This window comes from Flavobacterium algoris, from assembly GCF_048158525.1.
GTDB lineage: Bacteria > Bacteroidota > Bacteroidia > Flavobacteriales > Flavobacteriaceae > Flavobacterium > Flavobacterium algoris.
In genome coordinates, this window is the sequence record NZ_JBLNKT010000008.1 from 1 (window position 1) to 57,671 (window position 57,671).

Annotated in this window: 50 protein-coding genes (1 of these 50 running past the window's edge); 3 read left to right on the forward strand and 47 right to left on the reverse strand. The window is 32.7% G+C overall.

Annotated features, from left to right (window positions below):
* Positions 1-121: 121 nt before the first annotated feature.
* The 17 genes from ACM55I_RS06150 to ACM55I_RS06230 all read right to left on the reverse strand — a co-directional run bounded on the left by ACM55I_RS06150 (position 122) and on the right by ACM55I_RS06230 (position 11,877).
* Positions 122-592, reverse strand: coding sequence for a sll1863 family stress response protein (locus tag ACM55I_RS06150; protein WP_416845879.1), 471 nt, complete (start codon positions 590-592; stop codon positions 122-124).
* A 166-nt stretch (positions 593-758) separates the two neighbouring features.
* Complete coding sequence (locus ACM55I_RS06155; protein WP_416845880.1) at positions 759-944, reverse strand: CsbD family protein; 186 nt, start codon at positions 942-944, stop codon at positions 759-761.
* Between the two features lie 154 nt (positions 945-1,098).
* Positions 1,099-1,491 carry a low affinity iron permease family protein gene (locus ACM55I_RS06160; protein ID WP_416845881.1) on the reverse strand — a complete coding sequence of 131 codons (393 nt, stop codon included), beginning with the start codon at positions 1,489-1,491 and terminating at the stop codon, positions 1,099-1,101.
* A 16-nt stretch (positions 1,492-1,507) separates the two neighbouring features.
* A complete protein-coding gene (locus tag ACM55I_RS06165; RefSeq protein ID WP_416845882.1) occupies positions 1,508-1,729 on the reverse strand; it encodes a hypothetical protein in 222 nt (73 codons plus the stop codon).
* A 141-nt stretch (positions 1,730-1,870) separates the two neighbouring features.
* The gene (locus ACM55I_RS06170; protein WP_416845883.1) at positions 1,871-2,638 is read right to left on the reverse strand and encodes a DUF4382 domain-containing protein; all 768 of its coding nucleotides are present in this window, start codon (positions 2,636-2,638) and stop codon (positions 1,871-1,873) included.
* 146 nt (positions 2,639-2,784) lie between these two features.
* Positions 2,785-3,669 (reverse strand): MlaD family protein, encoded by an 885-nt coding sequence (locus tag ACM55I_RS06175; RefSeq protein ID WP_416845884.1) that lies wholly within the window; start codon positions 3,667-3,669, stop codon positions 2,785-2,787.
* A gap of 29 nt (positions 3,670-3,698) precedes the next feature.
* The gene (locus ACM55I_RS06180) at positions 3,699-4,475 is read right to left on the reverse strand and encodes an ABC transporter ATP-binding protein (RefSeq protein ID WP_416845885.1); all 777 of its coding nucleotides are present in this window, start codon (positions 4,473-4,475) and stop codon (positions 3,699-3,701) included.
* A 2-nt stretch (positions 4,476-4,477) separates the two neighbouring features.
* Positions 4,478-5,236, reverse strand: a complete 759-nt coding sequence (locus tag ACM55I_RS06185) for an MlaE family ABC transporter permease (protein WP_039107335.1) — start codon at positions 5,234-5,236, stop codon at positions 4,478-4,480.
* Between the two features lie 180 nt (positions 5,237-5,416).
* Positions 5,417-5,887, reverse strand: a complete 471-nt coding sequence (locus tag ACM55I_RS06190; protein ID WP_416845886.1) for a PA2169 family four-helix-bundle protein — start codon at positions 5,885-5,887, stop codon at positions 5,417-5,419.
* Between the two features lie 140 nt (positions 5,888-6,027).
* Complete coding sequence (locus ACM55I_RS06195; RefSeq protein ID WP_416845887.1) at positions 6,028-6,249, reverse strand: YidH family protein; 222 nt, start codon at positions 6,247-6,249, stop codon at positions 6,028-6,030.
* Positions 6,250-6,282: 33 nt separating this feature from the next.
* Positions 6,283-6,660 carry a hypothetical protein gene (locus ACM55I_RS06200; protein ID WP_416845888.1) on the reverse strand — a complete coding sequence of 126 codons (378 nt, stop codon included), beginning with the start codon at positions 6,658-6,660 and terminating at the stop codon, positions 6,283-6,285.
* Between the two features lie 241 nt (positions 6,661-6,901).
* Positions 6,902-8,275 carry an OmpA family protein gene (locus ACM55I_RS06205; protein ID WP_416845889.1) on the reverse strand — a complete coding sequence of 458 codons (1,374 nt, stop codon included), beginning with the start codon at positions 8,273-8,275 and terminating at the stop codon, positions 6,902-6,904.
* A 203-nt stretch (positions 8,276-8,478) separates the two neighbouring features.
* The gene (locus ACM55I_RS06210; RefSeq protein WP_416845890.1) at positions 8,479-8,631 is read right to left on the reverse strand and encodes a hypothetical protein; all 153 of its coding nucleotides are present in this window, start codon (positions 8,629-8,631) and stop codon (positions 8,479-8,481) included.
* 31 nt (positions 8,632-8,662) lie between these two features.
* Positions 8,663-9,136, reverse strand: coding sequence for a Dps family protein (locus ACM55I_RS06215; protein ID WP_416845891.1), 474 nt, complete (start codon positions 9,134-9,136; stop codon positions 8,663-8,665).
* 183 nt (positions 9,137-9,319) lie between these two features.
* A complete protein-coding gene (locus ACM55I_RS06220; protein ID WP_416845892.1) occupies positions 9,320-10,297 on the reverse strand; it encodes an MlaD family protein in 978 nt (325 codons plus the stop codon).
* 3 nt (positions 10,298-10,300) lie between these two features.
* Positions 10,301-11,080 (reverse strand): ABC transporter ATP-binding protein, encoded by a 780-nt coding sequence (locus ACM55I_RS06225; RefSeq protein WP_416845893.1) that lies wholly within the window; start codon positions 11,078-11,080, stop codon positions 10,301-10,303.
* Between the two features lie 2 nt (positions 11,081-11,082).
* Positions 11,083-11,877, reverse strand: a complete 795-nt coding sequence (locus ACM55I_RS06230) for an MlaE family ABC transporter permease (RefSeq protein ID WP_416845894.1) — start codon at positions 11,875-11,877, stop codon at positions 11,083-11,085.
* Between the two features lie 379 nt (positions 11,878-12,256).
* On the opposite strand from ACM55I_RS06230, the gene ACM55I_RS06235 reads away from it, so the two are divergent.
* Positions 12,257-12,862, forward strand: coding sequence for a 2,3-bisphosphoglycerate-dependent phosphoglycerate mutase (locus ACM55I_RS06235; RefSeq protein ID WP_416845895.1), 606 nt, complete (start codon positions 12,257-12,259; stop codon positions 12,860-12,862).
* A gap of 8 nt (positions 12,863-12,870) precedes the next feature.
* On the opposite strand, the gene ACM55I_RS06240 is transcribed toward ACM55I_RS06235, so the two are convergent.
* The 7 genes from ACM55I_RS06240 to ACM55I_RS06270 all read right to left on the reverse strand — a co-directional run bounded on the left by ACM55I_RS06240 (position 12,871) and on the right by ACM55I_RS06270 (position 17,944).
* Positions 12,871-13,932 (reverse strand): class I fructose-bisphosphate aldolase, encoded by a 1,062-nt coding sequence (locus tag ACM55I_RS06240; protein ID WP_416845896.1) that lies wholly within the window; start codon positions 13,930-13,932, stop codon positions 12,871-12,873.
* 36 nt (positions 13,933-13,968) lie between these two features.
* Complete coding sequence (locus tag ACM55I_RS06245; RefSeq protein WP_416845897.1) at positions 13,969-15,069, reverse strand: alkene reductase; 1,101 nt, start codon at positions 15,067-15,069, stop codon at positions 13,969-13,971.
* Between the two features lie 618 nt (positions 15,070-15,687).
* Positions 15,688-16,017 carry a DUF892 family protein gene (locus ACM55I_RS06250; protein ID WP_416845898.1) on the reverse strand — a complete coding sequence of 110 codons (330 nt, stop codon included), beginning with the start codon at positions 16,015-16,017 and terminating at the stop codon, positions 15,688-15,690.
* Positions 16,018-16,296: 279 nt separating this feature from the next.
* Positions 16,297-16,584: a hypothetical protein gene (locus ACM55I_RS06255; protein ID WP_416845899.1), complete on the reverse strand. Its 288-nt coding sequence runs from the start codon at positions 16,582-16,584 to the stop codon at positions 16,297-16,299.
* A 220-nt stretch (positions 16,585-16,804) separates the two neighbouring features.
* Positions 16,805-16,999 carry a hypothetical protein gene (locus tag ACM55I_RS06260; RefSeq protein WP_416845900.1) on the reverse strand — a complete coding sequence of 65 codons (195 nt, stop codon included), beginning with the start codon at positions 16,997-16,999 and terminating at the stop codon, positions 16,805-16,807.
* Positions 17,000-17,315: 316 nt separating this feature from the next.
* Complete coding sequence (locus ACM55I_RS06265) at positions 17,316-17,753, reverse strand: ice-binding family protein (protein WP_416845995.1); 438 nt, start codon at positions 17,751-17,753, stop codon at positions 17,316-17,318.
* Positions 17,681-17,944 (reverse strand): ice-binding family protein, encoded by a 264-nt coding sequence (locus tag ACM55I_RS06270; RefSeq protein WP_416845901.1) that lies wholly within the window; start codon positions 17,942-17,944, stop codon positions 17,681-17,683. Before ACM55I_RS06270 ends, ACM55I_RS06265 begins: the two co-directional genes overlap by 73 nt.
* 21 nt (positions 17,945-17,965) lie before the next feature.
* Here ACM55I_RS06270 and ACM55I_RS06275 point away from each other — a divergent pair, with 21 nt between their 5' ends.
* Positions 17,966-18,166: a hypothetical protein gene (locus ACM55I_RS06275; RefSeq protein ID WP_416845902.1), complete on the forward strand. Its 201-nt coding sequence runs from the start codon at positions 17,966-17,968 to the stop codon at positions 18,164-18,166.
* A 185-nt stretch (positions 18,167-18,351) separates the two neighbouring features.
* Here ACM55I_RS06275 and ACM55I_RS06280 read toward each other — a convergent pair whose 3' ends face one another.
* The 22 genes from ACM55I_RS06280 to ACM55I_RS06385 form a co-directional block, all read right to left on the reverse strand.
* Positions 18,352-22,539, reverse strand: a complete 4,188-nt coding sequence (locus tag ACM55I_RS06280; protein WP_416845903.1) for a CheR family methyltransferase — start codon at positions 22,537-22,539, stop codon at positions 18,352-18,354.
* 212 nt (positions 22,540-22,751) lie between these two features.
* On the reverse strand, positions 22,752-25,202 hold the full coding sequence (locus ACM55I_RS06285) for a response regulator (RefSeq protein WP_416845904.1): 2,451 nt from the start codon (positions 25,200-25,202) through the stop codon (positions 22,752-22,754).
* A gap of 97 nt (positions 25,203-25,299) precedes the next feature.
* A complete protein-coding gene (locus tag ACM55I_RS06290; protein WP_416845905.1) occupies positions 25,300-29,076 on the reverse strand; it encodes a response regulator in 3,777 nt (1,258 codons plus the stop codon).
* Positions 29,077-29,104: 28 nt separating this feature from the next.
* The gene (locus tag ACM55I_RS06295; protein WP_416845906.1) at positions 29,105-29,677 is read right to left on the reverse strand and encodes a chemotaxis protein CheB; all 573 of its coding nucleotides are present in this window, start codon (positions 29,675-29,677) and stop codon (positions 29,105-29,107) included.
* Positions 29,678-30,502: a CheR family methyltransferase gene (locus ACM55I_RS06300; RefSeq protein WP_416845907.1), complete on the reverse strand. Its 825-nt coding sequence runs from the start codon at positions 30,500-30,502 to the stop codon at positions 29,678-29,680.
* Between the two features lie 95 nt (positions 30,503-30,597).
* The gene (locus ACM55I_RS06305) at positions 30,598-31,032 is read right to left on the reverse strand and encodes a response regulator (RefSeq protein ID WP_416845908.1); all 435 of its coding nucleotides are present in this window, start codon (positions 31,030-31,032) and stop codon (positions 30,598-30,600) included.
* A gap of 2 nt (positions 31,033-31,034) precedes the next feature.
* On the reverse strand, positions 31,035-34,115 hold the full coding sequence (locus tag ACM55I_RS06310; protein ID WP_416845909.1) for a PAS domain-containing hybrid sensor histidine kinase/response regulator: 3,081 nt from the start codon (positions 34,113-34,115) through the stop codon (positions 31,035-31,037).
* Between the two features lies 1 nt (position 34,116).
* Entirely contained in the window at positions 34,117-34,680 is a 564-nt protein-coding gene (locus tag ACM55I_RS06315; protein ID WP_416845996.1) for a helix-turn-helix domain-containing protein, read from the reverse strand.
* 399 nt (positions 34,681-35,079) lie between these two features.
* Entirely contained in the window at positions 35,080-35,610 is a 531-nt protein-coding gene (locus ACM55I_RS06320) for a hypothetical protein (RefSeq protein ID WP_416845910.1), read from the reverse strand.
* A 23-nt stretch (positions 35,611-35,633) separates the two neighbouring features.
* Positions 35,634-36,110: a hypothetical protein gene (locus ACM55I_RS06325; RefSeq protein ID WP_416845911.1), complete on the reverse strand. Its 477-nt coding sequence runs from the start codon at positions 36,108-36,110 to the stop codon at positions 35,634-35,636.
* A gap of 3 nt (positions 36,111-36,113) precedes the next feature.
* On the reverse strand, positions 36,114-36,791 hold the full coding sequence (locus tag ACM55I_RS06330) for a peptidoglycan DD-metalloendopeptidase family protein (protein ID WP_416845912.1): 678 nt from the start codon (positions 36,789-36,791) through the stop codon (positions 36,114-36,116).
* Positions 36,792-36,892: 101 nt separating this feature from the next.
* Positions 36,893-37,156 carry a hypothetical protein gene (locus ACM55I_RS06335; RefSeq protein ID WP_416845913.1) on the reverse strand — a complete coding sequence of 88 codons (264 nt, stop codon included), beginning with the start codon at positions 37,154-37,156 and terminating at the stop codon, positions 36,893-36,895.
* 171 nt (positions 37,157-37,327) lie between these two features.
* A complete protein-coding gene (locus tag ACM55I_RS06340; RefSeq protein WP_416845914.1) occupies positions 37,328-39,736 on the reverse strand; it encodes an alpha-ketoacid dehydrogenase subunit alpha/beta in 2,409 nt (802 codons plus the stop codon).
* A 186-nt stretch (positions 39,737-39,922) separates the two neighbouring features.
* A complete protein-coding gene (locus tag ACM55I_RS06345) occupies positions 39,923-42,670 on the reverse strand; it encodes a gluzincin family metallopeptidase (protein ID WP_416845997.1) in 2,748 nt (915 codons plus the stop codon).
* A 191-nt stretch (positions 42,671-42,861) separates the two neighbouring features.
* Positions 42,862-43,590 carry an LOG family protein gene (locus tag ACM55I_RS06350; RefSeq protein ID WP_416845915.1) on the reverse strand — a complete coding sequence of 243 codons (729 nt, stop codon included), beginning with the start codon at positions 43,588-43,590 and terminating at the stop codon, positions 42,862-42,864.
* Between the two features lie 120 nt (positions 43,591-43,710).
* Positions 43,711-44,070, reverse strand: a complete 360-nt coding sequence (locus ACM55I_RS06355; protein WP_416845916.1) for a cupin domain-containing protein — start codon at positions 44,068-44,070, stop codon at positions 43,711-43,713.
* A gap of 26 nt (positions 44,071-44,096) precedes the next feature.
* Positions 44,097-46,928, reverse strand: coding sequence for an excinuclease ABC subunit UvrA (gene uvrA / locus ACM55I_RS06360; protein ID WP_416845917.1), 2,832 nt, complete (start codon positions 46,926-46,928; stop codon positions 44,097-44,099).
* Between the two features lie 87 nt (positions 46,929-47,015).
* Positions 47,016-48,800, reverse strand: a complete 1,785-nt coding sequence (locus ACM55I_RS06365) for a chloride channel protein (protein ID WP_416845918.1) — start codon at positions 48,798-48,800, stop codon at positions 47,016-47,018.
* 36 nt (positions 48,801-48,836) lie between these two features.
* Entirely contained in the window at positions 48,837-49,559 is a 723-nt protein-coding gene (locus ACM55I_RS06370; RefSeq protein WP_416845919.1) for a DNA alkylation repair protein, read from the reverse strand.
* On the reverse strand, positions 49,516-51,201 hold the full coding sequence (gene ggt, locus ACM55I_RS06375) for a gamma-glutamyltransferase (RefSeq protein ID WP_416845920.1): 1,686 nt from the start codon (positions 51,199-51,201) through the stop codon (positions 49,516-49,518). The genes ACM55I_RS06370 and ggt (ACM55I_RS06375) overlap by 44 nt, the downstream gene beginning before the upstream one ends.
* 16 nt (positions 51,202-51,217) lie before the next feature.
* Entirely contained in the window at positions 51,218-52,903 is a 1,686-nt protein-coding gene (gene ggt / locus ACM55I_RS06380) for a gamma-glutamyltransferase (protein ID WP_416845921.1), read from the reverse strand.
* On the reverse strand, positions 52,900-53,484 hold the full coding sequence (locus ACM55I_RS06385; RefSeq protein ID WP_416845922.1) for an acyl carrier protein phosphodiesterase: 585 nt from the start codon (positions 53,482-53,484) through the stop codon (positions 52,900-52,902). The genes ggt (ACM55I_RS06380) and ACM55I_RS06385 overlap by 4 nt, the downstream gene beginning before the upstream one ends.
* A 99-nt stretch (positions 53,485-53,583) precedes the next feature.
* On the opposite strand from ACM55I_RS06385, the gene glmM reads away from it, so the two are divergent.
* The gene (glmM, locus tag ACM55I_RS06390; protein ID WP_416845923.1) at positions 53,584-54,972 is read left to right on the forward strand and encodes a phosphoglucosamine mutase; all 1,389 of its coding nucleotides are present in this window, start codon (positions 53,584-53,586) and stop codon (positions 54,970-54,972) included.
* Positions 54,973-55,227: 255 nt separating this feature from the next.
* Here the strand turns inward: glmM and ACM55I_RS06395 are convergent, their stop codons facing one another.
* Positions 55,228-57,671, reverse strand: partial view of a TonB-dependent receptor plug domain-containing protein gene (locus ACM55I_RS06395; protein ID WP_416845924.1) — the 3' portion only. Its footprint extends 94 nt past the window's final position; only the last 2,444 of its 2,538 coding nucleotides appear in the window; its start codon lies beyond the right edge, outside the window; the stop codon is at positions 55,228-55,230.

The window sequence follows — 57,671 nt, forward strand, 5'->3', positions numbered from 1 at the left end:
TAATTAAAATGAGAACCTATAAAACAAAAAACAGTAGTAAACCGGAGCTTACTACTGTTTAAAAATTGTACTTTTATTTTTTATTAATCCTGTATCGTTTTTTCAGGACTAGACAGTATTGTTATTTTTTATTGTCAACTGCCATGTCTTTTAAAGCTTGACCCAGTTCGCTCATGTCATGATTGTATTCTCGTTTAAATGATTCCCAATCGCTGGCTTTATCGTTTTTATAGGTTTCAACTTTAAATTTGATATCCTTATTTTTTTGTTCTAGTTCCTCCACTTTTTTTGCATACAAAGCATCAATAGAGTTTCCGGTTTTTTTCATTTTTGCTTTCAAATCAGTGATTCGTATTTCATTTTCATTGATTGCAATATTAGTTTGATTTTTGAATGCTTTCCACTCCTCGGCAGTTGCTTCTTTTCTGGCGTTCATCAATTCTTCTTTAGCATCTTGTACATCTTCTCGAGCATCGGCTAATTTATCTTTGGCTATTTCTTCTTTTTTAGTTGAAGTCTGACATCCTACTAATACGGATCCTGCCATATATGTTGTTAGGGCAAGTGTATAAAATTTTTTTCTTGTTTTCATATGTTTTTTTTTGAAGAGTAGAGAGAGTATCTTTATTTTTACCATTTTATAATTCAAACTAGAACAATCTAGTTACGCAAGTTTGAATTATTTTAGGGTATTAATCAGGTAATTAATTTAAGAGAAATAGTTGTAAATAAATAAGATATCTTACAAATACAATTATTTACAGGTTTTCAATAATTTTAAGTAATTCTTCTTTGGTTTTACCTAATTTTATTTGAAGCTTCCCAATCATTTCGTCTTTCATACCTTCTTTAAAAAGTAAATCATTATCAGTTAAAGCTGCAAATTTTTGTTTTAATTTTCCTTTTTGCTCTTCCCAATTCCCTTCAAGTTCTGTGCTGTTCATTGCTGTTTTATTTAAGTAATGAAAAAATATTCATCACTTTGCAAAGTTGAGGGAATTAGCGTCAAAATGACTTACACAATTTTAGTGAAGACTTATATTATTCACGGATTTGTTTTAGAACTAATAAATTTAAAATAAACAAAAAGCTAACAGATTAAATTTCATCGTCTAATTCTTTTATTTTTTCAGCTAGTTCACTGTATTCTTTTGAAAGTTCCGTTATTTCTCGTTCTGTTTTTATATCAGCGTTCAGTACAGCATTACTGGCAGTTTCATGAGATGAAACTAATTCATTTACTTTTAAATGTAAAGAAGCCGAAAATCGGTTAAATGATTTTTGGATAATAAATAAGCTTAAAAAGGTAACTCCAAAAATAATATCTCCAATAATTTGATGTATATCCCTTGTTGTAAATAAATTATTTATCCACCACCAAAGTACGAAACATAAGGCGACAATAAATGTAATAGGATTACCAAGTATTGTTGTTACTGTTGAAACAAGTTTTTCAAAAAGTTGCTCCAAATGGCTGTATATCTTTGTCATAAAAATAATTACAGGTTTATTTATTTGCTGTTTCAGAATGATTTGGAGTATATTCCTTTAATAATGAATTCAATGATTCGTAATAATCTTTCAATATTTTAATATTAATTTCTGGACTATTTGTATTAGGAATTGTTACGGGCATTTCTACTAAATATTTCAGTAGTTCAGGATATTCATTTCGTATTTTCAAAGTAATTTTTAGAATAGCATCGTTAAGATCTTTTTCGGTTTCCATGATATTATTTTTTGGTTGATTTAAACTTCTTTTTTCGAATGCTAAAAAAATTAAACTATTAGAAGTATCGCTCAATAAAAGCATGCTTCTAAAAGTTTAATTTTTATTATAAAATTATACATTCTAGAAAACGATATTCTTTTATAGAAGAATTATAGTTCCTAGATCAGTTGTATTACCGGTTGTGACTACAATAGTGCTTTTGGTCACTGGAGCTAAAGGCGATACAGGAGTAATAGTTACATTATACGTTCCTGAAGGAAGTCCCATAACTAAAAATTCTCCACTTGCATTTACATTTGTTGAATAGGATAAATTGGTAAGAACATCAACAGCCGTAACTACAGCCATACTACCTGCAGGAGTAACTTTTCCTTTTATTGAGCCACTTATTGCTGCTTCAACTGTTCTAATTACCGGTTTCAATTTATAGGCTCCGTTACCAGTACTAACAATAGATTTATTAGCATCAAAATCAAGAAGGACACTATACAATATGCCTTGTTCAAGCGTTTGGTGAACCTGTAATTTTAACCCGGTTTGATCAGCGCTAGGTGTGCTTAAAGGATAACTTACGTTGTTAATTTTTACCGTGTTTTCAGTTCCTAGTATAAGTCTTATTTGCTCGACTTTGGAAATTTCCAATGAATCGGTGGCAATTAGCGTACTTACTCCATTAGAAAAATTAAGTAGGTTATAGATCCCTTTTCGCACATTTAGTGTCACTGTTTGTCCGGCATCGCCAGTTACTTCTACACCCAGTATATCTACATTTACTTCATCATACGGACCTGGAGCATCAGTCATTCGTACTGAGTACGGATAACTACGTGTTGTATTGTCATTGTTACATGAATTCAATAAAAATCCAAGTAGAATGAAAGACAGAATAACATTAATTTTTTTCATTTCTTTTTTTTTTTTAAATTATAAAAATATTTTGATTACTATGTAAAGGTACTGTCAGCTTTATAACGAAGTGTTATAGAACTTTATTTTAAAGTTGTATTATTCTCACTTTAAGTGCTTTAAAGCTAAGTGTTTTAGTGTTAAAATTATTTTTTCGCATTATTGTCTTCAACAAATTTTAAATCTTTTTTCATTTCTAATTCTTGCTGCTCATCTAATTCTTGTTGTTTTTTTTCTTCCGCTTTTTTCTGTTTATTAAAATAACCCCTTAATAAAAAATTATGTTTAGCAGCCTCAATAACTTCGTTAAGTCCTTTTGTTCCTGTTTTAACATTGGTTAAGGTTGAGTCAACCATTTTTCCCATTTTTTCATCGCTGACCAGTTTTGCTAAAGCACCTTTTCCGTTATTCATTTTAGTAGTGAAACTGGAAAATTCATTTGAACTACTTTCTAAGTTAGCAAGAGTGTTTTTTAAACTAGCAGCAAATTCTTGATCGGTCATTAATTTTGATAAAGTACCTTTTCCATTGTTCATGTTGTAAGTAAATTGAGCCAATTGGGCAGTAATAATTCCTGCATTATCCACACTTTTTTTTACACTACTCATGACATCTTCCATGTCAATAGGCTTTTTTGAGGCAATTACATCATTGTCTTTTACTGATTTATTCGAATTAGTTCCTGGTGATATAGTTAATACCTTGTCTCCCATTAATCCATCTGAACCAATGCTGGCTATTGCATCCGTTTTAATAAATTGTTGAACCTCATCTTTTATCGAAATACTCACTACTACAGAGGAGTCGGTAACTAATTCGATATCACTTACAGTACCAATATTAATACCTGAAAAGCGTACATTATTGCCTACTTCTAAGCCGCTTACGGATTTAAAGTTTGATTTTAAATGAAATGTTGAACCAAATAGATTTTTCTGTTTTCCTACGAAATATATTGTAGCTACAAAAAGCACTAATCCAATTATTACAAACATTCCCAATTTCCATTGGAACCCAGATTCTTTATTCATAATTTTTAATTTATTTCTTAATTTTCTTTTTAAATAAAAAAAGAACGAACCCATTCATCGTTACTTTTTTCTAGCGATTCATAACTACCTTCAGCATGAATTATACCATCTTTTAAAATTATTATCCGGTCTCCAGTATGTTTTGCGCAAGCCATATCATGGGTAATAATTATAGAACTTGTTTTATTTTTTTTCTGAAGGTCTAATATTAATTCACTTATTTCTCTAGAAGTAATGGTGTCTAATCCAGTAGTGGGTTCATCATATAATATTATTTCAGGCTTTAAAATAAGAGTCCTTGCTAGTCCAACTCTTTTTCTCATACCGCCAGATAATTCTGAAGGCATTTTATCAATAGCATCTGCTAAACCTACGTTTTCTAATACTTCTGAAATTTCATTTTGTAACTCCTCTTTTGATAAACCGCTTACATGTCGTCTCAATGTAAAACTAAGATTCTCCCTGACACTCATAGAGTCGTATAGTGCGGCATTTTGAAATAGAAATCCAATTCTAACTCTAATTTCATTCAGCTCTTTAGCATCTATTTTGGTAATATCAGTATCAAATACATTAATCTCGCCTTTATCTGCCATGACTAATCCAATGATGCATTTTATGGTTATTGATTTACCGGATCCTGACTTTCCTAATACTACTAAATTTTCTCCTTTATTTACAGAGAGATTGACTCCCTTTAGTACTTCGTTATCTCCAAAGGCTTTATGCAAATCCTTTATTTCTATTATGGGAGCATTTTTAATAGTAGTTTTATCAGCATCTATGTTTGTTTTTTCCTGTATCATTTCTAGAAGAATAAATCAGTTAATTGTACCGCAAGCATGTCTATAATAAAAATAGTAAGTGAAGCTGTAACTACTGCTGAGTTTGCTGCTTTACCCACACTTTCAGTTCCATTTGCAGCGGTAAAACCCTTATAGCATCCTATCATTCCTATGAAAAATCCAAAGAAAAATGTTTTAATAGTGGCTGGTATAATATCTAAAAAGGTCAAGGATTCAAAAACTTGTGAAGTATACCGTACCAGATTAACATCATTATGCATATTTACGCCTATATATCCTCCAAAAATTCCAATACCATCAGCATAAATTACTAGAACCGGAATCATAAGCGTAGTGGCTAATATTCTCGTTACTACTAAATATTTGAAAGGATTAATTGCCGCAACCTCCATGGCATCAATTTGTTCCGTTACTTTCATCGAACCCAACTCTGCTCCAATACCGGATGAAACTTTACCAGCACAAATCAATGCCGTAATTACAGGTGCAATTTCTCTTATCAAGGATAGGGCGACCATTCCAGGCAACCAAGATTCAGCGCCAAATTTTGCTAAAGTTGGTCTTGACTGAAGCGTAAGAACTAATCCCATTATAAAACCTGTTATAGTAACTAATGGTAACGATTTATATCCAATGGAATAACATTGCTTAACAAAGGCTCTCATTTCATATGGAGGTGTAAAGACTTCGCTAAAAAAACGTTTTGTGAATAGCGTTACTTTGCCAACATCGTTAAATGTATTTTTTAAATATAGAATCAAAATAGAATATTTTTATTGAGATTAATAGACTGGATGAGATTAGTTTATTCTATGGCGTTTTGATTTTTTTGGGGATAAAAATCAAAATTTAATATTTTAAATAAATATGAAAAAACTAATGTAATAAGTAGGTAAATATCGGTGTGATGAATTACTTAAATAGAATAGTTATTCATTGTTTTAATAAAAACATTTATTTTCAAATAATATTTTTCTTAAGTTAATTATTTTTGAGTTGTCGATATTTATCAATGAATAGTGTTTTTGTAGCATAATTTGCTGCTCAAGACTCAAATTCTTCACCTTAAATAGTAATGCATTTCTATAATATAATCCAGTAATATGTTCGTGTGATTCACAATGGTTAATTACATCCTTACTGTCTTTACAAATAAGAGCGGCTTTAAGATTAATCCAAAATTTAAAAAACTGGTTGTTGATTTTAATTGTCTCTCTTGGGATTCCTCCTAATTTTTTAATTTCTTTTATAAGTTCTAATTTACATTTCAGACTAGTTTGTTGAAACTCCAAAAATAGTTTCTTTAAACTATTTTTTTCTGTTGCTTTTGAAGCAGTCCTATAACCTTCTATCCTGTCGTTATTAATTTCGATAAGTGTATTAAATACGTCGATTGATTTATCTGTGTTCATTTTTTTTTAAATTTAAATTAATGACTATCAGTTTAATAGAATTATATTGTTAGTTACAAAGTTGCAGACTATCGAAACAAAATTTGTTATAGAAATTTATATTTAAATTGTAATATTCACAGTTTTTAGTAGCGTAATTATTAGGCAAGTTGTTTGTTTTTACTAACTATTAAAACAATACCTCCTGTAGCTAATACTATCCCAACTATGGGCGACCATGCAATTGGATGGCTTACTTCTTTGTTTATTTGTATTGGGCCTATATCTACTACTTTTTCTGTAGTTACGTAGTTGAAGCTATTATAAAGCATCAATAGTACTCCAATTATTACCATTCCGATTCCTATAGTTCTTGTTTGCATTATTCTATTGTTTAAAATGATTTGTAAAAAGGGTTATGCTTTTGAAAAATAGTCCCTAACAAAAGCATGTTGTTGATTTGCAGTCATTTTATCTGTATTTTTAATTTCAATTTTCAAAAAGCGTTCATCTTCACTTAATAAGTCAAATAATTCAGTCTTTGCATCAGTAGGTCCAAATAGAATTACTCGTTTGTAATTTTTAATGGCTTCTCCCAGTTTTTTGTAATAATCTTGAAGTAACCCTTTTTCTTTGTTGTACATTGTCTTTTCACTTTTTGCTAGACTTTGATTTTTTACAGCATTAGTGAATTTTGATTCAATCGTTTCTATTTCAAAATGTTTAGATGTAAATTCCATTAAATGTGCAATAGAATGATCCATCCAAATGCCTAATTTTTTTGTAGTTTTCATTCTGTTTTTTTTAATAGTTAATAGAGGTGATGCCGTTTAGCAACTAATTGTAACTTATGACTTTCAATAAGTTAAATTTCAGCTATTTAGTTCTGAAAAACATTATATAACTTTAGGATAAAATTATATAATTCACATGTTTTTATTTTGTTGTTAAATGGTTGTTTTGATAAACAAAAAAAGGGCTGTTGTCACCAACAGCCCTTAACCAAAAACCTAACCTAACCTAATCTTATTATTTTTAGTAGTTCATTTTCAACTCTACTCGTCTGTTTTTTGCACGACCTAAAGCAGTTTTGTTGCTGGCAATTGGTTTGCTTTCACCATATCCTACTGCTGTCAATCTAGAGCCAGCAATACCTTTTTCCATTAAATATTTTTTAACGGATTCCGTACGTTTTTGAGATAATTCTAAATTGAAAGCATCACTGCCATTACTGTCAGCATGTCCTTCGATAACCAAATTAGAAGCTTGATATTTATTAATTAAGGTTACTAATTCGTCCAATTGTACTAAAGAAGCAACTTTTAATTTTTCACTATTATTTTCGAAGAATATTTTACTTCCTAAATAGGTGATTCGTTGTACATCTTGTTTTGTAATTTCAGGACATCCTTTATTTTCCATAGTTCCTTTAACAGTAGGACAACGGTCATCCATATCAGCAACACCATCACCATCAGAATCAGGGCAACCATTTAAACTCAATGGACCCGCAACATCTGGGCAACGGTCTAAATCATTTGTTACTCCATCTTTATCATTATCCATTGGACAACCTGTTGCATCAACTTTGGTTCCCATTTTAGTATCAGGACATTTATCGTTAATATCAGCTACACCATCATTATCAGAATCAGGACAGCCATTTAATAATGCCGTTCCCGCAACATCCGGACAGGTGTCTAAATAATCAGCCACGCCATCTTTGTCTTTATCCAAAGGACATCCGTTTGCATCAACAGCTACTCCCGCTGGAGTGTTAGGACAGGTATCTTTACGATCTGAAACACCATCGTTATCAGCATCTTTTTTGTCTCCAAAATTGAAAGTTAAACCAGCCATGTGAGACAAGTAAGCATCTTTTTTGCCTGCAATTACACCGTCTCTTCTATCTTTATTAGAATAACTGAAGGTTTCCTGTAAATTAAGCATAATTACGGGACTCAATCTGAAATTTAATCCACCACCCGCAGTAGGTAAAGCGTAATCAATTCTATCTTGGTCAAAGTTTAAATCTTTGTCAAACAACATAGCGCCAACTCCTACAAATGCATAAGGCCTTACTATAGATTCCGGTCCAGTCATATTAAATCTTAAATTTAATGCTACCGAATTGAAATCACTCTTGAAACTTCCTGAAGGACTATTGTAACCAATTGTTCCTTTTGAAGCCAGAAAATTTAAATCAAAATAACGACCCAAATAACGCGATACAGATACACCGCCAAAACCATAAAATGCTTTATCCGTTTTATAAAAATTATTACCAAGATCCCCTTGATATTGGGTGATACCAGTATGAAGACCGATGTTCCATTTTTTGTCTTCAGTCTGTGCTTTTGAGGCTATTGTAAATGCTAAGCAGGTACAAAGTAGTAGGATTTTTTTCATTTTAATTTTCATTTATATTAGTTAATGCAAAGGTGGCTAAGATGGAATCCTTGAATGTTACAGAACTTTATGAATAAGTTGCATCATTCCCACATTTGGATTGTTGTAGTTTTTTCTCAAAAAAACGGCATCTATAAAAAAGCCTTTTTCATTAACCGCTCTAGGAGTGATTAACAAAAAAGGCTTTTTAATTATGTAAATGGCTAAATCATTATACAAGGTAAATTTTCGTCTAATTTCTCAAACTCAGTTTCTGTTATTGATTGTTCTTCTTCAAAATGTTTTTTTGCGGTAATTTTACCAACTTTACAATAACTATTAGAGACTAAGGGAACTTCTTTTTTTAATTTTTCCATTTTGTTTTTGGGTTAATTTTTTTTATTTAAATTAGTCTAAATAGCGTCTTAAAGTCCAAGCCATTGTTTCATGTAATTCCATTAAACTGGTTAGGAAATCGGCAGTTCCAGCGTCTTTATTTTCTTGGGTACTCAGGTCAATGTCTTCTCGCAGATGAACAATAACCTTTTCATGATCTTGTAATAATTCCTTTAGCATTTCTTTTTGAGTGGGATATTGATGTGGAGATTCTTTAAGTGTCGTTAAATCTGAAAACTCTTTCATTGTCCCAATAGTTTGTCCGCCTAATTTGCTGATACGTTCCGCAATTTCATCGATTGATTCTTCTACTAGTCTGTATTGACCTTCAAATAATTTATGAAGTTCCATAAAACTTTCGCCTGATACGTTCCAATGAAATTTTCTTAATTTGATATATAATGTCATTTCATTTGCTAATATTGAAGAAAGAATCGCTATACTTTTTTTTAAATGATCTTCTGTAATTCCAATTTGTGGTTTCATGTTTTTTCAATTTTATTTAAGTTAAAACAGTGTTTTTTTAGTGATGATTTTTTATAAATCCTTGTCTTTACGCGATTAAATTCACAAGACATGAATACTGAAAAGTTCATGTTACAAAGATGAGAAGCAAGGGAAGTGGAAATGTTATATAACTTTTTAAAGAATTTACAAGATTCTCACATTTTATTTTTCTACAGCATTCTTTTTAACTTCCTTATTTTTCTTTTTAAAATAACCTCTTAATAAAAAATTATGTTGGACTGCTTCCAAATCTTCATCTAGTTTTTCGGAACTGCTTTCTAAATTTTTAATGGTTTTTTTTAAATTAGTGCCTGATTCTTCATCGTGAAACAAAACGCCAATAGTTGTATTGGGATTATTGCCAGCTTCTTTGAGATTGTTTACAAATAAATTAGCAGTTTCAGTCATTTGATGCAATTGTAGAACCGACTTTTTTATAGTAGCATAGACGATTGTATCGGTTACTAATTCATTTGCAAGAGTTCCTTTGTTATTCAGCTTTGAACTAAAATCATTCAGGGAACTGATTAGTTGTTTTGCTTTTGCGGAAGCATCATTAAGTGATACTGTCACTGAATTTACGTTGTTGTACAAGGTGTTGTCGTTCAATAATTTTCCAACAGTTCCTTCGCTCGTAGTTAACTTTTTGCTGATTGTTTTAAAATCAGTAGTGATTGCCAGTAGATTTTCATTATTCTTTTGTAAAGTATTCAGAATATTCTCTGTAGAAAATGAATTCTCAACAGCTAAAGTATCTCCTTCTTGGACCGCATTGAACTTTGGAGTGCCACCATAAATAACAATCACTTTGTTTCCTATGAGTCCGTCTGTACTTATTTTAACTTTGGCATCTTTACGAATGTAATCTTGTGCTTTTTTCTCTACTTCTAAGCTTACTAAAACATGCGTTTTACTATCGATATTTATAGTACCTACCGTTCCTATTTTTACGCCTGAAAACCAAACATTATTGCCTTTTTGAAGTCCATTTACATTATCAAATAGAGAAACCAATTCCATTTTCTTTTTGAAGGTTTCATGTAAATTACCAACCATTAAAATACCAACGATTAGAAATACCAATCCTAAAAAAATAAAGAGACCTACAATTACAGCGCGTTTATTTGGTGATTCATTCATGGTTTATTGTATAAAATTATAAGCAAAAAACTTTTTGACTTGATCATCATCTGCATTTAAAACGTCTTCAAATGTTCCTACTTTCGAAAACGTTCCATCAATCAACATGGCTATACGGTCGCAGGTATTTTTTGCACATGTTAAATCATGTGTAATAATTACGGAGCTTGTTTTGTATTGCTGTTGCACTTCAATAATAAGCGTATTAATTTCGGCACATGTAATCGGATCTAAACCTGATGTAGGTTCGTCATACAACATTATTTCGGGCTTTAAAATCAAAGTACGGGCTATGCCTATTCTCTTGCGCTGTCCTCCGGAAAGGTCTGCAGGAAGTTCCTTTATTTTATCTTTTAAACCTACTGCATCCAGTGCTTCTTCTACAGCAAGATCCACCTGTTTTCTAGTGAGGTGTTTTACATTCATTGTCAATGGAAATGCCAGATTTTGATAGACATCCATACTGTCATATAAAGCACTACTTTGAAATGAGAATCCAATGCGTAGCCGCAATTCATCTAATTCTTTTCCATTTAATTCCGTAACTTTTTTTCCTAATACGGTTACTTCTCCTTTGTCAGGTTTTAATAAACCGGCAATGATTTTTATTAATACTGATTTACCAGAGCCGGATTTACCCAGAACTGCTATGTTTTCACCTCTGTAAATACTTAAGTCTATCCCTTTTAAAACGTCCAATTCTCCAAAGGATTTATACAATCCTTTGATTGTTATAACCGATTCTTCTTTATTGATACTATGTTGTATTTTGTCTTTTTCCATGTTTAAAAATATCGAATCCAATTCACAACCTGTACAATGACAACCTCTTCAAAAAAGATAAGAAATATGGCAAGTATTACCGCTTGATTGGTTGCTTTACCAACGCCACGAGTCCCTTGTGTAGCAAAAAATCCTTTGTAACAACCTATAATTCCTATTGTAAATCCATAAACAATGGATTTGGTTACTGATGAAAAAATATCCAAAAAAGAAATATTTGAAAAAGCATTTTTATAAAAAATTTCTAAACTTGTCATCTCTTCATTATGAACATTGTAATACGAACCCAATAGCCCTATAAAGCTGCAATACAATGCCAGTACAGGAATGGAAATTGTTGTTGCAATTACCCGCGTAACCACTAGGTATTTAAAAGGATTAATTGCTGATACTTCCATCGCCTCAATTTGCTCCGTAACTTTCATCGAACCTAATTCGGCACTGATACTGGAACCTACTTTTCCGGCACAAATAAGTGCTGTTACTAATGGGCCTAAAGCTCTTACAATGGCAATCCCAATTAATGAAGGCAACCAGGAAACTGCCCCAAAAGTTTCCAATGAGGGTCGTGATTGTTTTGTAAAAACAACACCTACAATAAAACCGGTCAGTGTTATTAAGGAAAGTGATTTTAATCCAATCTCGAAACACTGATTAATAATTTCACGCCAATGAAAAGGAAGTATAAATGCCTCTTTAAAAAAACGAACGGTAAATTGATAGCCTTTGTGAACGCCTTCTAAATAGGAATCGATTCCTTTTGAAAATAAATATTTCTTTGTTTCGAGCGTATTCATTTTGGAGCGTTTCTATTTCGTTACTATGCTACCGATTTATTCAGTTACATTTAAAATAGGATTCATTTAAAATAGAATTATATTCCTATCAAATAGCATTATAAATTTACAAAAATAAATTATACGATGCCGATTTATATGATTATATAGTATTTGTAATCAGTATTTTATATTTTGTTTTCGATTAATTAATTTTTTTGGGAAGCTTGTTTTTTTTAGTTTAATAAAAATAGATTTTTGGTTTTTTACAGTTATTATACCGATATTAGTAGGATATAAAAAAGCATTAGTTTTTATGCTATTTTTGAGTTATTTGAAAGGATTTTTTCTAAATATTTATTAGGATCAGGTATACAAATGAAATAGTAAATAACATAATATGGCTTTATTAGCACTTATTCGGCATGGCCAATCCATCTATAATTTAGAGAATCGTTTTACAGGAAATCTGGATGTACCATTGACTTCTTTGGGAGAAGAAGAAGCAAAGCGTGCAGGAATCAAGTTAAAAGGGTTGAAGTTTTCTTGCGCTTACACTTCAGTACTGAAAAGGGCAGAGGAGTCTTTGAGAATTATCTTAGAAGAAATGAAACAAACCCAAATTCCTGTTATTAAGAATGAAGCTTTAAACGAAAGAATGTATGGAAGTTTACAAGGCCTTAATAAAGCGGAAGTAGCAAAAAAGTACGGAGAAAATCAGTTGAAAATGTGGAGAAGAAGTTATGAAGTTCGTCCTCCTGATGGCGAAAGTTTAGAAGATACTTACAATAGAATCGTACCGTATTATAAACAAGAAATAGAGCCAAAGCTAAAATCCGGCAAAAATATTTTGATAGTGGCTCATGGGAATAGCCTTAGGGCACTAATGATGTATTTAGAAAATATCGGTCCGATAGCAATCGCTAAAATAAATATTCCTACTGGCACACCCAGACTTTACTATATAGATGCTACTCTAAAGATTAGGAGCGTGGAATATTTATAAATAAAAGATTAAGCTATGGAAACTTCATTTGCGAGGTAAATTTCCTGTACGGCGTTTATGAGTTTTACGCCTTCACTAAAGGGTCGCTGGAAAGCTTTTCGGCCCATAATCATTCCAGCTCCACCGGCACGTTTGTTTATAACGGCAGTTTTTATGGCTTCCGCCAAATCAGTTTCCCCTTTTGATTCACCGCCTGAATTGATCATACTGATGCGACCGGAATAACAATTTAGCACCTGATAGCGGCATAAATCTATGGGATGGTCGCTGGCTAATTTGGTGTACATATCTGCATTAGTTTTGGCAAATTTTATAGCTGTAAAACCACCGTTATTTGTTGGTAGCTTTTGTTTGATTATATCCGCCTGTATTGAAACCCCTAAGTAATTGGCTTGACCGGTTATATCTGCAGCCGTATTATAATCGATGCCATCTTTAATAAAGCCATCATTTCTGGAATAACACCAAAGAATTGTAATCATTCCTAAATTATGCGCTTCTTCAAAAGCCTTCGCGATTTCTATGATTTGTCTGTCCGATTCGGCAGAGCCAAAGTAAACAGTGGCGCCAACCGCTATAGCACCCATGTTCCAGGCGTCTCGTACACTCCCAAACATAATTTGATCATATTTATTGGGATAGGTCATTAGTTCGTTGTGATTGAGTTTTACCACAAACGGAATTTTATGCGCATATTTTCTGGATAACATAGCCAGTCCGCCCATAGTAGATGCTACGGCATTACAACCCGCTTCCAGAGCTAGTTTCACAATGTTTTCTGGATCGAAATAAATAGGGTTTGGAGAAAAGGAACTTCCTGCAGTATGCTCAATTCCTTGATCTACAGGCAAAATAGAAATATAACCAGTGTCAGAAAGTCGGCCGTGATCGTATAGCTGTGTCAAACTGCGAATTATTTGACTATTTCGATTGCTTTGCAAAAAAACGCTATCGATATGTGATGGATTTGGCAAATGAATTTGATCTTTCGGAATAGTTTTACAGACATGATTCAACAAGGAGTCCTTTTCATCACCTAGTAAAGCTAACAATTGGGATATATCTTTCATTTTAAGTTTTATTTTTTTTGAATGCTCGAGGCTAAACTAACTCTTTTGTAAAGCTTTATAAACGGGATAATCAGTATATCCTTTCTCATCAGCAGTATAAAATAAATCCATATTGAGGTCTTGTGATAAAGGCCAATTGTTTTTAAATCGTTCCACTAGATCAGGATTATTGATAAACGGACGTCCAAAAGCGATGAGGTCCGCTAAACCACTTTCAATTGTTGCTTCGGCAGTTTCTTGATCAAAGCCACCACAAAGAATCAAAGTGTTTTTAAAATTGTGTCGAATCAATTTTTTTATTTCTAAAGGAACTGGTGGTGCGCCCATAGCGGAATGATCTACAAGATGAATATAGGCAATGTCCAGTTTATTAAGTTTTTTAGATAAGTAATCATAAGTGGCTTTAATTTCAGGATAATGCGGCATATCACTGGCTACTCCGTATGGTGATAAACGAATACCAGTTTTTTCTTTTCCAATGGCATCTGCAACGGCGGCTACTACTTCGAGTACAAACCGACATCTATTTTCAATACTTCCGCCATAATCATCAGTTCTAATATTGCTTATTGGTGAAAGGAATTCTTCTAATAGATAACCATTTGCCGAATGTAATTCTACACCATCAAATCCTGCAAATAAAGCATTTTCTGCGGCGGCAACATATTCTGTTCTGGCATGAAGAATTTCTTGTGGTGTCATTTCTTTTGGAACAACAAAATCCTGTAATCCTTTCAAGTCAGTCCACATTTGTCCAGCCGCTTTTACTTGGGAAGGGGCAAGGATGTGAGCATCTTTATGCATATTAAGAGGATGACTAATTCTTCCAGAATGCATTAATTGAACAATTATTTTTCCTCCGTTTTTATGTACTGCAGTTGTTATTGTTTTCCAGCCCACTACTTGTAGCTCACTAAATATTCCTGGAATTCTGGCATATCCAAGACCGTTGGGCGATGGCGATGTTCCTTCAGTTATAATCAATCCAGCATTGGAACGTTGCGTATAATATTCCTTCATAAGTTCATTAGGAACATTGTCAATTGCTCTACATCGGGTCATAGGTGCCATAACAATGCTATTTTTTAATTCGATGGAACCCACTTTTTTTGTTTTGAATAATTCGTGTGTTTTCATGTTTTTTATACTCTTAGATTGTTGATATAAAGATAATTATATTTAACGAGTTGTTTTTTAATTATTTGTAAAAATAAATAGAGTGTTTCATTTAATAAGTCTATTGTAGTTTTAATACCTTCAGAAAACTCGCTTTGATAATTACTAACGATGAAGCCTTGCCTCAGCATACTTCTGGTCAGGAAAATAATTTCAAACGAGATTTCTAAGTATTCAATATAAAATTCCGATTTATTACTTTTTTTAGAATTAACAGTAAGGTCTATTAATTCAATTATTTTCAAAAAATTAAGTTAGATAACATTCTTTTGAAATATTCTGATTAACGGTTATCAAGCTCGTGTACTTATTCGTTGGTCATAGACGGAAGATTGGAAAACCTCTATGTTCTTGATGCCGTTTCGCCAATCTGGAAAATCAGAAAAGCTGTTACCTAACTTAATTTAATGATTATTTTTATTGTAATTAATGCTAAAAAAAACCTGAAAGACTGCTAATGCAAATGAGTTTCTGGTTTAAAAGTTCTTGAATTACTAATTTAGATAATTGACTGACTTAAATCTAATTAACAGTTTCTATTGGCATTTTTTGTTAATTTGAATGATCAATATTTGATTTCTAAGGCTTAATTAAGCCATACATTGCCTCGTATTTTAATATAATGGCAGCTTCACCTATCGAAGTGAAAAACATTTCTAGGCGTTTTATATGTTCTTGCGTAAATTTCAGATGTACTTTGAGAGCATTTACTAATTCCTCAGTAGTTGCATTTTTAATCATTATGGGAATGGAAATTATTAATGCTTTTTCAGAAAAGTAAATTTCTTTTAATTCTTCTACAAAAACATTGCGACAATCTTCTTTTATTTCCGGGATCGCTTTTTTTGAATTTCCTTTACCTTCTTTTAGCGGTGCTTTTTTATCAGTTGCTGTGGTTGTACTTTTCATTTTTAATTTTTTATGTTGTATTTTCTAATACTGTAAAGTTAAGTCTTAGCCTTTTTTAATGTCTTACATAATTTAAAGGATGATTTACAACTTTCACATATTGATATAAAAAAGGTTGTTAAAAAAAAAATTTGTTTTTTTATCACAAATAAATCGCTGTCATTCACAAAGTTTACATTATTCTGGTTTTTTAATAAAAACAGCTATAAACTTATCCTGTTGCATTATTGATTTGTGATCAAATTCTTTTTTAACAACCTCTTTGATTAAAGAGTTATTCTATCTTCTGCTTTCTTCCCAGCGATATCCACGTTGCGATTTTTTCCAATGCCCTTTTTTGTGACCACGACCATTATTTTGTTTGGTCCAATAACCATTTCTTTGTTCATAGTTTCGGTTATTATTTCTCCATACCCAGCCACCATCAATCCATATATAATCACTGCTTGGGCGTGGTGATCTATTCACTTCTATATAAGAAGGTTCTTCAGAAACATAACCTGTAGAGCAAGCACTAAAAAACAATGCAAAACCGGCTAAAATGCTAATAAAAAGTAGCTTTTTCATACTATTATTTTTAAATTTAATTTTACTATCAATCCTCTTTTAATTCTTTTTTAGATGACTGATATTTAGTATACTAAGTTGGGGATGTTTAGTAAAAAATGTGTTATATAATTTTTAGAAATAGTTATGATATTCACGCAGATTTTTATTCTAATATTATTTTTAATAAAGTTTTTTAAATATTTCAGATTAATATTTTGAAGGTAATGCTAAGAAAAATTTATGATTCGTCTTTTGTTGTACGAACTAAACTAATTCCAGAAACGAAGAAAATAATACCTAGCACACCGTAAATAATTAGCGATTTAACATCTCTCATTTCACCAGATGTACCAGAAAATAATACAGCTGTATAAATAAGACCACCTATTCCAAGAGCAGTAAGTAATGCTCCAAAGATTCTTTTTAGATTCATAATTTTTAGTTTTAGAAATTTATTAAGTTTAATGTTTGATTTTTTATTTACTTATTGTTTTTGAATCTCATTAACTTTAAATACACGTTGATAATTTAGAAAAGTGTTTTTTTTAAGAATTAAAATTAAGAAACTAAAGAGCACATATTAAGCGATTTAAAAACCTAATCAAAAGTAAGGTGATTGTATAGTATAGAAGTTATATGATTTTGCAAAAGACTTACATTATTCACAGATTGTCATTATTATGCTGTTTTCTCCGATAAAAAAAAGAGATTGTCCTTATGCAGCCTCTTAGAAAATTAATTTTTTTAATTTATTGTGGTTGTATAACGGGATTCATTTGAAGCGTTACCGCTGTTTGTGCTAACAATCTTCCGTTTATTGTTGCTTCAGTCTGTAAATTAATACTTGTCATTCCTAATATGTTTCCTTCAAAATGACTGGTGGTTCCACAGATGACCGCATCTGAAACTACCCAGAAAATATTTTTGGATTGTACTCCTCCTGTTAATGTAATTCTAACAGCAGAACTCAATTTAAGAGTTCCGGCTACTTGAAAAATAAAAACATCAGTTGGACTACCGGAAATAGTTATATCAGTTGGAATATTAAGCGCAGTTGTCCATTTATATAAATCCGGTGTAAGTATTTTTCCACCAATATTTCCAGCACCTAAATTCAGAAATTCAGGATTAGTTCTTCCAGCTGCGCCAGTATATGCAGTTTGCAGATCACCAATGCTGTTGTTAATCTAGTAGTGTTAGTTACACTACATGGAAGAGCACCTGCTGCATCAACTGTGTATATTGTTCCTACTACTTCTGTACATCGAACTAATATGGCAGCACCAGTTATTGGGCTTGAACCAATATCACCTGTAATAGCTGATTTGTACACATCTGTAATTCCTGTTTTTGATAGAATCGCAAAAATCTCCTGCAATACCAAGATTTACTGCAGCCAATGAACCAATTTTTGGTTCTATATTATGTTTCATTAACGGCATTTATATCAGAAATCGAATTAGCTGATTTTCCAACTGCAGACATATTGGTGGTTAAATCCTCATCCATTTCGTTATTGCAATTAGATATAAAAACTACAAGTAATGCTGCTAGAGTGGATAATGCCTTTTTAAATTTCATCTCTTTGGATGTTTATTAGTGACTTATTTATCACTAAACAAAGATGAACCGTTGATCTTAAAATATGTTATAAGATTACTGACAAAAGTTATAGCATTAACCCTTTGTTAAAAAATAAATGAATTTTTTACCGACTGTATGGTGTTGATAATAAGAAGTATACTGTATTTATGTAAATCTGCTTCAGTTATGACCGTTTATGTTTTATAGTTTTTTAGTTAACTCGACAATTTTATTGAATAATAATTCTTCATCAATAGGTTTAGCGATATAATCATTCATTTCCACAGCTTTACATTTTTCCAAATCAACTGTGGTGACATCAGCAGTTAAAGCAATAATTGGGATATTTAAATTCATGGTGTCACGAATGTATTTTGTAGCTTCAAACCCATTCATTACGGGCATTTGCAAGTCCATTAAAATAATATCATAGGATTTGGATTGTAGCATTTCGATAGCAATTTTTCCATTTTCAGCAATGTCACGTTCAAATCCGAAATCATCCAATATGGTTTTCATCAATAGTTGATTAAGTGGCATGTCTTCTACAACTAATACTTTTATGTTTTTTTGTGAGATATGTGTTTCGTTTGAATTAATTTCTAATTCAGTAGGGTTTTTTGTTTTCTGGAAAGGTAACGTAAAACTAAAAGTAGAGCCTTCATTAATTTTACTTTTAACACGAATATTTCCTCCTTGGGATGTTACCAATTGCTTGACAATAGCCAGTCCTAAACCTGTCCCTCCATAAAGACTGGAAGCTCCATTAGCAGCTTGTTGAAAGTTTTCAAATATTAAATCAATATTATCCTCTGGAATGCCAATTCCGCTATCGGTAACCGCAAATTCGATAATTACTTTATCCTCATCTTCAAACAATAAATTGATATTGACCACAATTGTTCCTTCAGAAGTAAATTTGACGGCATTGCTTACTAAATTCAAAATTATTTGGTGTAATCGAATAGAGTCACCTAAAAGAACATCAGGTATTTGTGTGTCGTAATTTGTGACTAATTTTAAATTTTTTTCCTGAATTTTTGTTTCAAATAACTGAAGCATTGAAGCAATGGAAACGGACATTTTAAATGGTTTTTTTTCAAAAGTCATTTTACCGGCATCCACTTTTGCTAAATCGAGGATGTCATTAATCAATGCAATTAAGGTATCACCACTCAATTTAATCGCATTTAGATATTCTTTTTGTTTATCTGATAATTCTGTTTTTAAGATTACTTTGGTAAATCCAATGATTGCATTCATGGGAGTCCGGATTTCATGACTCATGTTTGACAAAAATTGTTGTTTTGCTTTCATCGCATCTTCAGCAATTCGTGTGGCTTGTTCCGCTTTACTTTTTGCTTCTTCCGCTATTAATGTTGCTAACTCTGCAAATACTTTTGCTTCTATCAATTCGGATTCAATTCTTTTTTGATCCGTTATATCTCGGGCAACAATAACTACGCCCAGCACATTTCCGTTATCATCTTTATAAACAGATCCATTTAATAATACATCGGTCAATTTACCGCTTTTGTGGCGCAGTTTAAGCGGAGAATTTGTAATAAAGCCTTTGGCAAATACCTCCTGATAAACAGCACGAGCTTTTTCGGGTTCCGTAAAATACCCAAAGAAGTCAGAACCTTTTAATTTTTCACGGGATATCCCCGTAATAGTCACGGTTGCCTGATTCATGTCTGTAATTTTACCTTCATTACTGATCGTTGTCAAGGGATCAAGACTTGCTTCAATAAGACTAAGGGAATATTTTTCTTTAAGGTAATAACGAGAACGATCTGTTATATCTTCAATAGCAAGAAGAATTAATTGTTCTTTATTTGTTTTTTGAATAATTAAATGAGCGTTAAGCAACATTATTTTTTCTCCAATTCCCGAAAAAGTATGGGTAACTTCAAAATTTTCAAAACTGCTGTTTTTGGAAAGTATATCATTTAGTATTTCCCGAAGTTTTGTAATATTCCATTGTTTATTTCCTAAATCAAATAATAATTGTCCTTCGGTTTCTTCTTTATCAACAAGAAATTTTTTGTAAAAAGATTTATTAGCTGATATTACATGATAATTCTTATTCAAAATAAGCATTGGCTCATGAATGGTAGCAATAATAGCTTCTGAATATTCATAGGATTCGATTAACAAATCATGGCGCATTTGTAATTCCTGGTTAGTAGAAATAAGCTCTTCATTCGTGGCTTCAATTTCTTCTTTTGAGGTTTCAAGCTCTTCATTTAAGGTCTGGAATTCTTCATTTGAGGAAACGATCTCCTCATTTGCGGCCTGCAATTCCTCATAGATAGTTTCTTGCGTTTCAATGATAGCAATCATCTCTGTGCGCGTAATATTCAGCTCTTCGGTTAGTTTTTTTATTTTTAAGTCTTTGATTGTATTCTTTTTATCGGAATCGGATTCAATAAATTTTTCTATTTGTTCCTGAGGTTTAAAAACAATCAGAAGCAGTGGTTCTTCCCACTCAATTTTCAAGGGGCAAACTTCAAAAGACATTAATCGTAAAACAGATTCGATTTTTATTTCAATGCCTGATTTGTACACGGATTGTTTCGTTTCGATTGCTTTATTAATCGCATTACGGAGTTCAAAAGCAAATTCTGGCCTGGCCATTTTTAAAATATTAAGACTGGCTTTGCCGGAAGCATGTTCCAGGTAGGAGGAGACCGGACCTCTAAACTGGAGGATTTCCATGTCTTTATTGACTACTGCACATGCAGGCATATAACTGGTAAGAAGTGTTGAATCAATAGCGTTTTCAAGATTTTCTTGATTTACACTTATATTTTTAGAAGGAGTCGTTGTTTTTTTACTTGACATATTTGTACGCGTAAAACGAGGTGTTAATTCAAGGATCTTTCTCACTCCCAAATTATTTTTTCGAGAATAGATTTTGAATTTATTATTTATTAAAGTGAAAAGTTGCGATGAGGTTCCTATACTTTCTGCTTTGCCAAGCATTAAATAGCCTCCTTCATTCAATGCAAAATGAAGCGATGCAAAGACTTTTTTCTGGGCGGCTGAATCAAAATAAATAAGAAGGTTACAGCAACTGACAAAGTCCATGCGGGAGAAAGGAGGGTCTCGTAAAATATTGTGGGGTGCAAAGATACACATTTCACGAAGTTCTTTGATAATGCGATAATTGTCTCCTACTTTAGTGAAAAAACGGGACAAATATTTTGGGGGAATATTCTCCAAATCACTTTGGGAATATTCTCCATTGCGGGCATTATTGATTGCCCTTTCGCTTAGGTCAGTTGCGAAAATTTGGACCGGTATTTTGGTTGTTTTATTATCCTGCAATTCAGCAATAATCATTGCAATCGAATAGGCTTCTTGTCCTGTAGAACAAGCTGGAACCCATATCCGAAGGGTTTCTTCCGTGGATTTACTATTTAAAAGCGTTGTTAGGAGATCGGTTTTTAAAAATTGGAAAGTTTCGGTTTCCCTAAAAAAACTAGTTACATTAATTAATAAATCTGTGTATAGAATTTCAATTTCGGTATTTTTTTTGAGTAAAAACGTTACATATTCCTGTATTGTTTTTATTCCATATTGATGCATTTTATGGTTTATTCGCCTCTTAATGGTTGGCATTTTATAGTGGCTAAAATCCACACCGGTTTCTTTGAGTAAAAGTTCAAAAATGGTATTTATATCGTAGTTCTTATTTTCAATAATAGCCTCTTTGTTTTTCTGTTTTTCTTTCACTTTTTCTTTCTCATCACTTCTAGGAAAACCATTGTTGCTGAGACGAACTAATTCGGCGGCAATTTCTTCGGGGGATAAAATATAATCCACCATTCCTGAAGAGATTGCCGATTTAGGCATGCTGCTGGCTTGAGCCGTATCATCTTGCGCAAAGGTTATTCCTCCAGCATCTTTAATGGCTTTAAGCCCAATCATGCCATCATTTGCATAACCGGAAAGAATGATGCCAATAACATTTTCTTTATGGGTTTCAGCAAGTGAGGAAAAGAGAAGATCAATGGTTAGATTGGGAATGTTTTCTTTAATGCGGGGAAGCAATCGAATGTGTCCGTTAATTACCTCAATTACTTTATTTGGTGGAATTACATAAACATTATTGGGTTCCATTTTTTCCATGTTATCAATTTCCTGCACTTTCATTTTAGTAATTTTGGATAAAATGGAAGTCAGTAAACTTTTATAGTCAGGACTCAGGTGTTGGACATAAATGTATGCCATACCGGTATCTGGCGGTAAATTTTTTAATAAAAGGCTAAAAGCTTCGAGTCCTCCTGCCGAGGCTCCTATGGCTACGACAGTAAAAGATTTTTTTTTGACTTCTTTTTCCGGAGGCAATTTATTCGGAGCAGATTTTTTAGCTAATTTCATAATATATTAAATATGTATTTTAATTTATAATTACAGAATAGACTATAAATTTTTTGTTACATCCAGTACTTCATGATACCTTATAATTAAAAGGCAATAATTTTTTTTTAAAAGTAATAAAATATGTTTTATAAATTTATAAATGGGTTATGATTTATGACATATTACTCAAATGAATTTTTGAATTTTAGTAGGTAACAGATTGACGATATTCAATATATGTTATTTTTAATTATATTTAGTTCTTCCTCTAATTCAGCGCATACTTGTAAATAAATTTTTTCAAGTTGTAGCACTAAATCATGTATTTCGTTTGATTTTTCTTGGGCCATTGTAAGTTCTTGAATTTTTTTTGCTAAGTTTTCAAAATCGGGACTTATTCCCATTATTGAAAAAGACGGAATCATTTTATGAGCTGCAGCTCCTAATAAAGACCAATTTTGGTCAGCAAAACTTTGTTTAATTGTATCTATTATTGGAGGGGTTTGTGCTAAATAGAGCGAAATCATTTCCATCATTAATTTTGGATTTGATTTTGTTCTCTGATTTAAATAAGTAAGGTCGATATATCTTAGTTTTTTCTTTGGATTTTCTTCGTTTTCAAAAATTGTATTGACTTTAGCACGTTTAGGTTTGTTTAAGATACCAACTATTTTACTATACAACAGCCTTTCATCAATTGGCTTAGCCATATAATCATTCATTCCTAATGCTTTACATTTATCTGCATCAACAGTTGTTACGTCAGCGCTTAATGCAATAATAGGAATTGTGGAATTCATTGTATTTCTAATGTATTCTGTAGCTTCAAAACCATTCATTTCTGGCATTTGCAAATCCATCAAAATGATATCGTAATCATTTTCTTTAAGTTTTTCAATAGCTATTTTACCATTTTCAGCAATGTCATTAGCAAATCCAAAATCTTCTAAAAGTGTTTTCATTAGTAATTGATTGAGTGCAATATCTTCAACCACTAAAACTTTTATATTATTTATTTCTGAATCTAACTCTAACATTTCATTCTCTAAGGCTGTATCGGCATTTGTTTTTTCAAAAGATAATGTAAAGCTGAATGTCGATCCTTCATTAATTATGCTTTTTACACGAATACTACCGCCTTGTGGCTCTACTAATTGTTTTACAATGGCCAGACCTAGCCCAGTTCCACCATATAATCTTGAAGTTCCGCTGGTTGCCTGCTGGAAATTTTCAAATATTGTTCCTATTTTTTCTTCAGAAATACCAATTCCTGTATCTGCTACCGCAAACTCAAGAATTACTTTATCATTATCTTCATGTAATAAATAAACACTTACCGTAATTTTTCCTTTGCTTGTAAATTTCACCGCATTACTTACCAGATTTAAAATAACTTGATGCAAACGAACCGAATCGCCTAATAGGACTGTAGGTATTTTTGGATCATATATTTTGACTAAGTTTAATTTTTTTTCTTGAATTTTTGCTTCAAATAAATGAAGCATAGCTGAAATGGTACATTCCATTTTGAAAGGCGTTTTCTCAAATGTCATTTTACCTGCATCTACTTTTGCTAAATCAAGTATATCGTTGATAAGAACGATTAATGCGTCACCACTTATTTTAATGGCATTTAAATATTCCTTTTGTTTAGTTGACAAATCTGTTTTTAATACCACTTTTGTAAATCCAATAATAGCATTCATTGGTGTACGAATTTCATGGCTCATATTCGACAAGAATTGCTGTTTAGCCTTTACCGCATTTTTAGCTGTAATGGTGGCACTTTCAGCATTTATTTTTGCTTCTTCAGCAATTGCTGTGGCTAATTCAGCAAAAACCTTGGCTTCAATCAATTCTTTTTCAATTCTTTTTTGATCCGTAACGTCTCTGGCAACAATAACAACTCCAAGCACATTTTCTTTATCATCTTTATATACTGATCCGTTGAATAATACTTCTGTTAACTTGCCGTTTTTATGACGAAGTATTAATGGAGAATCGGCAACGAATCCTTTTTCGAATACTTTTTGATACACTTCACCTGCTTTTTGTGGTTCAGTGAAATAATTAAAAAAATCAGTTCCAATTAGTTTTTCACGTGATATTCCAGTTACTTTTACTGATGCATTATTCATGTCTGTTATTTTTCCTTCGGGACTAATGGCAAATAAAGGGTCGTGACTTGCTTCAATAAGACTAAGAGAATATTTTGAAAGTAATTTTTGGGCCTTAAGATCGGTATTGAGCTTTTTTAGTTGTTCTGCTTGAATTAATAATTCTTGGTTTTTTTTATATAAATCCACAAAAACGGACACTTTTGCTTTTAATATTTCTGGTAAAAGTGGTTTTATCATATAATCGACTGCACCAGCCTGATACCCCTTATAAATTTGTGCGGAATTATCCATACTTGCCGTTAGAAAAATAATCGGAACATGTTTAAGTTTTTCTATTTGACGAATTAATTCTACGGTTTCAAATCCATCCATCATCGGCATTTGTACGTCTATTAATATGATGGCAAAATCTTGTTGGTGCAGCAGAATTTTTAATGCTTCATTACCAGAATTTGCTTTTACACACAAATAATTTTCGTTAGAAAGGATTACTTCTAAGGCAAACAAATTTTCAGGAAGATCATCGACCAATAAAATTTTAACAGGGCTATTTATTTTCATTTTCAATTGTAAAATAAAAGTTTGAATGTTGGAATACCAACAAAAAAAGTTTAATTATAATGAATAGTGGATATACCACCTTCGCAATTACGTTTTATTATTTACTTAACCATACACGCATTAATGACAGTAAACGTTCTACATCAATAGGTTTTGTGATGTAGTCATTAGCGCCAGCATCAATACATTTTTGTTTGTCGTCTTTCATGGCTTTTGCGGTAAGCGCAATTACAGGTAAATTTCTAAATTTTATTTGAGATCGTATTCGCTTCATTGCTTCGTAACCATCCATTTCAGGCATCATAATATCCATTAGTACCATATCAATGTCACTATGCACATTCAGCATCTCCAATGCATTTTTTCCGTTTTCTGATTTTATGACTTCCATTCCTCGTTCTTGCAATATTTTGGACAATGCAAAAACATTACGCATATCGTCATCTACCAATAATATTTTTTTTGAATGAAATATAGCTTCTTTATCATGCAAACTATTAATAATATTTTGTTTCGATTTTGGTAAATTACTGATAGTCCGATGAAGAAAAAGAGCAGTTTCATCCAGCAATCGTTCTTCTGATTTTATGCCTTTTATAATAATGCTCTCCGCATATTTTTGGAGTAGGTTATTTTCTTCTTTTGTAAGTTCTTTTCCAGTGTAAACAATAATAGGGGGCATGTTATGGCCTTTTATATCTTCCAGTTTATTGATAAAGTCAAAGCCGTTCATGTCAGGTAAACCAATATCTAATATGATACAATCGATGTGATTCTCTTGATACAATGCTAAAGCTTCTGTGCCTGTTGCTGCTTCAAAACAATGTACATCACCATTGCCAATGAGTATTTTCATTGCCTTTCTTGAATTTTCATTATCTTCAATAATCAATAGGTTTTTTATTTTTCTATTTACAAAATTTTCAATTCGGTTGAAAGCTTCTTCCAGTTCATTTTTAGCGATTGGTTTCATCAGGTATTCTACTGCACCTTCTCTGATTGGTTCCAGCGAACGGTCATTTGCCGAAATAATATGCACAGGAATATGCCTTACAGATGGATTTGCTTTTAACTCATGCAATACTTGCTGCCCTTTGATTCCTGGTAAACCCATATCGAGAATGATTGCTTGAGGTTTGTATTTTGAAGCAAGTAATAGACCATCTTCTCCAGTTGCTGCCGACAAACATTTGAATCCTTTTTTGTTGGCTTGATTCAAAAGTATAGCCGCAAAATTCCGATCATCTTCAATAATGAGTACTACTTTATCATCTGCGCTTATTGTGTTTCTGTCATCTTTTATGGTATCATAATTTAAATATTCAGATTCAATTTTTGGACGCGGTGTATACAAAACGGGTTTCAATGTAATTGTACTGAAAGTTTCTTGTTCAGGGAATATTTCAAGCGGAATAATGAGTGAAAAAGTTGATCCTTCATCTATAGTACTGCTTACTTTTATTTCGCTTTCTAATAATTTGGCCAATTCTCGTGAAATGGAAAGCCCTAATCCGGTACCGCCATACTTTCTGGATGTACCACCTTCTGCTTGTTGAAAAGCTTCAAATATAGCAGTTTGTTTGTCTTCTGATATTCCAATACCTGTATCAGTAACAGAAATATTCAAAGTAGTTTCTGTATTTGGGTCAATACGTATCGTTACACTTCCTTTTTCGGTAAATTTTATAGCATTGGATATAAGATTTTTCAATATCTGATTCAAACGTTGTGAATCGGTGTGAATAAATTCAGGTAAAGTTGCCGCCAATTTGCAAACAAGTTTTAATCCTTTTTGCTGTGCCTGATGTTTGAAATCACGAAGAAGATCATTTGAGAAATTTTTTAGTGATACTTTTTCAACATTTATAGACATTTTTCCTGCTTCAATTTTAGACAGATCTAGTACTTCATTAATTAGGATAAGAAGATCATGACCGCTTTTATAAATTATTTCTGCACTTTCAACCTGAACGTCATCCAGATTTTTCTTTCTGTTTTCTGATAAATCTTTTGAAAGGATAAGCAAACTATTAAGCGGTGTTCTTAATTCATGTGACATGTTTGCAAGAAATTCTGATTTATACTTGCTGCTAATTTCCAGTTGTTTTGTTTTTTGTTCAATATCATTTTTTGAAGCTTCAACTTCTTTGTTTTTCTCTTCTAATGATTGAGTTTGCTCTTCCAATTCTTCATTAGTCATTTGCAATTCCTCTTGCTGTTGTTTTAGATTTTGCGCCTGTTGTTCTAATTCTTCATTCAGTTGTCTCAGTTCTTCCTGCTGTATTTGCATTTCTTCAGCTTGAGTGGAAAGCTCTTTGTTCGCAATTCCTAACTCTGCTGCTCTTTTTTCTTTTTCTTCGTTTTGATAGGCGAGTTCTTTGTTAGCAATTCCTAACTCTGCCGCTCTTTTTTCTTTTTCATCATTTTGATAGGCCAGTTCTTTGTTCGCAATCCCTAACTCTGCTGCTCTTTTTTCTTTCTCGTCATTTTGGTAGGCGAGTTCTTTGTTGGCAATTCCTAATTCTGCCGCTCTTTTCTCTTTCTCGTCATTTTGGTAGGCGAGTTCTTTGTTGGCAATGCCTAATTCTGCCGCCCTTTTTTCTTTTTCATCATTTTGATAGGCAAGTTCTTTGTTGGCAATTCCTAACTCTGCAGCCCTTTTTTCTTTTTCATCATTTTGATAGGCAAGTTCTTTATTAGCAATAACTAATTCTGCAGCCCTTTTTTCTTTCTCCTCGGCCTGTTGAACAGTATTGACACTAATGGCTATACTGTTCATAGAAACACTGATGAATTCCTTCTCAGTTTCATTGAAATCAGTAAATTTACCTATTTCTATTACGCCAATCGTTTTACCTTCAAGTAAAAAAGGAGTAATGAGTAAATTTTTTGGTTTTGCATTCAAAACAGATGAAGTGATTCGTATTTGATCTTCGGATATATCTGTTAAATAAATTTGTTTCTGTTCCCAGGCGGCCTGACCAATTAATCCTTCATTTAACCTAAAATTTTCTTTAGTATCTTCGGCAGATGAAAAGGCAAATTTACCATTGAGTGTCAGGATATTTTCTTTTTCATTAAAGAGATACACAGCTCCTATATTTGCGTTCAGGTAAGTGCATAAAAAACTGATCGTACTGTTCGCTAACTGTGCTATACTTTGATCTCCTATTAATTTTTCATTAAGTTCAGAGTTACCTGTAAGTAGCCAGTTTTTATTAGCAGTTTCAGATTCGGAACTTTTAAGAGCTTTTAAATTTTCAGTAACGATAGTGTATACAACGACAAGAATCATAACAATGATTAACAATAAAACACCAAAAACAATATTAAACTTACTGGCATCATCTTCACTGATTTGTATCCTTTCGGCAAGTAAAGTTTGTTCAGATTCCTGTGCTTTATCAATTGTTCTTCTTATCTCATCTTGCAATTGTTTTCCTTCGCCTGAAGAAACAAATTCTATGGCTTTTTTAAAATCGGTTGTACGAATAGCTATGCATTTATTTAAATTCTCAAAACGTATTTTAAGCTCTTTTGCAAGTTCCTCAATGTGTTTTTGTTGATTGGGATTGTCTTTTGTTAATTCCTTTATTTTATCAAGTTGCTCTGTTACTTTTGTTTTGGCAGATGTAAAAGGGGTCAGGAAATCGGTATCGCCTGTAATGACATAACCTCGTACACCAGTTTCTGCATCAACAGAAGACATCAGTATTTGTTCAAATTCATATAATACCTGATTAGAATTATTTACCAAGGCATTTGAAGCGACAAATTTTTCACTGTTTTTAAAAGAGAAAATTGCAACTCCTAAAAGGACTAAAGCACAAGCAATAAATCCGATTACTATTTTTCTACCAAGGGTTATTTCCATTCTATAATATTTGTAAAGGTTATCGAAATTATTCTTTTTGTTTATCAATTTTTATCAGTAAAGCGACTATATTCTCCAACGATAAAATATAATCAGATTCAATAGCAGCAATAGCAGACTTTGGCATATAAGGAGATTCTGCGGTTTTCGGGTCTTGAATGATGGCTAGACCACCTAATTCTTTTATTCGTTTAATGCCTCCGGTCCCATCATGATTAGAGCCTGTAAGTATGATTCCAATTAATTTGTTTTTATAGGCTTCAGCCGCCGATTCAAATAATACATCAATTGAAGGTCTTGCAAAACTTACTCGCTCGTCTATGGTAAAGGAAAAGGTTTTATCCTTTTCAATCAGCAAGTGATAATTAGGTGGGGCAATATAAATTTTGCCTTTTTCAATTTTTTCTTTTTCATCCGCTTCTTTTAGATCAAGGAGACTTTTTTTATTTAAAAGTTTTATCCATTGACTATCCGAATGTGCACCTAAATGCTGCACTATAATAATGGGTGTATTGAAATCTACCGGTAAAGATGAGAATATAATTTTCAAAGCATTCATGCCGCCAGAAGAAACCCCTATTACTATTGCTTCATACTGCATTTAATATTTCTTTTTAAATATTCGTTGTTTTGTATCCAACTCAATATATTGCTCATGCAAATCCGTAAATCGTAAACTTTCTTTGGATCCCAAACATAAAACGCCTCCATTAATGATGCTATTATAAAAAAGAGTCTGGACTTTGTTTTGTAAATTTTTATCAAAATAAATCAGCACATTTCGACATAATATCAAGTGTACTTCAGCAAATACACTATCTGTAACCAAATTATGATTGGCCCAAACAATATTTTTTTTTAATGATTGATTCATAATGACGTTATCATAATTGGACGTATAATAACTGGAAAAAGATTCTTTTCCTCCTGATAATTGATAATTTGTAGTGTATTCTTTTATCATTTTGTTCGAAAAAATCCCATCTTTTGCACGGTTCAAAGCTATCTGGTTAAAATCAGTTGCATAAATAGTAGTCCTGTCATACAATCCTTCTTCTTGCAAAATGATAGCCATCGAATACGCTTCTTCCCCAGTTGCACAGCCTGCATGCCATATTTTTATAAAAGGATACGTTTTTAAAATTGGGATGACTTTTTCTCGTAAGGATCTATAAAAGGTTGGGTCACGAAACATTTCGGTTACTGTTATCGATAAATCCTGTAGTAGCTTAGAAGCAAATGCTTCATCTTTCAAAACTTTAGATTGCATTTGAGAAATATCTTCAAAGCTTGAAAATGACATTCTGTTCATGATTCTGCGCCTAATATGAGCTTGAGAATACTGCCTGAAATCATAGCCATATTTTCTATAAATAGCTTCCAATAGCAATGAAATTTCCAGATCCGATGTGTCTTTATACTGCATTTTTGTAAAATAAATTTGGCTTTTTTTATGCCAAATTAAAAATAGATTAATCTAACGAGTTATGAAACTTATGGAGAATTATAGTAAAAAATAGATTACATACGATCCATATACCAACTTAATTCTTTTTCCATTTTTTGATATTTAAAAATGGTAGTTATAATTTTTTGTAAGCGTACAAATGCTGTTTCACTTTTCACAACATAATCAAATGCCTTATGATGCATACAGTTTATAGCCACTTCAATTTTATCTTGCGAAGATAACATTACAACTGGGGTTTGCACATTGAAAGCTTTAATTTTGTCTAAAGTTTCAAGCCCGTTCATGGCATCTTGTACGATACCATCAAGTTGATAATCCAATATTATTACATCAGGATTATGAGATAAATTTTCCACACAAAGTTCTCCTGTAGAATAGGTTTCAATTATAAAATCTGCATTTTCCATAAACTCAATTTCTAAAGATTTTAAAAACAATGCATCATCATCCACCAGAAAAATTTTTATTTTGTTTTCGTTTTTCACTATTATTTATTTTTAATTACATTAAGTTCTTCTTCTAATTCACTACAGGCTTGCAAACAAACTTCTTCAAGTTGTAAGACCAGAGCATCGATCTCATCTGATTTTTCTTGTGCATTTGCAAATTCCTGAATTTTTTTTGCTATGTTTTCAAAAGCAGGACTAATCCCCATTATTGAAAATGAAGGAATCATTTTATGCGCGGCAGCACCTAATAATGACCAGTTTTGATCAGCAAAACTTTGTTTAATGGTGTCAATTAATGGAGGCGTTTGTAGTAAATAAAGCGAAATCATCTCCATCATTAATGTAGGGTTTGATTTTGTTCTTTGATTTAAATACACTAGGTCAATACATCTTATTTTTTTAGTCGTATTGTCTTTTTCATCCAAATTTTCATTAAGTTTTACACTTAGTTTTGCGAGTTTGGGTTTTTTTAATATTCCAACTATTTTGCTATATAATATTCTTTCGTCAACCGGTTTAGCAAGGTAATCGTTCATGCCAACGGCTTTGCATTTAGCTAAGTCTACGGTAGTAACATCAGCTGTTAAAGCAATAATTGGTATTTTTGAGTTCATAGTTTTACGAATGTATTCTGTGGCTTCAAATCCATTCATTTCAGGCATTTGTAAATCCATTAAAATGATATCGTAGTCTTTGGTTTTTAGTTTTTCGATGGCAATTTTTCCGTTTTCAGCAATATCACGATCAAAACCAAAATCATCCAATAATGTTTTCATTAATAATTGATTGAGTGGAATATCTTCAACCACTAATACTTTTATGTTTTTTATTTCGGTATCTAATTCCATAAGTTCATTTTCTAGACCAGCATCAGCATTTGTTTTTTGAAAACTTAATGTAAAGCTGAAAGTGGAGCCTTTATTAACTGTACTTTTCACACGAATACTCCCTCCTTGTGGCTCTACTAATTGCTTAACAATTGCAAGACCTAATCCGGTTCCGCCGTACAATCTTGAAGTTCCGCTGGAGGCCTGTTGGAAATTTTCAAATATTTTTGCTATTTTTTCTTTAGGGATACCAATTCCGGTATCAGTTACCGCAAACTCGATTACTACTTTATCGGTATCTTCATGTAATAAATCAACGCTTACCGTAATTTTTCCTTTAGAAGTGAATTTTACAGCATTACTGACCAAGTTTAAAATGATTTGGTGCAAACGAACGGGATCACCTATAAGAACATCTGGAATCTTACTGTCATATTTCTTAACCAATCTTAAATTTTTTTCTTGAATTTTTGTTTCAAATAAATGAAGCATAGCTAATATTGAGTCTTTCATTTTGAAAGGTATTTTCTCAAAAGTCATCTTACCCGCATCTACTTTTGCTAAATCAAGTATGTCATTGATGAGAACGATTAATGCATCACCACTCATTTTAATAGCATCCAAATATTCTTTTTGTTTAGCTGTCAAATCTGTTTTTAACACTACTTTTGTAAATCCGATGATGGCATTCATCGGCGTACGAATTTCATGACTCATATTTGACAAAAATTGCTGTTTTGCCTTTACTGCATTTTCCGCAATGATGGTGGCGCTTTCGGCATTTCTCTTGGCTTCTTCCGCAATTTCCGTTGCTAACTCAGCAAAAACTCTTGCCTCAATCAGCTCATTCGCAATTCTTTTCTGATCCGTTACATCTCTTGCAACAATTACAACACCAAGTAAATTTCCATTATCATCATTATATACAGAACCGTTAAACAATACATCCGTTAATTTACCGTCTTTGTGGCAAAGTGTTAGAGGTGAATCAGCAACAGAACCTTTTTCAAATACTTCCTGATATACTTCTCTAGCTTTTTGTTGTTCGGTAAAATAATCAAAGAAATCAGAATCAGTAAGTTCTTCTCTTGTCATACCTGTAATGTTTACCAACGCTTCATTCATATCGGTAATTTTTCCTTTGGTATTTATTGTAACCAATGGATCAAGACTTGCTTCAATCAAACTAAGAGAATATTGCGAAGCTAATTTTGCAGTATAGCTTAATTCTTCAAGCTCTTTATTTAAAATTTCACGTTTTACTTTTTCATTATTTTGAAATAGAAGTTCTTCGTTAGCAACGATTAATTCGTTCGCCCGTTTTTCTTTCTCATCGTTTTGAAACAAAAGCTCTTTGTTGGCTATAACTAATTCAGCAGCTCGTTTTTCTTTCTCTTCATTTTGAAAAAGAAGCTCTTTATTAGCTATTATTAATTCAGCTGCCCTTTTTTCTTTTACTTTATATTGTAAAGCAAGTTCTTTATTTGCAATTACTAATTCAGCTGCCCTTTTTTCTTTTTCATTGTTTTGAAAAGCCAGTTCTTGATTAGCAATTCTTAAATCTAATGCCCATTTTTGCTCTGCTATATCTCTTGCAACAACAACAACGCCAAGTACATTTCCGCTGTCATCTTTATAAACAGATCCATTAAATAAAACATCGGTTAATTTTCCTTCTTTATGTCTAAGGGTAAGTGGAGAGTCAGTCACTGAGCCTTTCTCAAACACTTCCTGATAGACTTCTCGGGCTTTTTGTTTCTCAGTAAAATAATCAAAGAAATCTGATTTAGTTAGTTCTTTACGCGTCATACCGGTAATGTTCACTAATGCCTCATTCATATCAGTAATTTTGCCTTCAGTATTTATGGTAACTAATGGATCAAGACTTGCTTCGATTAAGCTTAAAGAATATTTTGAAAGTAATTTTTGGGCTGTAACATCTCTCGCAGCCGCAAAAACCCCAAGAACATTTCCTTTATCATCTTTATAAACGGAAGCATTGTATAACACATCCGTTAATTTTCCGTTTTTATGTTTTATCGTTAGTGGATAATCAGCAACAAAACTTTTCTCAAAAACTTGTTGATATCCTTGTTTTGCTTTTTCTTGTTCTGTAAAATAATCGGAAAAATCAGTTCCAATTAAATTTTCCCTAGAAATTCCTGTAATTTTTATTGATGCTTCGTTTACATCAGTAATCTTCCCATCAACACTAATTGTAACAAACGGATCTAAACTAGCTTCAATTAAACTCCGGGTATATTGAGACTCGTGTTTGTTTGTTGTGCCCATTTTAATTATTTATTTCATTAGAATTTCCAATGTCTTCAATTGGATTTCTTCTTTTATCCTTCAATTGTTTGAAATGCGAAGGGGATAAACCAGTGACTTTTTTAAACTGACTGGAAAGATGCGCTACACTGCTGTAGTTCATTTTCCAAGCAATTTCAGTAATGTTTAATTCACCATAAATAATTAGTTCCTTTATTCGTTCCGTTTTGTGAGAAATTATAAATTGCTCAATTGTAGTCCCTTGTACTTCCGAAAATAAGTTAGACAAATACGTGTAATCATGATTTAGTTTTTCACTTAGATAATCAGAAAAGTTCACTTTTATGTTTTCAGTAGAATGGTGAACCATTTCAATAATCACATTTTTTATTTTTTCAATGAGCATGGCTTTCTTATCATCCATTAATTCTAGCCCAGAATTCAAGAGCGCTGATTTAAGTTTTTCACGTTGATCCATAGAAATAGTTTCCATGATTTCAACTTCGCCTAAATCGACAACAATGAAGTGTAGTCCCAGTTTTTTCAATTCCTCTTTTACCGCCATTTTGCAGCGATTACTAACCATGTATTTGATATATAGTTTCAAATTATTTTTTTTAACAGATTATGTAAAAATCGGATAAACAGTATTAGAAACACTTACATAACTTTAAAAAAAAGTTGCATAATTCACACATTATTAATTCAATTTATTTTTAATAATGTAGCCTTCGGTAGGAAAATGAGTAATTAAAAAGGGCTCTATTTTTGAATAAAATAAACCAATTGGCTATTTTAATTTTTTTTAAATTTACGAATAAACGCCGATAAAGACGCATCATTCGAATTTTAATAAAATAATGTGGGGTTTATCATCTAATAATTTGCAAATAATTTTAAATAGATTAGCCCACAGATTCATCAAAGTAATGAATCGTTTAAAGACAAAATACTTTAGTCAGTTATTTTCTGCTATTGAACTGCTCTATTGATACAAAGTTGTTATTTGTATAGCTGTATCGTAATTTTTTTTGGTTTTATCGGAAGCTGTCGAAAAGTATGTTTTTCGATTAACAGCAGTAAAATTACCTATTTGACTACTAAATTTACGGGCATTTCCTTTAATGTTAAAACGAATCGATTGAATATCGGTAGTTTTCATTTTATTCATTTCTAAAGGAGAAAAGGTGTAATACGATACAATGTTATTTTCTATATTTTCCCTAATCCCTTTATCAGAACATATTATGATGGTATTATCAGTTAAATAAACATAGACTACTCCTGAAATATTAAATGTGGGGTTTGTAGTTGCAACGGCTAATTTTAGGATACCGCCATTTTCTGTTTTTGCAATTTGTATAGCTGTAATTCCTGTCAAGGCATAATTTTCACAAATAAAATCCCAAGAATTCGTAGCGTGATACGATTTAGAACCTTTAAAGCTCAATGTTTCCTGACTGGTAGCAGAAAACGTAACCATAATTAATAAAATAAGCAGGACTTTTTGATTCATGAATTCAGGGCTATTAATTGAAATTATTTATATTGAAAAGGATCTATCCAATCGAGTGATTTAATAGCCGAAACTTTGTTTTCTTGATTCATTGAAACCCGAAGTTCTTTGTTGGCAACTTTCTTTGTATACAATGCTTTATAACGAAAAATAGTAGCTTGATCACTATTGTTCTTATAGATTTCAACTAGCTGAAGGTCTTTAAAAGTACCATAATATTGACGGAATCTGGTACATGTTTTCGTCAAGCGTTCTTCGGTTGTATTTTTAATTACCGAAGCTGTTGCTTCACTTTCGTTAAAAGGTTTAAACTTAGAAGTATTACAGGTCATTAAAACCCTTTTTCCTAATTCATAGGCTTTGTCTTTTTGAGATTCACTCACTTCAGAAAATGTTAGTTTGACTAATTTGACTTCCTCAGGTTTAGTAGCAGTAACAACGGTTTTAGATTTACAACCAACTAGTAAAACAATGCCTAGAATGAGAATTATCTTTTTCATAATTTATGTGATTTTTAATAATAAGTTAGGATTAGGACAATTTTCTAAATAATAATCCAAATCATTTTTGCTGCAAACTCCTGGATAATCGCCAAAATTAGCTTCGATATTTCTTATAATCTGAAAATGTAAGTGAGGTGCATAATCTCCATTAATTGGTGAATTCCCCAAAATTGCTATTTGTTGTCCTTTTTTAACAATATCTCCAATTTCAATTTTAGTAATACTTTCTAATGAAAGATGGCCGTATAAAGTATGAAAAGTTTCATTTTCTATTTTGTGTTCTAAAATAATGGTTGGACCATAATCTCCTAAACCTGCATTATAATTAAAACTATGAATAGTTCCATCAACAGCTGCTAATACAGGAGTTCCAGCTTTTATCCATAAATCTAATCCAATATGAATATTTCGCTCTTCGGATTTAGTATCATTAAAAACAGCGCTTCGTTTGTATAAATTACGCTCTTCATTATAACCTCCAAATGCGACTTTTGCTCCAGTTGTTGTTAAATGATTTTCGATGTATCTTTCGAAATCAATAGCATTACCAATATCCAATTTTAATAATTCAGGATTAAAAGTTGATAAATCTAAAGCGATATAATTTTTATAATCAATGGACTGATCTATCACTTTGACATTTTGTATGCTTTTTAAAAGAGTTTCCAAAGTGTTCATTTTCTATTATTTTTTAATAAAGTTTAAATTTAAAATAAATAATGCCAACATAAATAATTTATGTTGGCATTATAACTTTTAATTAAGAGAATAATCGAGTATTATTTTTTGATCTCAATTTTTGCTTCACCACCCGAAACATTAACACTCGTTTTAGTTGCTCCATCTTTTGTACTAACATTTACACCATCAGTACTTACTTTTATAGCGGTACTATCTTTCGCTTCTCCTGAAACCACAGGAGTGGATGGTGTAGATGCACTAGATGTTTCCACTTGTGGCGCAATAGGATTATCGTCTTTTTTCTTGCAGGAAACGATTGTCATAATCGAAAGTACTCCTAAAATTAGTATTATCTTTTTCATCTTATTTTTTATTATGGTTATTGACTAATGAATTGATTACCAATTTAGTATTTTAATTTTTTATAAACAAACTATTGATTAAGATTAAAAAAAAAATACCCCCAAATAGTGTCTAGCTTTTTGGGGGCAGTCTGAATTAAAGTTTGGATTTCGATTTATAAAGAATTATGTTTAATACAAACTTGGAAATTTCGAAGGATTTACCTCATTCATCATTCCATATACTTTTTCGAATATATCTTCTGCGGAAGGCTTAGAGAAATAGTCACCATCTGTGCCATAAGCAGGTCGGTGCGCTTTTGCAGTTAATGTTTGCGGTTTGCTGTCTAAATAAGTATAGGCATCTTGTTGTTCTATAATTTGTTGTAAAATATATGCCGAAGCACCTCCAGGAACATCTTCGTCGACTACTAAAAGACGATTCGTTTTGGAAATACTTTTTACCACATCTTGATTAATATCAAATGGTAATAATGATTGTAAGTCGATTACCTCGCAATCAATACCTACTTCAAGAAGCTCTTTTGCGGCTTGTTGTACTAATCTTAAGGTTGATCCATAAGAAACTAAGGTAATGTCAGTTCCTTCTTTCAACGTTTCCACAACGCCAATTGGTGTTTTGAATTCTCCGTAATTCAAAGGCATTTTTTCTTTTAATCGGTAGCCATTCAAGCATTCAATCACTAAAGCAGGTTCATCACATTCCAATAAACTGTTATAAAAACCAGCAGCTTGTGTCATATTTCTTGGAACCAAAACATGAATTCCTCTTATGGCATTTATTATCATTCCCATAGGAGAACCAGAATGCCAGATTCCCTCTAATCGATGACCGCGTGTTCGTATAATAAGCGGGGCTTTTTGTTTTCCTACCGTGCGGTACCTTAATGTTGCTAAATCGTCACTCATGATTTGAATAGCATACAATAAATAATCTAAATATTGAATTTCAGCAATAGGGCGTAAGCCTCTTAAAGCCATTCCAATACCTTGACCAATAATTGTTGCTTCACGAATTCCGACATCAGCTACGCGAAGTTCTCCATATTTTTCTTGCATTCCTTCTAAACCTTGGTTTACATCACCAATATTTCCGGCATCTTCACCAAAAATTAGTGTTTCAGGATATTTTGTGAAAATGGCATCAAAGTTATCACGCAAAATCATGCGACCGTCCGTATCTTCTTTTGCATTTTCAGAATATTCAGGTAAAACTTTTTCTGCTGAGAACACATTTAAATCCGTTTCCGAAAATAAGTTGCTACTGAATTTTTGTTGCGTTTTATTGGTGTACGAAGTGATCCAAAGAGACAATTCCTCTTTACCTTTTTCGTTCATTGCTAAACGCAGCACTTTTCGGGCAGTTACTAGAATCTCTTTTTTTAAAGGTGATTTTATACTGTTTAAATCCGTAATCAGTTTTAGTATTCTTTCTTTGTTTTTACTTGTTTCTGCTATTTTTTGTAATAAAGAAACAAGCTCTTTTTGTTCTTCAATTATAGGTTCAATGAAAGCATTCCAGGCTGCTTTTTTAGCTTCAAAAACGTCTTTCTTAGCTTGTGAATCAATCGCTTCAATTTCTTCAGGAGAAGCAACATTGATAGCAATCATCCACAGTTTCATTTGACGGAGACAATCAAAATCTTTTTCCCATGCCAATCGATTCGAGTCTTTATATCTCTCATGAGATCCTGAACTGGAATGTCCTTGTGGTTGCGTTAATTCGTTTACATGAATTAATACTGGAATGTGTTTTTCACGAGCTATACTTGCCGCTTTTTCATAAGTAGCAATTAATTCGGCATAATCCCAACCTTTTACTTTTAATATTTCAAAACCGTTGGTATTATTCTCTCGTTGGTATCCTTTTAATATTTCAGAAATACTTTCTTTAGTGGTTTGATATCTTGCATGTACTGAAATGCCATATTCATCATCCCAAACACTCATAACCATAGGTACTTGTAAAACACCGGCAGCATTTATAGTCTCAAAAAATAGTCCTTCTGATGTACTTGCATTTCCTATTGTTCCCCAAGCTATTTCATTACCCTCTACAGAAAAATTTGCTGCGTTGGTAATTCCTGAAACTTGTCGGTATATTTTTGATGCTTGCGCTAATCCTAGTAATCGAGGCATTTGCGCTGCAGTAGGAGAAATATCTGCGCTTGAATTTTTTTGTTTAGTTAAATCTTTCCATGATCCGTCTTCATTCAAACTATGTGTTGTAAAATGGCCTCCCATTTGTCTTCCTGCTGACATCGGTTCTTGTTCAATATCAGTATGGCCATATAAACCAGCAAAAAACTGTTGCATGGTTAATTCACCTATTGCCATCATAAAAGTTTGGTCGCGATAGTATCCAGAACGGAAATCTCCATTCTTGAACGCTTTTGCCATAGCTAACTGAGGCACTTCTTTACCATCGCCAAATATTCCAAATTTAGCCTTTCCAGTTAATACTTCTTTACGTCCTAGCAGGCTGCATTCTCTGCTTATCGTAGCTATTTTGTAGTCACTTAATACTTCAGTCTTGAAATCTTCAAATGTCAGGGTAGTATTATTTTTTTCTTTTATCATAATTGAAAAGTATAACTTTGTGCCGCAAATTTAATTAAAAACTAGCTATTTTCATAATTCATTAAAAAAAATATAATTTAATTATTAGTAGTCAATTTCTAATTAGCATATGTATTTTTTAATTATAGGTATTTAAAAAGCTATTTTTTTATAAATAATGTAATAAATAGTGATTTTTATCTTTAATTAGAACCATTTTCGATTAAAAAGATTGATTAATGTTTTTGGAGAGAATGTAACCACAAATCGAATTTTTTCGTTGTAATTATTTTGTCCAATTTCCCATCCATTATTGGAATAAATTGGAAAATACAATTCGAAATAGTCCGTTACCAGATTCAGACGAATTCCACTATCGTATACGAATTTCTCATTTTGGTTTCTGTTTTTAATAAGACCAATGTCGCTATATACTTCCATCCAATTCCAAATATTGAAACTTCCGTTCAAAGTAGTAATCCATTGATTAGCAAAAGGAGTATCTAGTTTTGATTTAAAACCACCTTCAGCCAATATGAATTGTTGGCTAAAAAAACCGCTGTTTTCAGATCGTCCATAATAATTGTAATCAAAGAGATAATCCGTAGGTCTGTCTAATGCAAAACTAAAAAAGTCTGAAGCGGTTCTGTTATATAGAAAACTACCGGCATAAAGGCGTAAATTAATTTGAAAGTTGTTTTCAAATAATTTTCGATATTCAAATTCAGTTGCTACTTTTCCAAATTTACTTGATAGTTGTAAATCTGAGGTAAAGTTAAAATGATTGGTTACTTCAGTTCTTGTGTTGATGTATTTTGCGTCAAAAACCGAATAATTCTCCGTTGAATTGTCAATCACTAAAGCACTTTTCTCTCTGTTTACTAATACTTGGCGAAATAATATTAGCTGTTTTCTATTGTCTCTAAAGTTCTCTTCTCTAATTCGTAATTGTACCGATGGATTTATTCTCAAGTAAGCTGCATCCGGTGCATAATGAAAATAAGAGCCCGAAACCGAATATCTTACGTTGTAAAGTGCACTGTTTCTATAATTTTGATTTACTACCAGGACCGCTGAACCTGTCAAATTATTTGTTTTTGAAGAATAAGCCGGATTGATATCGAATATAAAAGGTTTGTCTAAAATAGTTCTGTTATGTAATCGTAATCCCGGTGAAAAACCATCATATAAGTTATACGTTAGTGTGGGTACATATAAAATCTGATTGTAATAGGGGTCTTCTAAATCCTTCATAAAATTAAATTTTATAGGTCGATTGGTGGGATAAAAACCTTTCAATGATTTCCAATTGTTTCTTAAATTGTATTCTGGAACTTCATTATTGTAATTTAAAACGATTTTATCGGTATTTTTTCTTTCAATGGTAAAAGTACTGTCCGTTTCATTAGCATCAAGCCATTTTTTAAAAACGATTTCCCCTTTTTTTACTCCATAAACAGGAATAGGAACTGAAACATTGGTTTTGTTTTTTATTGAAAAAGTAATACTGTCTTTGGTTTTTGAGACATCAGTAAATTTATAATCTATGATTTCACGAGAACCAATTATGGTTTTAAAAAACCAGTTAATATCTTTATCAGCATTGGATTTTAATATCCTTTCAAAATCAGTTCTCGAAACTTGCTTTTCCTTATTTTCAACGTAGAATTGACGAATGCTATTGTTTACTTCATCATGCTCCAGATAATCGTCCAGATATCTAAAACTTAATCCGGCACGGTATTTACTGGCAATTTGTTCGTTGAATTTTATCAAACTATTTTTTGGATTTCCAAGTGGCTGATCTAAATTTTTTCGAGCCATAAGCATATAAAAATAGCTGTATTGCTCATTAAAACTTAAGTTGGTTAAGTTGTAGCTTTTTAATAATCGAAGTTTAGAAACACTTCCAAACATCTTCGTATTAGGATGGTTTTCATCAATATATTTCATCATGGTATAAACCTGGATTCCGTCATAAATCCAGTTGTCTTTTCTTGGATCTAAACGCAAACTAGTCTTTAAATAGGAATTCAAATAGGTTTTCAAAAATTTAATCTCGAAAATAAATTCATCTGTGAATGGACTTAAAAAAGAAGGCAATTGGTTCAATCCATAAAAAGGATTTCTCTCATAATCAGTTTGAGAAACTATTATTTTTTCATGTGGATATTTACCAACAAGCGTATTTACATAATCCATAACACGATCAATAATAACTGCTTTTTGAATATCACTTATTTTATTTTCCTTCAAATTAGTCAGTACTTCATTGTTATTCTTTTTGAAGCTGATGAAACTGGTTTTTGGTTCTACAAAAAGACTAAAATCAGTTCGGTTGTTTCCAGACAATTTATAGTTTAAAAAATCCCCGGTCTTATTTGGCAAACTGCTGTTTAAATCAGAAGTAACTTCTAAACCTACAGGTATTTTCAAAGTAATATCATAACTAGAAACCGCATTGGCAATATCATCTAAATTGTTGTTGCTGTTTCGGATAAAATCATGGTTTTCATAACGGGCAGGAGTAAGAAACCAGTTTTTAAGATTTATTTCGCCTTTATCATTAAACCCATATTTAGTGAATTTATCACTTGGTATTTTCGTGATATATGTGAGATGCAAAGTAGTTTTTTGATTTGGAAGTAGTTTTTGCCTTAATTTAACTTCAATATAATCCGGATTTTTCTCTGTCCTTTCCCATGAAGCGAATAATAGATTTGCATCAATAATGGTTAAATTATTCGTGCTTCCACGTTCTTCAATTTTAGCCAAATGAAAACCTCTGTAAAATTCATCCGAAAAACGTTTCGCCAGAGGAGTGTTTTTATCAGAATATGCATTGTTCCAATCATTCAACACAATTGAAGTTAATGTGTCATTCGATTGATTGAAAAAAGTGATTTCTTGCTGAATATTCAATGTTTTGTCTGCTGAATTCAACTCAACAATCATTTTAGAATGATGTTGCGCGTATTGTTTTACTGATGCCAATAAAACAAGAAAATAGATCGTGATTTTAAAGATTAATTTCAACTGTTTTCTTTAGAATTTAATAAAAAATAAATATACTTTTTTTTAGATAAAAATAGTAAGAAAACTAACAAATTAACATAAAAAAAGCTGTTGTTTAGACAGCTTTTCAATTAAAAATTAGGAGTTAAATCGTATTTTTTATAGAATTTATCCAAGACATCAACTACTTCATCTTCGGTATCGACAATTTTAAATAAATTCATATCTTCGGCACTTACCGTATGTTCTTTTTCTATTAAAACCGTTTTTATCCAATCAATCAATCCCGCCCAAAAGCTGGTTCCAACCAATATGATAGGAAATTTGGCTATTTTTTTAGTTTGAATCAAAGTCATGGCTTCAAATAATTCGTCCATCGTACCAAAACCTCCTGGCATCACCACAAAACCTTGGGAATATTTAACAAACATCACTTTTCGAACAAAGAAATAATCAAAATTCAAATTTTTATCACTGTCAATATAAGGATTGTAATGTTGCTCAAATGGTAGTACAATATTCAGTCCCACTGAGGTTCCACCGCCTAAATGTGCGCCTTTATTACCTGCTTCCATAATTCCGGGTCCACCGCCAGTAATGACGCCATAGCCAGCTTTACTGATTTTATAGGCAATTTTTTCGGCAAGCAAATAATATTTATCTTCAGGTTTTGTCCTGGCTGAACCAAAAATAGTCACACATGGACCTATGCGCCCCATGCTCTCATAACCATTTACAAATTCGGCCATAATTTTAAAAATCGCCCAACTGTCATTGGTTCGTATTTCGTTCCAGGTCTTTCTTTTCAGCCTGTCTTGGATTACTTTATCCTCATCATTGTCAAAATCTTCTAATCTCATTTTCAAAAATATAATTTAATTTCTGTTTTTTTTGGAGCTATTTCCTGCTATCTATTTCAATCTTTATCGTTTTAAAGAAAAACAATAAAGGATTTCCATTGCTATCAGGGCTAGGCAAATTTAATACGTTTGTTGTTCAATGGATTTTGTTATTTTGGATATAACTTTACCAGTATGTTCAGTAGTTTTTGATTCTATAAGCATTATTAAACAGTCATCAGTGGAAGAAACTCGATGATTTACACCTTTTTTCACCACAAATAAATCACCTTTTTTTAAAGTGAATTTAGGTTCGTTTTGAATTTCCATTAAAAGTTCTCCTTCTACAATGTAAAATAATTCATCTTCATTTTCGTGATTGTGCCATGGCAAATCTTGGCCTTTGATTTTTGCCACTTTAATAAATTGATCATTAACTTCACCAATTATTTTAGGTGAAAAGTAGTTTTCGACATTGCTGAACGCTTCTTTTAAATTCATAATTTGCACATTTTTTTTTATGTATACTAAAGTAGCTCTTTTTTCAAAAACTGCGCCGTATAACTCTTCTTAATTTTTATAATTTCTTCCGGAGTTCCTTTGGCAATAAGTTGTCCGCCGCCTTTTCCACCTTCGGGACCAATGTCTATAATATAATCGGCTAGTTTAATCACGTCCATATTGTGCTCGATAATCAAAATCGTATTTCCTTTGTCAACCAGTTTATTAATCACTTCCATCAATACTCTGATGTCTTCAAAATGCAAGCCAGTTGTGGGTTCGTCCAGAATATAAAACGTATTCCCCGTATCTTTTTTGGATAATTCTCCTGCCAGTTTGATGCGTTGCGCTTCACCTCCGGAAAGCGTCGTGCTTTGTTGACCAAGCGTAATATAGCCCAAACCAACATCCTGAATAGTTTTTACTTTTCTGTAAATCTTCGGAATCATTTCAAAAAACGGAACCGCTTCATCCACCGTCATATTCAACACATCCGAAATGGATTTTCCTTTGAATCGAATTTCCAATGTTTCCCTATTAAAACGTTTTCCTTGGCACGTTTCACATTCTACGTAAACATCGGGCAAAAAGTTCATCTCAATCGTTCGCACACCAGAACCTTCGCAGGTTTCACAACGTCCGCCTTTTACATTAAAACTAAATCGACCCGCTTTATATCCCCGAATCATACTCTCAGAAGTCATCGTAAACAAATTTCTGATTTCGGTAAAAACTTCCGTATAAGTTGCTGGATTGCTTCTTGGAGTTCTTCCAATCGGGCTTTGGTCAATATCAATCACTTTATCAATATGTTCTAATCCTTCAATTTTTTTATAAGGCTGTGGTTTTTTGACGCCGTTGAAATAATACGCATTTAAAATAGGGTAAAGCGTCTCATTGATTAAAGTTGATTTTCCACTTCCGGAAACTCCAGTCACGCAAATCATTTTGCCTAAAGGCAATTCTATCGAAACATTTTTCAAATTATTTCCTGTTGCTCCGGTAAGTTTCAGGAATTTTCCATTTCCTTCTCGACGTTTTGCTGGAACTTCAATTTTCATTTCGCCGTTCATATACATCGCTGTTATGGTATGATGTTTCAGGATTTCGGCAGGTGTTCCTTTACTGATGATTTCTCCTCCGTATTTTCCTGCTTTTGGTCCAATATCAATGACATAATCCGCACGTTCAATCATGTCTTTATCATGTTCCACCACAATCACAGAGTTTCCAATATCTCGTAATTGTTCGAGAGAATGAATCAATTTGTCATTGTCTCTTTGGTGTAAACCAATACTTGGCTCATCGAGAATATACAAAACACCAACTAACTGCGAACCAATTTGTGTTGCCAATCGAATGCGTTGTGCTTCACCACCAGAAAGTGATTTGGAGCTTCGGCTTAAAGCCAAATAATCCAAACCTACATTCATCAAAAAGTTCAATCGATCCTTAATCTCTTTGATTACTTCAGTGGCGATACGTTTTTGTTTATCTGACAAATGATTATCTAAATCATAAAACCAAGCGGTCAAATCTGAAATGTCCATATCACACAATTCGGTAATATTTTTTTCATTGATTTTAAAGAACATCGCTTCTTTTTTCAAACGGGAACCTTCGCAAACAGGACATTTTATTTCGTCCATAAACTCCTTCGCCCAACGTTTTATAGTTGTTGAACCGCTTTCGTCATGTTGGTTTTTTATGAAATGCGAAATCCCTTCAAAATCAATTTTGTATTCTCGAGCAACGCCTAAATCTTTGGAGTTGATGGTGAATTTTTCTTTTCCGCCATTTAGAATCATTTCCATAGCTTCCTGCGGAATGGTTTCTATGGCATCCGTCAATTTGAAACCATATTTTTCTCCTATGATTTCCAATTGCTTAAAAATCCACGAACTTTTATATTCGCCCAAAGGAGCAAATCCACCACTTTTTATGGATAATTTTGGGTTTGGAATTATCTTTTTGGTATTGATTTCGTTTACCGTTCCTAAGCCGTTGCAATGATCACAGGCCCCTTTTGGTGAATTGAAAGAGAATAAATTAGGCTCGGGATTTTGGTATGAAATTCCTGTTGTCGGACACATCAAATTTCTGCTAAAAAACCGGACTTCATTAGAATCTTGATCTAAAACCATCAATACATTTTCCCCATGATGCATCGCCGTGTTGATGCTTTCAGTTAACCGTTTTTCATTTTCAGGAGTATCATCAATCACCATTCGATCTACAACAATTTCTATATCATGGGTTTTATAACGGTCTAATTTCATTCCTAAAGTAATATCCAGGATATCACTGTTTACGCGCACTTTAAGGAATCCTTGCTTGGCAATTTGTTGGAAAAGCTCGGCATAATGTCCTTTTCGAGCGCGAATAACTGGCGCTAAAATATTGATTCGTTTTCCGGTAAAATCCTGAATAATCAAATCCTTGATTTGTTCATCATTATAACTTACCATTTTTTCGCCAGTATTGTAGCTGTACGCATCGGCACCACGGGCAAACAACAAACGAAGAAAATCATAAATCTCAGTGATAGTTCCTACTGTGGAACGCGGGCTTTTACTGGTCGTTTTTTGTTCAATGGCAATTACTGGAGAAAGTCCGTCGATTTTATCCACATCGGGACGCTCCAAACCACCCAGAAATTGCCGCGCATAAGCAGAAAAAGTCTCTACATAACGGCGCTGCCCTTCGGCATAAATGGTATCGAAAGCTAAGGAGGATTTCCCAGAACCCGATAGACCGGTAATTACGACCAGTTTTTCACGAGGAATGGAAACATCTATGTTTTTTAAGTTGTGAACGCGAGCGCCTTGAACTTCAATGGTATTGTCTTTGTCTAACATAATTTTTGCAAAAAAGCAAAGTTACCATTTTGATTTATTCTTTCGATAGAACAGTTTAGAAGTTTATGTTAAAAGAAAAATTAAAATTTATTCAATCGTCATAGATTTTAATTTAGTTCTGTAGGCTTCCAGAGCAACAGATTTTGAGATAAAACCATAGTATTTGCCGTCTTTTATTACGGGAAGAAATACCACTTTCGCATTTTCAAATTTATTCATTACAGTTTCCATACTGTCATTCGGAGTAATGATTTCTATGGGTTGAATCATAACTTCTTTTACCAACGTATATTTTACGCGATATTGATTAAAAATAATTTCTCTGATTGTATTAAAATGGACAATACCAACCATTTTTTGATCATTATCGACAACAGCAAAAATAACCTGATTTGAGTGCGAAATTAAATCGACTAAACGTTCTAAATTTTCATCAGGAGAAACGGTCAAATAATCTGTTTGAATGATGGAGTTGGTGTCTAATGTCGTAAGAATATTAGAGTCTTTGTTACTTGTAAAGGCATGTCCTTTTGCCGCTAAACTCTTTACATCCATGGAATGTTTTTCAAAACGTTTTGAAATTGCAAAACTGATTGAAGCAACAATCATAAGCGGAATCATTAAATTATAACCTCCAGTGATTTCAGCAATTAAGAAGATAGCTGTTAAAGGCGCATGAAATAATCCACTTAAAATTCCTGCCATTCCAACCATTGTAAAATTACTGATAGGTAATTTGGTCAATCCCGTTAGATTTAGAAATTTCGAAAAGAAAAAGCCCACATAAGAACCCAGAAATAGGGAAGGAGCAAAGTTACCACCATTACCACCACAACCTAAAGTAATTCCAGTTGCAAAAACTTTCAACATCATTGTTAAACCAATAAATATCAAAAGTGCCCAACTGTTATTTCTAAATCCACTGAAAAGTGTATTTTCAAGTAACTGTCCCGGATCATTTTCGGATAAAGTTTTAATACTCTCGTAACCTTCGCCAAAAAGTGTTGGAAAAACAAAGATTATAATTGCCAATATTGAAGCACCAAATAATGCTTTTTTATAAGAAGATAATTTAAGTCGAGCGAAAAAATGTTCTATCCTAGCAAAGTTTCTGGAATAATAAACCGAAATAAACCCTGTAAAAATACCAAGAAGGATGTAAAAAGGAATGTTGTGAAAATCAAATGTTTGTTGCTGTTTGAAAGACAATAAAATACTTTCATCTAAAACGATTACAGATACTAATGCACCAGTTGCAGCAGCAATCATAATTGGTGTAAAAGCTGAAATACTTACATCAACCAGCAGCACTTCAATTGCAAATAATACACCAGCAATTGGTGCGTTGAACGCTGCTGCGACACCAGCTGCGACACCACAACCAATTAGCAAGGTTCTGTCTTTATAACTTAATTTGTAACGTTGTGCATAATTGGAACCAAACGCAGCACCTGTAATTACAATTGGACTTTCTAAACCAGCAGAACCACCTAAACCAACTGTAAGCGAACTCGTAATGATTTGGGCATACATTTGTTTTTTTGGAATAATACTAGCTTTTTTTGCAACGATATACAAAATCTGTGAGGTTCCTTTTTCAATAGTACCACCCAAAACTCTTTTTACTACAAAAACAGTAAGTAAAATACCTATTATGGGCAAAATACTATTGACGAATCCCAATTTTAAAATTCCACTGACATACGTGGCAAAAGAGAAAACCCAGTGTGCAAAAGTTTTTAAAACGATAACGGCAAAAGCAGCGGAAATGCCAACTAAAACAGCCGATAAAAAGATAAACTGCTTTGGCGTTAACATGGATTGCGCAAAAGCTATTATTGTTTCTAACTTGGATAAAAATTTTTTGAACATTATAATTTTTTAAAAGGGTGCAAAATTACTACTATTTTAACCGCAACAAATATTTTTTAATGCTTCTTTTGTACTTAATGGTTTTAAATTATGGTTTAAAACAAAATTCTTAACCGCATCGGGATTTGTTTTTGCATATTCCCGTAAAGCCCAGCCAATTGCTTTTTGAATAAAAAATTCCTTAGAATGAGCTTGTTTTAAACATTCTGAAAATAAAAAAGTAGTGTCCGTTTTTTGTTTATAACCCAATTGGAATAAAATGGCACTTCGGTTCAACCACATATTCTCTGACTTTGAAAATCGTTCTATTACATTTTTGGTTTCTAATGGAAATTCCAATAAATATTCTCCTAAAATGTATTTCGCAATCGTATCGACGCTGTCCCACCAAGTATTTGTAACAATTAATTTTTCGATGAGTTGAATATCTTCTTTTTTATAATTTCCTTTAAGTTCTTTTATCAAAATTTCTATAGCGCAATAATGGAATTCCCGCTGTTGTTTCGAATATAAAGCAATTGCAATTTCTCTTGCATTTTCGGTAACTTCTTGTTTGTTTTCTTTCCAAATTGTTGTAAAAAGACGTCTTCGGTCTTCTGTTTTTATTCCAAAAAAAGGAAAATTATTTTTCATGTATTTTGACATTGACAAAGCATTTTCAGGATTGCAATGTTTTTGGAAAGCTAATTCAAGCGTGTTTACAAAACTCATCGGTCTAAAATCCAACTGCTTTATCATCTCCTCTAAAATCGGCTCCACCTTCTAAAGTTTTATTTGGCAAAGCCAAAATAGCGTCTACTTTACCAATAACCGGTGTTGTTTTTTCATTGATAAGATATCCTTTTGATTTCAAGGTTTCAAAGGTTTTCGTGTCGAAAGTATTAGGCTCAAAAGTGATTAAATCCGGTAACCATTGGTGGTGAAAACGGGGTGCGTTTACGGATTCCTGCATACTCAAACGATATTCATAAACATTTAATATCGTTTGCAATACGGATGTGATTATCGTAGAACCGCCAGGGGAACCCACAACCATAAATAATTTTCCGTTTTTCTCAACAATTGTTGGTGTCATAGAACTCAACATTCTTTTTTGAGGAGCAATGCTGTTGGCTTCGTTTCCTACCAACCCAAACATATTCGGTTCACCTGGTTTAGCACTGAAATCATCCATTTCATTATTTAGAAAAAAGCCCAATTCATCACAATAGTATTTAGAACCATAACCGTCGTTTAAAGTAGTAGTTGACGAAACTGCATTACCAAATTGATCTACAATAGAATAATGGGTAGTCTCTGTACTTTCATTATAATTTACCTTTCCTTCTTTTATTTCCGATGATAAAGTCGCTTTTTCAAAACTGAAATTTGACATTCTTTGTTTTAAATAATCATCAGACATTAAAGCTTTTAAAGGAATTTTTACAAAATCAGGATCGCCCAGAAAATAACTTCTGTCTGCATAAGCCCTTCTTTCTGCTTCAACAATAACTTGAATGGCTTCTGTTGAATTATGCCCCCTTTTTGCCAGATTATAGGGTTCAATCATTTTGAATATTTCGGCCAGACAAATTCCGCCGCTGCTAGGTGGAGGCATGGAGATTACTTTTAAATCTTTGTAATTAAAAGTAAGAGGTGTTCTCCATTTGGCTTCGTATTCTGCCAAATCTTCCAAGGTGATTATCGCTCCTTTTTCCTTTAGGTATTTTACTAATATTTTAGCTGTCTCACCTTTGTAAAATTCATCTCGACCATTTTTTGAAATCCTTTTTAATGTCTCTGCCAGCGCAGGATATTTTATTACATCATTTTCTTTGAAAGCAGTTGCAAATAAAGTTTTGTCGCCATTTATTTTTACGATTTTTGCTCTATAAGAATTTAAGCGGTCTTCTTGTTTTTTGGAAACAATAACACCTTTTTCTGCTAATGCTATTACAGGTTTCAGAATTTCTTCAATCGGTAATGAACCCAATTTTTCATGAACTGCAAAAACGCCGGCAATCGTTCCGGGTACTCCAATAGCAAGAGGAGATTCAGTACTTTTCCCTTTTATAACATTTCCTTTTTCATCCAGAAACATGTCTTTTGTGGCTGCTAATGGTGCTTTTTCGCGGTAATCCAAAGAACCAATTTCTCCATTTGCTTTTCGATAGACCATAAAACCGCCGCCTCCAAGATTACCTGCAAACGGGTAAGCAACGGCTAAAGCTAATTCGGTTGCAACCATCGCATCAAAAGCATTACCGCCTTTTCTCATGATTTCAACACCTATTTTTGAAGCTTCTTCACGTGCCGAAACCACCATTGCTTTATTAGCAACCAGTCCAGTAGGTTTTACCATAACATTTTGGGTTTTGCAACCAATAGAAAAAACACTTAGTAGAATAATAATTTTTTTCATTCGAAATAGTATAAATTTAAAAACCAACGGCTCTATTATCACCTCTTTTATCTGCGCCACCTTCTAGTTTACCATTTGGAAGAACTAAAACTGCATCTACTTCGCCAATGATTTCCTTATTTTTTTCATTTATGATGTATCCTTTTTTCTTCAAATTATCCAATAATTCTTTATCGAAAGAATTCGGTTCAAATGTAATTTCATCGGGTAACCACTGATGATGAAATCTAGGAGCATTTACTGCTTCCTGCATGCTCATCCCAAATTCATAGACATTCAATATCGTTTGTAAAACGGAAGTGATAATGGTGGAACCTCCCGGAGTTCCTACAACCATGAAAAGTTTACCGTCTTTCTCAACAATTGTTGGCGACATAGAACTTAACATTCTTTTTTCCGGAGCGATGCTATTGGCTTCGGTTCCTGTAAGTCCATACAAATTTGGAACTCCGGGTTTAGCGCTAAAATCATCCATTTGATTGTTTAAAAAGAAACCCAATTCATCACAATATATTTTTGAACCATAATTGTCATTTAAAGTAGTCGTTACTGATACTGCATTCCCTTTCGTATCCACAATTGAATAATGTGTGGTTTGTTTGCTTTCATATCCTTTGATTTCCCCGTGAGCAATATCCGAAGATTTTGAAGCTTTATCAAAAGAGAAATCACTCATTCTCTTTTCTAAATAGGTTGGATCCACTAATTCTTTCATAGGAAGTTTTACAAAATCAGGATCTCCTAAGAAATAGTTACGGTCAGCATAGGCTCTTCGTTCCGCTTCCGTGATTACTTGAATCGTTTTTTGACTATTATGACCCATTTGTGAAAGGTTATAAGGTTCAATCATTTTCATGATTTGATTCAAACAAATTCCGCCGCTGCTTGGCGGAGACATTGAAGTAATCTTTAATTCTTTATATTGAAATGTAATGGGAGTCCTCCATTTTGCTTGGTATTTTTTCAAATCTTCCATAGTTACATTTCCGCCTTTTTTAGCCAAAAAAGCAACTAATTTTTGAGCAGTTTCTCCATTATAAAATTCATCACGACCGTTTATGGCAATTCGTTTTAAAGTGGCTGCCAATGCTGGGTATTTGATAGTATCATTTTCCTTATATTTTTTCGAAAACAAACTGTTACGTCCGTTAGCCTTGATGAAAGAAGCTCTATAATCAGCTAAACTTTGTGCTTGAAATTTAGTCACAACAACACCTCTTTCTGCCAGAGCAATTACAGGTTTTAATATTTCACTTATTGAGAGAGAACCATATTTTTTATGCACTTCGAATATTCCTGCAATAGTACCCGGAATTCCCGACGCCAAAGCGGTTTCTCTACTTTTGCCTTCAATTACATTTCCGTTTTCATCCAGATACATCTCTTTAGTGGCTGCCAAAGGTGCTTTTTCTCTGTAATCGAGAGCACCTGTTTCACTATTTGCTTTTCTGAAAACCATGAAACCACCACCGCCAATATTTCCTGCCTGTGGATGTGAAACCGCCAAAGCCAGTTCAGTTGCTACCATAGCATCAAAAGCGTTTCCGCCCTTTTTCATGATGTCAATTCCAATTTGCGAAGCTTCGTCGCGAGCAGAAACCACCATAGCTTTTGAAGTTACTAAACCAGTTGGTTCAACAGTTTTTTCATTCGATTTACAACCCAAAACAGCAAAGGCAAGGAGAAATAGTATTTTTTTCATAAGGTCATTATTTTATCATTCGAAAATAATATTAATTCTTTAAAAAACTCGCTAAACTCGGTTTCAAATTCCGAATAAAATTCCGAAAGTTCATTTGCAGCAAAGCGCATTTTGGATTCATTTTTGGTGCGATGATCCATTTGTGTCAAAATCCGATTGATTCCTTCGACTGTTTGATAACTCACCAGCCAATTGTGTTCAATCATGTAAGGCATCATTCCCTTAGTTCTTTCAGATAGAATTGCAGTATTGTCTTGTAAGGATTGATAAAAACGTGCTACAAATTCCTCCAATTTCTCATCAGAATACGTGTTCCAGTTTTTTGCCAAAAAATGATCGTAAAAAACATCCACAATGACACCCGCATAATGATGGTATTTTTCATGCAGTTTTTTGGTGCTTTGTCTAAAAATGGGATGCGCATCGGTAAAAGTGTCAATGGCACGGTGAAGAATGATTCCTTTTTGAACATCAGTAGGGTAACTTTCAAAATGTTTTCCACGAATTCCATCGGCCATGAAATTGCCAATTTTTATTAAATCGTTATCTCCGGAAAGGTATATGTGTGCTAGAAAATTCATTCGCCTAATTTATGAATTATAAATGACTATTGTAAACTGTCAATTATTATATTTGTGATCAAATTAAAAATTTATATTTCAAAATTTAAAATACTAATAATGACTTTAATAAAATCAATATCAGGAATTCGTGGGACAATAGGAGGTAAAGTTGGTGATAATCTTACACCAGTTGATGCTGTTAAATTTGCTTCGGCGTACGGAACTTGGTTGAAAAAATATATAGGAAAAGAAAAAATAACTGTTGTTGTAGGTCGTGACGCCCGTATTTCGGGACCAATGATTCATAATTTAGTGGTAAACACTTTAATAGGTTTAGGAATTGACGTGATTGATTTAGGTCTTTCGACAACGCCAACTGTTGAAGTGGCCGTTCCGTTAGAAAAAGCCGAGGGTGGAATTATCCTTACTGCTTCGCACAATCCAAAACAATGGAATGCCTTGAAATTATTAAATGAAAAAGGAGAATTTCTGAATGGCGAAGAAGGACTTAAAATTCTTGAAATAGCAGAGGCTGAAGCTTTTGATTTCTCGGATGTGGATGATTTAGGCGTTATTATGGTTAACGATGCGTACATGGATATTCATATTGATGAAGTATTAAATTTGCCTTTGGTAGATGTTGATGCCGTAAAAGCGGCTAAATTCAAAGTAGTGGTTGATGGCGTGAATTCATCGGGAGGAATTATTATTCCAAGATTATTGGAATTAATGGGCGTTGAAGTAGTAGAATTATATTGTGAACCGAACGGACATTTTCCTCATAATCCGGAACCTTTAAAAGAACATTTGACTGATATTTCAGAATTGGTAGTAAAAGAAAAAGCTGATTTAGGGATTGTTGTTGATCCTGATGTTGATCGCTTGGCTTTCATTTGTGAAGACGGTGAAATGTTTGGCGAAGAATACACTTTGGTGGCTTGCGCCGATTATGTTTTGAGTAAAACACCAGGAAACACGGTATCTAATATGTCGTCTTCCCGTGCATTGCGTGATGTAACTAATATTCATAACGGAAGCTATGAAGCCAGTGCAGTAGGTGAAGTAAATGTAGTGGAATTAATGAAGAAGAATAATGCAGTAATAGGTGGTGAAGGAAACGGCGGAATAATTTATCCTGAGTTGCATTACGGTCGTGATAGTTTGGTGGGAGTGGCGCTATTTTTAACGCATTTGGCGAACAAAAAAATGACGGTTTCTGCTTTGCGTGCTTCATATCCGGAATATTACATGAGCAAAAACAAAATCGAATTGACACCACAAATTGATGTTGATGCGATTCTTGTTGCCATGACAGAAAAATACAAAAATGAAGATATTACCACTATTGACGGAGTGAAAATTGATTTTACCGAAAACTGGGTTCATCTTAGAAAATCGAATACGGAGCCAATTATTCGTATTTATACCGAAGCCGCTTCTCAAGAAAAAGCAGATACTTTAGCACTAAGAATCATAGATGAGATAAAAGCTATAGCAGGAATATAAGTTCCAAGAAAGATATATTGTCGCAATTATTAAAAAGAGTTTTTGCCACAGATTGGGAGGATTAAAAGATTTTTAAAGCTATATAACGAATTAATCTGTGCGAATCTGTGAAATTTGTGGCAAAGAAATTAAGAGCTTTATTAAAATACGATATTAAATTTCAGCCATTACTTAATTCCAAATTTCAAATAAAAAGAACCCTTTCAAAATAGAATTTGAAAGGGTTTTATGTTTTTTATACGATATAAAATGGAATTAAAAATTTACTCTAAAACTTATATTTGGCGTTAAGCCTAATGATTTGTTATTTACTTGAACAGCATCATTAGAGTCATTTGGATTAACTTTGTAATACCTATTGATAACATTATCTTGATTGGTAGCATTAATTACACCCACAGTAAACGAAGCTTTAATAAATTGAGACAGGTTGAAATTATAATTTAAGGAAGCGTCTAAACGCATAAAATCAGCTAGAGTTTCACTGTTTGGCGAATCATAATTTACCATTGTAGTATTTCCCTTTTGGATGGTTTCTTTGCCTTCAATTGGTTTTGTATAAGGCTGACCATTTCTCCAAATACCGCCAACAGCTATTTTTAGATTTTTAAATATATTGTAATAGAAACCTAAAGATACAGAATGCCTTATATCTACATTATTAGGGAAAGTTGAAGGTGTAAAAGTATCAAATTCATAGTCGTTTTTACTAAAAGTGTAACTTACCCAAACGCTATATTGATAAGCTGTTTTATTGGCTAAAAATTCCAAACCTTTTGCAATGTAACTTCCATTCGCATTATTAAACTGAAAACTGTTATAAAAACCTTGATTGGAAGCCGTAATGCCATCTACAATTTTATAAAAACCCGTAGCCTCAATATTCAGTTTGTTTTGATTGAATTCTACACCAAAAGAACCTTGTTTGCTCGTTGCAATCGGAATGTCTTTATCGTTGACTAAAACCCAACGTCTTTTTTCGACACCTAAAAAATTATCTTCAAAATCAACTATTTGGGTAGTAGATTGATTTTTAAATTCGCCTTCTAATTTTAAAGCAAATTCATTTGATAATTTTTGTCTGATGTTTATTCTTGGCTCGACCAAAAGCTTTTCAAATTTTTGAAAATAATTCAACCGCAATCCAACTCTCAAATAGGTATTATTCTTGTTGTATTCCACCTCAGAAAATAAGGCCTGATTCAATAAAACATCTTTTTTCGTACTAGAGTAAAACGGAGCACTAACAGTGGTTTGATTTAACATCCCCGTTTCATTGAATTGGTACCCAAACAAGAAATTTAAGTTATCATTTGTTTTATATTGAGTATTGAGTTTTGTTCCTGTTTCAAGAACTTCATTGGCTTCCGTTAAACGTTGGTCTGTTTCTTCTCTTAAATCAGTAGCGTTTATGTTATATCTGGAAAAATAAGTGATTAGGTTCGTACTTAATTTAGGACTCCATTGCGCTTTCCAATTTCCTCCGTAACCAATATTTTTTTGAGATAAAGTACTGACTTTAGATTCGGTTTCGTTTGAGTTTGAAGTGTTTCGTTCCGAATAATCTAAAGCGTTATTGATCCCTATAATGTTGGCTCTAAACTGATGTTTTTCATTCAAATCAAAAAGTAATTTAGCAGTATAATCATAGAAGTAAAAATCAGAAGAAGTATTCTTTTGGTTGCTATCTGCATTGATTTCAGTGTCTTGAAAACTTCGTTCAAAATATTTAGTGTAAGTTGGAGATTTGAATAAATCAGTGATGGAGCGACGTCCTGAAATATGTAACTCTAATTTTTTAGTTATTGGAATTTCTAAAAAGGCATCGGCACTTATTAAATTAATTCCTCCGCCACCAGAAAAAACGGTTGCAACATCGTCTTTGGTTTGCATGTTTATCGTACTGGAAACACCATCGCTGTATTCCGCACTTGTTCCGTTTTTACTAACGATTACTTTGTTGGTAAGATTCGGGTTGTAAGCGGATATTAACCCGAAGAAATGACCGGAATGATACATTTTTATATTATCCCAAAGCACTAAATTTTGATCGTTTGTTCCGCCACGAACGTTGATATTAGCAATACTTTCATTGGTACTTTCAACCCCGGGAAGCGCTTGTATAGATTGCAAAATATCGGGTTCTATTAATCCAGGAAGAATACCAAATTTTTTAGTGTTTAAAACAGTGCTTCCATCTAAATATTTTTGTAATCCAGGCGTTAAATAGACATTTATCAAAACCTGATTCAACTCTTCATTTTTTGTGGAAAGAATAATTTCTTTGCAATTATTTTGTGCTGAAAATAACTCCTTTGCCGCCAATTGTCTGGATTCAAAACCCAGATAGGAAATAGTTAGCGTTGCATTTATTGGAATATTCGGTAAATTGAATTTACCATTTTCATTTGTAATTACACTTCTTCCAATGTCATTTACAACTACTGAAGCACCAATAAGAGGCGTTTTTTTTTCGTTGGATAAAACAATGCCACAAACGGATATTGTTTTGTTTATGACCGAAACGGTAATATATCGATTGTCTAAAGCTTTGAAATTTAAAAGTGTTTTCGAGTTTAGGTAATCAATTGTTTCTTGTAATGTAAATGAAGGATTCGGTTTTTCAATTGCAATAGCGGCTATATCCTCTACAGCGTACGAAAACTTAATATCAAATTGTTTTTCGATGGAAACAATAA

Coding starts and splice junctions, on each gene's coding strand:
- ACM55I_RS06150 (WP_416845879.1), bottom strand. CDS start 592: ATGAAAACAAGAAAAAAATTTTATACACTTGCCCTAACAACATATATG.
- ACM55I_RS06155 (WP_416845880.1), bottom strand. CDS start 944: ATGAACAGCACAGAACTTGAAGGGAATTGGGAAGAGCAAAAAGGAAAA.
- ACM55I_RS06160 (WP_416845881.1), bottom strand. CDS start 1,491: ATGACAAAGATATACAGCCATTTGGAGCAACTTTTTGAAAAACTTGTT.
- ACM55I_RS06165 (WP_416845882.1), bottom strand. CDS start 1,729: ATGGAAACCGAAAAAGATCTTAACGATGCTATTCTAAAAATTACTTTG.
- ACM55I_RS06170 (WP_416845883.1), bottom strand. CDS start 2,638: ATGAAAAAAATTAATGTTATTCTGTCTTTCATTCTACTTGGATTTTTA.
- ACM55I_RS06175 (WP_416845884.1), bottom strand. CDS start 3,669: ATGAATAAAGAATCTGGGTTCCAATGGAAATTGGGAATGTTTGTAATA.
- ACM55I_RS06180 (WP_416845885.1), bottom strand. CDS start 4,475: ATGATACAGGAAAAAACAAACATAGATGCTGATAAAACTACTATTAAA.
- ACM55I_RS06190 (WP_416845886.1), bottom strand. CDS start 5,887: ATGAACACAGATAAATCAATCGACGTATTTAATACACTTATCGAAATT.
- ACM55I_RS06195 (WP_416845887.1), bottom strand. CDS start 6,249: ATGCAAACAAGAACTATAGGAATCGGAATGGTAATAATTGGAGTACTA.
- ACM55I_RS06200 (WP_416845888.1), bottom strand. CDS start 6,660: ATGAAAACTACAAAAAAATTAGGCATTTGGATGGATCATTCTATTGCA.
- ACM55I_RS06205 (WP_416845889.1), bottom strand. CDS start 8,275: ATGAAAAAAATCCTACTACTTTGTACCTGCTTAGCATTTACAATAGCC.
- ACM55I_RS06210 (WP_416845890.1), bottom strand. CDS start 8,631: ATGGAAAAATTAAAAAAAGAAGTTCCCTTAGTCTCTAATAGTTATTGT.
- ACM55I_RS06215 (WP_416845891.1), bottom strand. CDS start 9,136: ATGAAACCACAAATTGGAATTACAGAAGATCATTTAAAAAAAAGTATA.
- ACM55I_RS06220 (WP_416845892.1), bottom strand. CDS start 10,297: ATGAATGAATCACCAAATAAACGCGCTGTAATTGTAGGTCTCTTTATT.
- ACM55I_RS06225 (WP_416845893.1), bottom strand. CDS start 11,080: ATGGAAAAAGACAAAATACAACATAGTATCAATAAAGAAGAATCGGTT.
- ACM55I_RS06230 (WP_416845894.1), bottom strand. CDS start 11,877: ATGAATACGCTCGAAACAAAGAAATATTTATTTTCAAAAGGAATCGAT.
- ACM55I_RS06235 (WP_416845895.1), top strand. CDS start 12,257: ATGGCTTTATTAGCACTTATTCGGCATGGCCAATCCATCTATAATTTA.
- ACM55I_RS06240 (WP_416845896.1), bottom strand. CDS start 13,932: ATGAAAGATATATCCCAATTGTTAGCTTTACTAGGTGATGAAAAGGAC.
- ACM55I_RS06245 (WP_416845897.1), bottom strand. CDS start 15,069: ATGAAAACACACGAATTATTCAAAACAAAAAAAGTGGGTTCCATCGAA.
- ACM55I_RS06250 (WP_416845898.1), bottom strand. CDS start 16,017: ATGAAAAGTACAACCACAGCAACTGATAAAAAAGCACCGCTAAAAGAA.
- ACM55I_RS06255 (WP_416845899.1), bottom strand. CDS start 16,584: ATGAAAAAGCTACTTTTTATTAGCATTTTAGCCGGTTTTGCATTGTTT.
- ACM55I_RS06260 (WP_416845900.1), bottom strand. CDS start 16,999: ATGAATCTAAAAAGAATCTTTGGAGCATTACTTACTGCTCTTGGAATA.
- ACM55I_RS06275 (WP_416845902.1), top strand. CDS start 17,966: ATGAACCAATTTTTGGTTCTATATTATGTTTCATTAACGGCATTTATA.
- ACM55I_RS06280 (WP_416845903.1), bottom strand. CDS start 22,539: ATGAAATTAGCTAAAAAATCTGCTCCGAATAAATTGCCTCCGGAAAAA.
- ACM55I_RS06285 (WP_416845904.1), bottom strand. CDS start 25,202: ATGAAAATAAATAGCCCTGTTAAAATTTTATTGGTCGATGATCTTCCT.
- ACM55I_RS06290 (WP_416845905.1), bottom strand. CDS start 29,076: ATGGAAATAACCCTTGGTAGAAAAATAGTAATCGGATTTATTGCTTGT.
- ACM55I_RS06295 (WP_416845906.1), bottom strand. CDS start 29,677: ATGCAGTATGAAGCAATAGTAATAGGGGTTTCTTCTGGCGGCATGAAT.
- ACM55I_RS06300 (WP_416845907.1), bottom strand. CDS start 30,502: ATGCAGTATAAAGACACATCGGATCTGGAAATTTCATTGCTATTGGAA.
- ACM55I_RS06310 (WP_416845909.1), bottom strand. CDS start 34,115: ATGGGCACAACAAACAAACACGAGTCTCAATATACCCGGAGTTTAATT.
- ACM55I_RS06315 (WP_416845996.1), bottom strand. CDS start 34,680: ATGGTTAGTAATCGCTGCAAAATGGCGGTAAAAGAGGAATTGAAAAAA.
- ACM55I_RS06320 (WP_416845910.1), bottom strand. CDS start 35,610: ATGAATCAAAAAGTCCTGCTTATTTTATTAATTATGGTTACGTTTTCT.
- ACM55I_RS06325 (WP_416845911.1), bottom strand. CDS start 36,110: ATGAAAAAGATAATTCTCATTCTAGGCATTGTTTTACTAGTTGGTTGT.
- ACM55I_RS06330 (WP_416845912.1), bottom strand. CDS start 36,791: ATGAACACTTTGGAAACTCTTTTAAAAAGCATACAAAATGTCAAAGTG.
- ACM55I_RS06335 (WP_416845913.1), bottom strand. CDS start 37,156: ATGAAAAAGATAATACTAATTTTAGGAGTACTTTCGATTATGACAATC.
- ACM55I_RS06340 (WP_416845914.1), bottom strand. CDS start 39,736: ATGATAAAAGAAAAAAATAATACTACCCTGACATTTGAAGATTTCAAG.
- ACM55I_RS06345 (WP_416845997.1), bottom strand. CDS start 42,670: ATGATTGTTGAGTTGAATTCAGCAGACAAAACATTGAATATTCAGCAA.
- ACM55I_RS06350 (WP_416845915.1), bottom strand. CDS start 43,590: ATGAGATTAGAAGATTTTGACAATGATGAGGATAAAGTAATCCAAGAC.
- ACM55I_RS06355 (WP_416845916.1), bottom strand. CDS start 44,070: ATGAATTTAAAAGAAGCGTTCAGCAATGTCGAAAACTACTTTTCACCT.
- uvrA (WP_416845917.1), bottom strand. CDS start 46,928: ATGTTAGACAAAGACAATACCATTGAAGTTCAAGGCGCTCGCGTTCAC.
- ACM55I_RS06365 (WP_416845918.1), bottom strand. CDS start 48,800: ATGTTCAAAAAATTTTTATCCAAGTTAGAAACAATAATAGCTTTTGCG.
- ggt (WP_416845920.1), bottom strand. CDS start 51,201: ATGAAAAAAATTATTATTCTACTAAGTGTTTTTTCTATTGGTTGCAAA.
- ggt (WP_416845921.1), bottom strand. CDS start 52,903: ATGAAAAAAATACTATTTCTCCTTGCCTTTGCTGTTTTGGGTTGTAAA.
- ACM55I_RS06385 (WP_416845922.1), bottom strand. CDS start 53,484: ATGAATTTTCTAGCACACATATACCTTTCCGGAGATAACGATTTAATA.
- glmM (WP_416845923.1), top strand. CDS start 53,584: ATGACTTTAATAAAATCAATATCAGGAATTCGTGGGACAATAGGAGGT.